This is a genomic window from Massilia sp. CCM 8734 (assembly GCF_011682155.1).
Lineage (GTDB): Bacteria > Pseudomonadota > Gammaproteobacteria > Burkholderiales > Burkholderiaceae_D > Telluria_A > Telluria_A rubra.
In genome coordinates this window covers 1-43,183 of record NZ_WHJI01000052.1, presented here as the reverse complement: position 1 = coordinate 43,183, position 43,183 = coordinate 1, and the positions used below count along the sequence as shown (strand labels likewise).

Below are 43,183 nucleotides of genomic sequence, written 5' to 3'. Positions count from 1 at the left end.
GCAGTTTGGTCGCTACGAAGTAAAGGGGTAACACAGCCATGCATGCACCGTTTTTGGGATTGAAAGTTAACACCATCCTAATTCGTTTACAAGCAAAATTTGAGGGGAAGGGTCAGGGTCAGACCCCGGTTGGGTGTTGCTGGCCGCTATGGCAAGTGCAAAGCCGCGCACGACTGGCGTAAAGTGCTTTGAAGAAAACGCCTGCTCGGCTACCATCGTTCCCAGAGCGGTGCGTGGCGCCGCGTTTGATGCGACGAAAGGTTCGGCAGTGTCGTTTTCATCGCGTTCCACCCTCCCCTCGATCCGCTCGAAGACCGCCACCCTGGTCCTCGCCTGCGCCGTGCCGACCCTGGTCGGCTTTGCCGCCCTGTCCTACGATTCCTTCCGGCGCGAACGGGCCGACCTGCTGGGCGATGCCGAACGGCTGGCGCAAAACGTGCTCATGGCCGTCGAACGCGATCTCGATGCCGGCGAAACCGCCGCCCGCGCGCTGGCCAGTTCGCCCAGCCTGACCCGCGCCGACCTGGCCGAGTTCCACCACCAGGCGCGCTCAATCCTCGGCCCCGAGTTCCCCGGCGACGCCTTCGTGCTGAGCGACCTCGATGGCAAGCCCCTGCTCAACACCCGCGTCGCGCACGGCCTGCCCCTGCCCCCCAACGGCAACGCCGAAACCATCCGCCAGGTGGCCCGCAGCGGCCAGGCCGCCACCTCGGACCTGTACCGCGCCAGCCCCAGCGCCCCCTACACCGTCTCGGTCGAGGTGCCGGTGCGGCGCCAGGGCGAGGTGGTGTACGTGCTGTCGGCCCAGCTGCGCCCCGAGCGCTTTAACCAGTTGCTGGCCGAGCAGCGCCTGCCGCTGCGCTGGAACGCGCAGGTGTTCGACCGGCGCGACATCTTCGTCGCGCGCAGCATCGCCCCCGACAAATTCATCGGCGCGCTGGCCCGTCCCGAGATGGCCGCGCTGGCGCGACGCGCCAACGCCGGCACGCTCGAACTGACCGCGCGCGAGGGCCGCCGCGTCATCTCCAGCCTGCAGCGCTCTCCCAAGCGCGGCTGGTACGCCACCGTGGCCCTGCCGCGCGACGCCGCCTACGAGGCCATGCGCGAGGCGCTGGCCAGCATGTTCCTCAGCGTGGCCGCGCTGCTGGTGGTCGGTTTCGCCGCCGCCTGGACCATCGGCGGCGTGATCGGGCGCTCGGTGCGCTCGCTGTGCGCGCCGGCGGCGGCGCTCGGGCGCGGCGAGCCGATGGTGCTGCCGCCGATGCAGATCCGCGAAGTGGCCGAGGTGGCCGGCGCCCTCAAGCACATGGACGGCGAGCTGCAACGCTACCGCAACAACCTCGAAACCCTGGTCGCCGAGCGTACCGGCGAACTGCAACGCGCCAACGCCCTGCTCGAAACGGTCTACGCGACCGCGCCGGTGGGCCTGGCCCTGCTCGATACCGACCTGCGCGTGGTCATGGTCAACGACTACCTGGCCGCCATCAATGCGATCCCGGTGGCCGATCACCTTGGGCACACCCTGCCCGAGTTGCTCGGCCCCCTAGGCGAGGAGTACGAGCAGGCCTACCGCCAGGTGCGCGATACCGGCCTGCCGATCCAGTCGGTGCACGAATCGCGCTCGGTGCCCGGCTCGCCCGATGTGGAGAGCCACTGGGTGGTCAGCTACCATCCGGTGTTCGGGGCCGACCACGCGCTGGTCGGCATCAGCGCCGTGGTGCTCGATGTCAGCGAACGCAAGCTGCTGTCGGAGCGCCTGCGCGACGTCAACGAGCAGTTCCGCGCGCTGTACGAAATGTCGGGCGACGCCCATATGCTGATCGCCCAGGGCGCCGGTTTCATCGGCGGCAACCAGGCCGCCGTGCGCATCTTCGGCTGCACCGGCATCGAGCAATTCCTGACCCTGTCGCTGGCCACCACCTCGCCCGAATTCCAGCCCGACGGACGGCGCTCGGCCGACAAGGCCGAACAGTTCATCCGCTACGCGATCGAGACCGGCAGCCATCACTTCGAGTGGCTGCACATGCGCCGCGACGGCGCCCTGTTCAACGCCGATGTGCTGCTCACCAGCGTCAACATCGGCGGCAAGGGCATCTTGCAGTCGACCGTGCGCGATATCAGCGAGCGCGTGGCCGCCGAAAAAGCGCTGCGCGCCACCAGCGAACGCCTGGAGCAGAGCGAGCGCTTCATCCGCACCGTCACCGACAACGTGCCCGGCATGGTGGCCTACTGGGATGCGGAGCTGCGCTGCCAGTTCGCCAACCGCCTGTACCTGGAGCTGTGCGGGCGCAGCGCCTTTGAGATGACTGGCGCCAGCATGGACGATGTGCTCGGGCCCGACACCATGGCCGACATCGCGCCCCACCTGCGCGAGGTCCTGGCCGGCAAGGCCACCCACTTCGCGCGCGAGATCACTTCGGCCTCCGGCGAGCTGCGCCACACCTGGGCCAACTATATCCCCGACTTCGATGAGGATGGCGCGGTGCGCGGCTTTTATGTACTGATCTCCGACGTGTCGGAACTGAAACGCACCGAGTTGCGCCTGCAGTCGCTCAACGAGCAGTTGATCGGCGCGCTGGAACGGGCCGAATCGGCCAGCAGCGCGAAAAGCGAGTTCCTGGCCAATATGAGCCACGAAATCCGCACGCCGATGAACGCCATCATGGGCCTGGCGCGCCTGCTCGAAGAAAGTTCGCTGGAACGGCGCGAGCGCAGTTATGTCGCCAAGATCAAGATGTCGACCCGTTCGCTGATGGGCATCCTCTCCGACGTGCTCGATTTTTCCAAGATCGAGGCGGGCCAGCTGGCGCTGGAAGCGGCGCCTTTCAGGCTGTGCCAGGTCCTCGACAGCATGTCGGTGCTGTTGTCGGCCAACGCCTGGGGCAAGGGCGTGGAGCTGGTGTACGCGGTGGCGCCCGATGTGCCGCTCTGGGTGGTGGGCGACGCGCTGCGGCTCGAGCAGGTGCTGCTGAACCTGATCGGCAATGCGATCAAGTTCACCGAACAGGGCGAAGTGGTGTTGTCGATTACCCGCCGCAGCGAGGACGCCGGCGTGCTGGTGCTCGACTTTTCGGTGCGCGACAGCGGCATCGGCATCGCACACGAGCAGCAGGAGCACATGTTCGACGCCTTCTCGCAGGGCGACAGCTCGACCAGCCGCAAATACGGCGGAACCGGCCTGGGACTGGCGATCTGCCGCCGCCTGGTCGGCCTGATGGGCGGCGCCCTGGGCGTGCGCAGCGAACTTGGCGCCGGGGCCGAGCTGTATTTCGATGCGGCCTTCGGCGTGGCCGCCCCCGACGACGCGGCCGTGCCGCCCGAGCTTCCCGACTTGCCCGGCGGCGCCGTCCTGTCGGTGCTGGTGGTGGACGACAACCACAGCGCGCGCGCCGCCATTGCGCAGATGTGCGCCGGTGTCGGCTGGCGCGTCGAGACCGCCGCCAGCGGCGCCGAGGCGCTCGAACGCTTGCGCGTGTCGAGCCGCGCCGGCGCGCCCTACGACCTGATGTTCCTCGATACGGCGATGGCGGAACTGGACGGCATCGCCGTGTTGACCTACGCGCGCACCGATCCGGCCATCGCCATGCCGCGCTGCGCGCTGATGGTGGCCGAGAGCGCGCGCGAGCAGCTGGTCGGCCTGCAGGATGACCTCAAGCTCGACGCCATCCTCAGTAAACCGGTGACGCGGCTGGCGCTGATGGCGGCGGCGCTCGAACTGCACACCGGGAAGGCTGCTCCCGACGCCAGCTCCGGGACGCCGCTGGCCGGGCGCCTGAAGGGGATGTACGTACTGCTGGTCGAGGACAACCCGATCAACCAGGAGGTGGCCAAGTACATCCTGCTGCACGCCGGCGCCGCGGTCGATATCGCGGCCAACGGGCGCATCGCGGTGAGCATGCTGGCCGACGCCCCGAGCCGCTACGATGCGGTGCTGATGGATATCCAGATGCCGGTGATGAACGGTTACGAGGCGGCCGAAGCGATCCGGCGCATGGGCATCGCGGCGCTGCCGATCATCGCGATGACCGCCAACGCGATGGAGGAAGACCGCCGCCACGCAGTCGCGGCCGGCATGAACGCCCATGTGGCCAAGCCGATCGATGTGGACGACATGGTCGATACCCTGATCCGGGTCTGCGCGCGCGGCGAGTTGCGCGATGCCGGCCACGATGCGGGCAACCCCGCAGCGGCGCCCGGCGGCGGCCACGCGGGCCGCGCCACGCCGCCCGACAGCGCGCCGCGCATCGACATCCCCGGCATCGACCTGGCATCGACCTTGCCGCGTTTCGGTGGTCATCTCGACAATTTTGTCGCTTTGTTCAAGCGTTTCGAGAGTTCGCAGGGGCAGACCCTGGACGAGGTGCGCGCCCTGCTGCGCGGCGAGCAGCGCCAGGAGGCGATCCAGCTGGTGCACCGCTTGCGCGGGGTGGCGGCCAACCTGGGGGCGAGCGAGCTGGCGGCGCTGGCGTTCGACTTTGAACAAGCCTTGCGCAGCGCCGGCAGCGCCGAGCTGACGGTGCGCCTGGGCGCCCTCGACAAGGCGTTGCAGGCGGTGTTCGAAACGGCGCGCGCCCTGCCCGCGCCGCCCGCCCTCGGCGTGCGGCCGGGGACACAAGACCCCGCACAACTCGACGCGGCGCTGGCGGAACTGCTTGGTTTGCTTCAGAATAACAACCTGAAGGCGATGTCGGCTTTCGATGCCCTGCGTCCGGTCCTGGACGCGACCCTGGCCCCGGCCGTGGTGGGCGCGCTGGGTGACGCTGTCGCCACGCTCGGTTTTGCCAACGCCGCGCTGCAGGTGCAGGAGATTTTGAAACGAAGGGACCATGCATGAGTTGGACCGATATGGCAAGGAATGGACGGATCCTGATCGTCGACGACGCGATGGAAAACATCCAGATCCTGCACCAGGCCTTGCAGGACGAGCACGAGGTGGTGTTTGCGATGAACGGCGCCAAGGCGCTGCATATCGCCCAGACCCAGCGTCCCGACCTGATCCTGCTCGACGCGATGATGCCCGACATGGACGGCTACGCGGTGTGCCGGGCCTTGCGCGAGTCGGGCGCGACACGCGACATCCCGATCATTTTTGTCACCGCCCTCAAGACGCCCGAGGATGAAACGCGCGCCCTGGAAGCCGGCGCGGCCGACTTCATCACCAAGCCAGTCAACGCGGCGGTGGTGCGGGCGCGGGTGCGCACGCAGCTGACCGTCAAGCGCCAGAGCGACGCGCTGCGCGAGCTGACCCTGACCGACGGCCTGACCGGGGTCGCCAACCGGCGCGGCTTCGACGAGGCGATGGATACCGAATGGCGGCGCTGCGCGCGCGCCAAGGCGCCGCTGGCGCTGATCATCGCCGACATCGATCATTTCAAGGCGTACAACGACGCCTACGGACACCAGGCCGGCGACGACAGCCTGGTGCGGGTGGGCGCGGCGATGCGGCGCGCGGCGGCGCGGCCGCAGGATCTGGTGGCGCGTTATGGCGGCGAGGAGTTCGTCATTTTGCTGCCGCAGGAAGACAAGCGCGGCGCCGAGGTGGTGGCCAGGAAGCTGCTCGACGAAATGGCCCAACTGGCCATTCCGCACGAAAAATCGGGCGCGTCGCCCTGGCTGACCCTGAGCATGGGCGTGGCCAGCCTGATGCCGGCCGACGGATTGACCGCCGGCGGCCTGATAAAGACAGCCGATGCGCTGCTGTACCAGGCCAAGGCGGGTGGGCGCAACCGGTATTGTTTGCAGGCCGATCAGGCGCCCACCCCGCTACCGTAGCGCTACCTCAGGCCCAGGCCAGGCGTTCCTGCGGCGCCCTCCCCTCGGCCTCGGCCCTGGCCGTCGCCGGCGCCGGCCCACGCCCGCCGTTCACCACGCGCGCCGGCAGCTTGAAGACGCCGACCACATCGGCCAGCGCCCCCGCCTGATCCTGCAAGGCCCCCGCCGCCGCCGCGGCTTGCTCCACCAGCGCCGCGTTCTGCTGCGTCACCTCGTCCATCTGCGCGATGGCCTGGTTGATCTGCTCGATCCCGGCCGTCTGCTCCCCACTGGCCGCCGTGATCTCGCCCATCATGCCGGTCACGCTGTCAATACTCGTTACAATGGCCTTCATCGTGGTTCCGGCCCGGTCCACCAGTTCGGCGCCCTGCGCGACCTTCTCCACCGAGTCGCCGATCAGCATCTTGATTTCCTTGGCCGCCGCCGCCGAGCGCTGCGCCAGGTTGCGCACCTCGCTGGCGACGACCGCAAAGCCACGTCCCTGCTCGCCGGCGCGCGCCGCTTCCACCGCCGCATTCAAGGCCAGGATATTGGTCTGGAACGCGATCGCTTCGATCACGCCGATGATATCGACAATCTTGCGCGACGATTGGTTGATCGATCCCATGGTCTCGACCACCTGCGCCACCACGGCCCCGCCCTGCTGCGCCACCTGCGACGCGCTCAATGCCAGCTGGTTGGCCTGGCGCGCATTGTCGGCATTCTGCTTGACGGTCGATGTCAGTTCTTCCATCGACGATGCGGTCTGCTCCAGCGAACTGGCCTGGTGCTCGGTGCGCGCCGATAAATCCATATTGCCGCCGGCGATCTGGCCGGATGCCGTCGCAATGGCGTCGGTGCCGCTGCGCACCTGGCCGACGATATTTTGCAGGCTGCCGTTCATGTCCCGCAGCGCCTGCATCAATTGCCCCGTTTCGTCACCCGAGACCACAGCGATGTCGCTGGTCAGGTCGCCCGCAGCGACCGTCTTCGCAAGCTGCACCGCCCGGCCGATCGGCGCGGTGATGGAACGCGTGATCCACCAGCCGGACAAGGCGCCGATCACCAGCGCGGCCAGGCCCAGCACCAGCATGGCCTGGCGCGCCAGGACCACGCTCGCTTCGATGCGCCGGCCGGACTCGCCCACCAGCGTCTTTTGCAGGCCGGCCAGCCGCGTCACCGAGCCTTGCAGGGTGTCGAGCGCGGGCAGGGTCTGGCCCAGCATGGTGGCGACGGCCGCATCGCGTTCCTGCGCGGCGAGGCGCTTGCCGACGGTGCCGAACGAGGCGACATAGGCCGCACGCTGCACCTTGATTTGCGCCAGCAGGGCGCGCCCTTCGGCGCTGCTGGCCAGTTGGTCGAGTACCGCGATGGCGCCGGTAATGTCCTTCTTGTTCGCCTCGATCTTTTCGCGCACCCTGGCGCTGTAGGCGGCGTCGGGCGCGATGAACAATTCGAGCGTGGCGCGCGCGTTGGCGCGGGTGGTGACGTTGATGACGTTGGCCGCATCGGCCTGCACCATGTCGCGCTCCATCATGGTGGTGCTATCGGCGCTGATGTTGGCCAGCAGTGTGAGCGCGCTGGCGATCAGCGCCGCCATGATCAGCAGGATGACGCCGAACGCGCCGCCGAGGCGCGCCCCAATTCGTAAGTTTGCAATGTTCATGCTGTTACCCAGGGTGAGGCGGGCGCGCCGGCGCTGGCCGGACGCCGCGCAATGAATGGAAGTGACGCGTGTGCGAAGCCGCCCGCAGGGATTGGGCGGACGGGGATTGGAGATGCATCGCCAACGCCGTGCGCACGGCAGTCATGGAACGCACCTGATGTTTCTATATGGAAATAGTATGCCGCTTGAGCGCCCCGCGTCAACCAACGCAGATCAAGGAAATCGATCTTCGCGGCCAGGAAGCTGTTTCAGAACTCTTCCCAGTCGTCCGGACCGGCGGCGGCCACTTCACGCGTGCGTCCGACGGCCGGCGCGACCGCTCGCGTGGCGCTTTCCCCGGGCACGCGCGGAGACAGCGCGCGCGGCGCGGGCCGGGCGCCGGTTTGCTCCGCGCCGGCCGGCAGCTTGAACACGCTGACCACGCCCGCCAGCGTTCCGGCCTGGTCCTGCAGCGCACCGGCGGCGGCGGCGGCTTGCTCGACCAGCGCGGCGTTTTGCTGCGTCACCTCGTCCATCTGCGTGATGGCCTGGTTAATCTGCTCGATGCCGGCCGTCTGCTCCACGCTGGCCGCCGTGATCTCGCCCATCATGTCGGCCACGCTCTTGATGCTCGTGACAATCGCCTGCATCGTCGTTCCGGCCCGGTCGACCAGCTCACTGCCCTGGGCCACCTTCTCCACCGAATCGTCGATCAGCATCTTGATTTCCTTGGCCGCCGCCGCCGAGCGCTGCGCCAGGTTGCGCACTTCGCTGGCGACGACCGCAAAGCCGCGCCCCTGCTCGCCGGCGCGCGCCGCCTCCACGGCGGCATTGAGCGCGAGGATATTGGTCTGGAACGCGATCGATTCGATCACGCTGATGATCTCGACGATCTTGTGCGACGATTCATTGATCGACCCCATGGTGTCGACCACCTGCGCCACCACCGAACCTCCCTGCACCGCCACGTGCGAGGCCGAAATGGCCAGCTGGTTGGCTTGGCGCGCATTGTCGGCATTCTGCTTGACGGTCGATGTGAGTTCTTCCATCGACGACGCGGTCTCCTCCAGCGAGCTCGCTTGCTGCTCGGTGCGCGCCGACAGATCCATGTTCCCGCTGGCGATCTGGCTCGACGCGGTGGCAATCGCATCGGTCCCGTTGCGCACCTGGTTGACGATATTGCGCAGGCCCGCGTTCATCTCGCCCAGGGCCTCGAGCAGTTGCCCGGTCTCGCTGGACGAACCGGGCGCGATGCGGGCGCTCAGGTCGCCCGCCGCCACCGTCCTGGCCACCCGCACCGCGTCGTTGATCGGCAGCGTGATCGAGCGCGTGATCCACCAACCGGCCAGCACTCCAATCACCAGCGCCGCCGCGCCCTGCCACAGCATCAGGGTGCGCGCGCTGGCGATGCTGCGGCCTACGTCGGCGCTGGCCTCTTCGACCAGCCGCTTCTGCAAGGCGCCCAGGGCGGTGATCGAGGCTTGCAGGGTATCTAGCGCGGGCAGGGCTTCGGCGCGCATCAGGGCCGCCGCGTCATCGCGATTGCCTTCGGCCATCAGCTTGTCGACGCGCGAATACGCGGCCACATAGACGGCCCGCTCGCGCGTGACCCGCTCCAGCAGATCGCGCCCTTCGCGCGACTCGATCAGTTTGTCGAGCGTCGCCAGCGCGGCGACAATCGACTTTTTGTTCACTTCGATGCGGGCGCGGATATTGGCCAGTTGCGCAGGATCGGTGACGATGAACAGTTCGAGCGTGCGGCGCGCATTGGCGCGCGTGCCGACATTGATCCCGTTGGCGGCCTCGGCCTTGACCCATTCGTGGTCGACCATGCGCCTGGTGCTGGCGCCGGCGCTGTTGAACAGGGTGATGCCGGTGGCGATCAGGGCCGCCATCAACAGCAAAACGAGGCCGAAACCGGCCCCCAGACGAACGCCGATTTTCAAGTTCGCAATTTTCATCCGTGCTCCTGGCTGATGACCGTACGACGACAAGCTACCCGTCAGTTCATACTAGTCTCATCGGGCGCGCCATGCGGCCAGGATTGCCCCATGATTCCTGCTAGGTGCGATGGCAAGGGCGGTGGTGTAGGCGGGGCCGGGCGGCCCCGCCGGGTGCGGCATCAGTAGCGCCGGACCAGCAGTTCGGCCACGCAGACCGGCTTGGCGCCGCCCTCGCGCTCGACGATGACGCTCCATTCGAGCTGGGCGCCGCCGTCGATCGGCTCGACCCGCTGCAGCGTCAGGCGCGCGCGCACGCGGCTGCCGACCGGCACCGGCGCCGGAAAGCGCACCTTGTTCAGGCCATAATTGACCACCATCTTTGCGTCGACCATGCGCAGCGCCCGCTCGAACAGGCCGGAAATGAGCGACAGGGTCAGGAAGCCATGCGCGACCGGGCCGCCGAAAGGCGACTCGCGCGCGCAGCGTTCCAGGTCGACGTGGATCCACTGGTGGTCGTCGGTGGCGTCGGCGAACTGGTTCACGCGTTGCTGGGTGATCTCGACCCAGTCCGACACCGCCAGTTCCTGCCCCACCAGCGCCTGCATCTCGGCCAGGCTGGAAAATTCACGCATTGCCGTCCTCCTGCGGGCGGCGCCTGAACATGCCCATGCCTTCGATGGTGCATACCACTTCGCCGTGCTGGTTGACGGCCTGCCACGTCGACCAGACCACGCCACGATCGGGACGCGAGAGCGATGGCTTGAGCTGCGTCGTGATGTAGCTGACCGTCAGCGTGTCGCCGGCGCGCACCGGTTGCAGCCAGCGCACCTTGTCCAGGCCCGGTGAACCCATGCTCGACGAAGCGCCCAGCACACTGTCGACCACCATGCGCATCATCATGCTGCAGGTGTGCCAACCGCTGGCGATCACGCTGCCGAAGATGGACCCCGCGGCCGCGTCATGGTCGACGTGGAAGGGCTGCGGGTCGAACTGGGTAGCGAAGGCGATGATTTCTTCCTCGCTCACGGTGCGGCTGCCCACGGCAATCTCCTGGCCGACGTAAAAGTCCTCGAAATACCATGTGCTCTTCTTCATGCCATGGCGCCCGTCGCGAAACCCGGCTGCGCGATGAAACGCTGCAGGTGATGGTCGGAGTCGCCCAGCGACAGCTCGATCATGGTCAGGCGCTTGAAGTGGTGCGCGGCCGGCAGTTCGTCGGTCACGCCCATGCCGCCGTGCAGCTGGACCGCCTGCTGGCCGACGAACCTGAGCGCCTGGCCGACGCGGAACTTGGCCGCCGAGACGGTGCGACGGCGTTCTTCCACATCGGACGAGGCCAGGCGCACCGCGGCCAGCAGCGCCATCGAGCGCGCCTGCTCCAGGTGGATGTACATGTCGGCCATGCGGTGCTGCAGCGCCTGGAATTTGCCGATCGGCGCGCCGAACTGGGTGCGCGTCTTGAGGTAGTCGAGCGTGGCGGCGAAGATCGCTTCCATCGCCCCCAGCGCTTCGGCGCACAGCAAGCCCGCGCCGTAATCGGCGCCGGCGTCGAGCAGGTCCCAGCCCTGGCCCTCGACGCCGATCAGGCTCCCAGGCGGCACCTGGACGTTGGCGAAAGTGACGTCGGCGGCGCGCTGGCCGTCGAGGGTGCGATAGTCGCGCACGGCCACACCAAGCGCGTTGGCCGGCACCAAGAACAGCGACACCCCGTCCGCGCCGCGTTGTTCACCGCCGCTGCGCGCCGAGACAATCAGGCTGCCGGCCTGGCCGCCGTGCACCACCACGCTCTTGTGGCCATTGAGGACGTAGCCGCCGGCGTTGGCGACGGCGGTGGTGGCGATGTCCGACAGGTCATGACGCGCCTGTTTTTCGGCCAGCGCGCAGGCCAGTTTGAGTTCGCCGCCGGCCACTTGCGCCAGCAGCCCGGGATGCTGCCCGCCCAGCGCCAGGAAATGCGCACCGAGCACGGTGGCGAAATACGGTTCGACCACCAGGCCGCGCCCGAGCTCCCGCATGACGACGAACATGTCGACCGCCGTGCCGTTGAAGCCGCCCTGCTCTTCCGGCACCGGCAGCGCCAGCATGCCCAGTTCGGCCAGCGCGGCCCACGCGGCGGCGGAGGTGCCCTCGCCTGAATGAACGATTTTCCTGCGCGTCTCGAAGCTGTAGTCCTTGGTCACCCAGCGCTTGAGGGCATCGGCAAAGGCCAGCTGTTCTTCCTTGAAGTTGAAATCCATGTTCAGTCCCTCACAGGCCCAGGATCATCTGGGTGATGATATTGCGTTGAATCTCGTTCGAGCCGCCATAGATGGAGGTCTTGCGGAGATTGAAGTAGTGCGCGGCCAGCGGCGCGGCGTCGTCATCGTCAAACACGCTGTGCGGCGTTGCCGATTCGAGGTAGGCGGCATCGAACGGCAGCGCCATCGGGCCGACCGCTTCGACCATCAGTTCCGTGAGCGTCTGCTGGATTTCGGTGCCGCGCACCTTGAGCACCGACGCTTCCGGTCCGGGCGCCTTGTGCTCCTGCGCCAGCACGCGCATGACGGTCATCTCCAGCGCCATCAGTTCGATCTCGAGCGTGGCGACCTTGGCGGCGAACAGCGGGTCCGCGATCAGCGGCTTGCCGTTCTTGTTGCGCGTGGCGGACAAGCGCTTGAGCGAGGCCAGTTCGCGCTTCGAGCGGCCGACGGCGGCAATCCCGGTGCGTTCGTGGCCGAGCAGGTATTTGGCGTAGGTCCAGCCCTTGTTCTCCTTGCCGACCAGGTTCTGCACCGGCACGCGCACGTTGTCGAAGAAGACTTCGTTCACTTCGTGGTCTTCGTCGAGCATGATGATCGGACGGACCGTCACGCCGGGGCTGTGCATGTCGATCAGCAGAAAAGAAATGCCTTCCTGTTTGCGCACGCCGCTGTCGGTGCGCACCAGGCAGAAGATCATGTCGGCATGCTGGGCCAGGGTGGTCCAGGTTTTCTGGCCGTTGACGACATAAAAGTCGCCATCGCGTTCGGCGCTGGTCTTGAGCGATGCCAGGTCGGAGCCGGCGCCCGGTTCCGAGTAGCCCTGGCACCACCAGTCTTCGCATGAGAGGATGCGCGGCAGGAAGTGGGCTTTTTGTTCGTCGCTGCCGAAGGCCATGATGACCGGGGCGACCATGTTCACGCCGAACGGCAGGATCGGCGGGGTGCCGGCGCGCGCGCATTCGTCATCCCAGATGTGGCGCTGCACGGCGCTCCAGCCAGGGCCGCCGAATTCGGCCGGCCAGCCCGGCGCCACCCAGCCTTGTGCGGCCAGGATGCGGTGCCAGCGCACGTAATCGTCCTTCGCCAGGCGCAGGTGCTTGCGCACCTTTTGCTGCAGATCGGCCGGCAGATTGGCGTCGAGGAAGGCGCGCGCCTGGTCGCGGAACGCCAGGTCCTCGCTCGTATAGTTCAGGTCCATACAGTCTCCTTTGTTATTATCGTCCAAAAATAGCACGACCGTTCACAATGATTGTACCTGAAAAAAATGCCCTGGGAAGATGGCTTTTTCGGGGGTAAATTTTGGGCGCACGGGCAGTGTCGGGAGGCGGTAAACTATGGGTCCGGATACCCTTTTATCGCCCCATTCAATGAGAACAGACAGCCGCCTTTCCCGCGTGCTCCACGTGCTGCTGCACATGGCCAGGCATGACGGTCCCTTGACGTCGGAACACATCGCCAGGATGCTCGATACCAATCCGGTGGTGGTGCGGCGCACCATGGCCGGCTTGCGCGAGGCCGGGTATGTGACGTCCGGCGCGGGCAAGCACGGCGGCTGGTCGATGGCCTGCGACTTGCGCGCGGTGACCCTGCTTGACATCCACCGCGCGGTGGGCGGGCCGCATTTGTTCGCCATTGGGGTCGATAAGGCGCATCCCGACTGCGCTGTTGAAAAGGTGGTCAACCAGGCGCTGGGCGATGCGCTGCAACGGGCCGAAGCGATCCTGATCGAGAGCCTGGGCACTGTGGTGCTGGCCGACCTGGCGCGGCAGTTCGATCAGTTGTGCGTGGCCGGTGGGTGGGAGAAGGCGGCGCGGACAGGGAGCGCTGATGGCGGCAAATAGACCAACCAGAAAAGCATCGCAACTTGCTGGCGAACTGGGCCGCTTCGTGCAGCAGTATGCGCGGAAGGCGCCTAAAGGGAAGGAAGCAAACGACCGGCGTTATGATAGGAAGCTTGAAGAGAAGGTGAAACGCCTTTCGCCTCTGGACCTTTCCGAACTTCTCTCGGGAGAGGAATGAGGCCCGGTCGATCCCTATCGAAACAGACAATGGAAGATGACACTCCAGGATAGGTAAAGACCGGCGGGGGTCATCGCCCTGGCGGGAAAAACTGCGTGCCGGACGTCTCCCACACCGCACCGGCCAATATCGCCGGCAAAGGGATGCGCAATCGCCTCGCCGTTCAGTCGCATGATTTTGCAAATGAAATACAGACCCCGCATATCCGGCCCCACGCCAGCGCGTTAAACCGTTATGATCGACGAACTTTTTCAGGGCACAGGCGGGGGCCGACGTTCATCGGATGGTCGCTTCTGTTGGTCTGCTATAAAGTACCATCAACATTCAGCCCGACAACATGCGCAGGGCATAAAGGAGATAAAGTATGTTCAATCACATCATGGTAGGTTCCAACGACATCGAGCGCTCCAAGCGCTTCTACGACGCGCTGCTCGGCGTGCTCGGCGCGGGCGAACCGCTGCGCAACGTGGCCCCGTCCGGCCACACCCGGCTGTTCTATCGCCACGATGGAAATGCCTTTTGCGTCAGCGAGCCGATTAACGGCGAATCGGCGACCTGCGCCAACGGCGCCACCATCGGTTTCAAATGCAGCTCGCCGGAACAAGTCCATCAGTTTCACGATGTCGCGGTGGCGAACGGCGGCGTGTCGTGCGAAGAACCGCCAGGCCTGCGCGAAGGCAGCCTGGGCGCCCTGTATTTGTCGTATGTGCGCGACCCTGACGGCAACAAGCTCTGCGCGCTCTACCGCCAGAAGTAAGCCTTCCCCGGATGCGCCGCCTCAATCGCCGCGCGTCCGGATGCCGGACACCCGCCAGCGAAGGCAACGATGCCATTCACCTTATGCCACCCCGCCATCGTGATTCCCTTGCATCGCCACGCGCGGGGGTTCACCTCCCTGTCCGCGTTGGCGATCGGCAGCATGATGCCGGATTTTGTCTGTTTTTTCTCCTTCGGCGTCAGCGCGGAATTGAGCCATAGCGGATCCGGCATACTGCTGTATTGCGTGCCGGTCGGCGCGCTGGTCTGGATCGTCCATCAAACGCTGTTGCGGCCGGCATTGCTGGCATGGCTGCCGCGCGTCGTGAGCACGCGCATGATGTGGCCGCCTGCCCCGTCTGTGCGCAACCCGCGGGCAGTCGGGACGATCCTTTTGTCGCTGGCCATTGGCGCCGCGCCACGCATATTGCCTGGGACGCGTTCGCGCATCCCGATACCATTCCCGTGAATTACTTCGCAGCGCTGCGCGAGCGGGTGTCACTCGGCGGCGACGAGCTGCCAGTGTTTAAAGTTCTCCAGCACGGCAGCAGTCTGCTCGGAGTGATCGTGATGGCGACCTGCACGTTTGCCTGACTTGCTCGTACGGAACCTCGCGCGCCGGCTGGCCCTCGCGGCGGTGCTGGCGGCCCTTGGCGGCGCATGCGCCTACCTGAGCGCTGACCCGGCCCATCCCCAGCGCCTGCCGTTTGCCGTCATCACGACCGGCATGGCGGCGGGGGGCCACCGCTGTCGTGCTGTTGTGTAGCGGATGGATGTCATTTGCCGGCAAAGCGGCCGGCAAGGGCTGACGGCCGCACCCGCCCTTGCCTGCCACCGCTCCTGGCGGGCCGTACGACGACCCTTGCTATCCGCTGTCCCGCATTGAGCGAAGTCAGCAGCACGCGAAGATCGCAATGTTAGCTTGAAAGCTCGGTTCAGCTACCTGCGAGATTCCCATGAGACTCTATTTCACATCCACCGCGCGTGCCTTGTTGGCGGCCGGGCTTGCTTCGATGGCGCTGCAGGCACCGGCGCGCGCCGCCACCGTGTCGATCAATTTCGACTCGGGGATTGCCCTGGGCGCCGAAGCGACCAACCAGTATGTGGCGCAGGGAGTGCGCTTTCCCTCGCGTCCCGTCATTTCCGCCTTCTTCGGCAACCAGGTCCTGCAACAAGGCGACGAGCGGGCATGCGGGCCTTTGATCATCGACCTGAGCGCGGCAATGGGCGTGCGCGAAGTACGCATGCGCGTCCTTAACCGCCACCTGCGCTCGTACGCCGTCGCCGCTTACGCCGGCGCGGTGCAAGTTGACCGGAGCGAATTCCTCGCACGGGTGGGCGCTTCGATCGTCCCCTTGCCGCCGATGTCGCGCGATATCGTGCTGCGAGCGACCGGCGATGAAGGCGACATCACGCAAATCGTCGCCAACCCGCCGGGCGACTGCTTCGACCTGATGGTCATTGACGACCTGGTGCTGACCACCGCCCGCGATGTTGTTCCGATCGATCCGGTGCCGCCGCCGGTCCGGCCCAACGTCATCTCCGTGCTGGCCTATGAACTGAGCCAGGGCGTGATGTCACGCCTGACGCGCCCCGGCGCCTCGTTCGCCTCGACGCCGGACACGCGGCTGCAGGGCCTGCCGGCCAAGCGCCTGAGCTTGGTCGCGGGCCGCAACCTGGCGGTGCGCTTTTTCCTTGGGGCCAGCGAGCACGCGGTACCGGACTTCAATCCCGAACTACAGATCGTGGTCACCAGCCGCGACGGCACGGTGCGCACCAGGACGATCACGGAAAACACCATTGGCGGACGCAGCGTGCCGCGCACCAGCGCCACGACGCCACTGGCTCAGCGGCGCGAACTGGTGCTGCGCCGCGCACGGGTCGATTCCTCGCTCGACTATGTGATTCCAGGCACGTTCCTGGCCAATGCCGGCAGCATGCGGCTGAGCCTGCGCGGCCTCGCATCATCGATTACCCTGCACCAGGTCAACGTCGCTTTCAAAGGCCCCTACAGGATGGGACTGAACCTGTTTCGCGTGCGCGATCCCGCCTCCGGGCCGACCCCGACCATGTTCACGGCGGAGCGCATGGTGCGCTACCTGGAGGATCTTTATCCGGTCTCCGGCAATATCAGCGTGCGCAATGGCGGAACACTGGCGTTCGACAGCACGGCCGTGACCGATTGCAGCAGCATGCTCGGCAACCTTCACGCGACAACGGCGGGCACGACGGTAGGCACGGCCATCGCGCGTGTCAACTACTGGTCGAATCTGTTCATCGCGCGCAACCCGCCGGGCTGCGACGGCTACGGCTGGTATAACACCCCGGGATCGTTATCGAATCGATCGCCCTCCACGGCAGGGCAGGAAGTTGGCCACAACATCGGCATGAATCATGTAAGCAACCTGCACGGTGAAAGTGCCGGCGGCACCCTTGGAGACTGGGAGGCATGGCCCTACTTTCACGGCTCGATCGGCGTGGTCGACGAAGCAAGCGGATGGAACGACGGCGTGTTCGGCCTGGTCATGCGGCGCAGCGGTCCGCCTGCGGGCGCGGCCGATGATGTCGGCACATGGACCTTGAGTCCGATTGCACCGTGCCAGGCGAGCGCGGCCAGCTCGCTGTTTCCACGCTGCGCGGAGGGCGACGACAGCATTGTGCATGATGTGATGTCCTACGGCCCCGCCCCGACCCTGCCGGTGTGGGGCAATGAGCGCTGGATCTCGGATATCAATTTCTACCGTCTCCAGCAATGGTTCGAACGTTGCATCGCGCTCGACCCGCCGCACCGTTTCTTTACCGGATCGACCGGCAGCTTCGCCGACCCAGTCGATGTGTGCACGGTCGCCGGTATTCGCGTGATCCCGCCCGCAGCCGCGGCGGCGGCGGCGGCCAATTCCCGGGAAGTTCTGCTTGTCTCCGGAAATATTCGTCCAGATGGCACGCTCGGCGCCTTGCAATTCGTGCGCAAGCTCACGACCGCCCAGTTGCCGCTGACGCCGCGCGGACCGCACGCGCTGGTCTTGCGCAGTGCCGATGGGCAGCAAGTGCGGATTCCTTTTGCCGAGCTGCGCGGCTCAGGTCATGTGCCCGATGTCCGCCAGTTTGCCGTGATCGCGCCCTTCGATCCGGCGCTGCGCCAGGCGGTGATCGAGCTCAACGGGAAGCCGGTGCGCACGCTCGATCGCAGCGGGCCGCCGCCGGCCATCGCCGTGCTGGCGCCGCAGGCTGGCGCGTTGTGGCGATCGCCTGTCGCACGCATCAGCTGGTCGCTCAAGGGCCTTGCCGGCCAGGCCGCCGTGTACGTACAGTACAGCCCGGACAACGGTGCCAGCTGGATACCGCTGGGCCTGGTCCCGCCGGGGCGCACGTATCTGGACCTTGACACGGATGACTTGCAGCCGTCGAAACAGGCGCTGATTTATGTGTCTGTCTCGGACGGTCTGCGCAGCGCTACCGCGCTCAGCAAGCCGTTCGTGATCGGCATCGCGCCCCGCGAGCCATCGGCCGGCACGAACGCGTCCGAACGCTGATCCCGGTTCGGCAAACGCCATCAGCAAGGCGCAGACTGCCCGCCCGGTAAACGACGACGGGGCCATCAAGGCCCCGTCGCTGCAACTTACCGCATCCCTGCTCAGTTACCGGCTTTGACCGCCGGCAGATAAGGCATCAGACGCGCCGCCATGCGCGTATCGCCCTTGAGCATCTCGATCTCGTCCGAGAGAATATGCGCCGCCTCCTGCAACATCACGTCCTTGGCGTCCTTGGCCGCTTTTTCGGCGGCCAGTTCGGATGCCAGGTTGCGCTCGTCGGCCTGCAAGCCATCATCCTGGCGGTTCGGCTTGGTGGCGACGGCTTTGGTGGTCCTGGCCGGCGGCGCCAGCTTGCTGCGCGCATCCTTGGCGTCGGTCACGTCGGCCGGTTCGTCGGTGACGGCGGCGCGCAGGGCCACCTGGCGCGCTTCGCGCTGCTTCGCCTTCGCTTCCAGCGCATCGCGTTCCTTGCGCCGCACCGCTTCGTTGAGCGAAATCACGTTGTCCTTGCGCAGCTTACGCAGCTCGGTCATATCTTCCTGCAAGTACTGGAAGTCCTTGTCCTTGGCGATGCGCGTTTCGTGACGTTTTTGCAGCGGGGCAATCAGTTGCTTCAAATTGCCCGACGGCGTGAACGCGACCGGCTTGATCGCCACCCATGGCAAGGCGTTGTCGTAGCTCGATTCGCCGAAGCCTTCCGGGTCGGAAGTGACCGGCATCTTGATGTCGGGCGTGACGCCACGCAACTGCGTGGTGCCGCCGTTGATGCGGAAGAATTGCGCGATCGTCATCTTGAGCTCGCCGTAGCGGGCTTTTTCGCCGGGGTTGCCACGGTCGAGGTTGACCAGGGTCTGGACCGTGCCCTTGCCGAAGCTCGGTTCGCCCAGCACCAGGCCACGGCCGTAATCCTGGATTGCGGCGGCAAAGATTTCGGACGCCGAGGCCGAGCCACGGTTGATCAGCACGCCCATCGGGCCATCCCAAGCCAGGCCGGCCTGGGTGTCGCTCTCGACCGCCACGCCGCCGTCGGCGCTGCGCTGCATCACGACCGGGCCCTTGTCGATGAACAGACCGGTCAGCTCGACCGCTTCGCCCAGGGCGCCGCCGCCATTGTTGCGCAGGTCGATCAGCACATTGTCGACTTTATCTTTCTTGAGCTCGCCGAGGATGCGGGCCACGTCGCGCGTGGCGCTCTTGTAGTCCTTGTCGCCGCGGCGGCGCGCTTCGAAGTCAAGGTAGAAGGTCGGCAAGGAAATCACGCCAACCCGGCGCTTGACGCCGCCATCCTTGACTTCGATGATGGTTTTCTTGGCGGCCTGCTCTTCCATATTGATTTTCTTGCGCACCAGCGCCACCGTGACGGTCTTGCCGTCGGTGCCGGCGTCGACCGGCAGCACGTTCAGGCGCACCACCGATTCCTTGGGACCACGGATCAGCTGGACCACGTCGTCGATGCGCCAGCCGAGCACGTCGGTGAAGCCCGGCGAATCGGCCTGGGCCACGCCGACGATGCGGTCGCCCACTTTCAGCTTGCCGGACATGCCAGCCGGGCTGCCGACCACGATTTCGCGGATGACGGTGTAGTCTTCGCGCTGCTGCAGCACGGCGCCGATGCCGTCGAGCGAGAGGCGCATGGCGATGGCAAAATTGTCGGCCGAGCGCGGGCCGAGGTAGTTGGTGTGCGGCTCGATCGAGGTGGCGTAGGCGTTCATGAAGGTCATGAACACATCTTCGCTGTCGACCTTGCCCATGCGGCCGACGTAGTTTTCGTAGCGCTTGTCGAGCGTTTCGCGGATCGACTTGTCGTCTTTACCGGCCAGCTTCAGGCGCAGCCAGTCGTTCTTGACGCGCTTGCGCCACAGGTCGCGCGCTTCCTCGATATTCTTCGGCCAGGCCGCTTTTTCGCGGTCGATCTGGAAGGTTTCATCGGTGGTGAAGTCGAACTTGCCTTTGAGCAGCTCACGCGAATACGCGAAACGCTCGTTGAAGCGCTGCTGGTACAGGCTGTACATGGAAAACGGCGTGGCCAGGTTTTCAGCCTTGATCGCATCGTCGAGCCTGGTGCGGATCGGCTCGAAGCCGTCGATATCGCTCTGCAGAAAATGCAGGCGGTCGCTGTCGAGCGACTTGAGGTAGCGGTCGAAAATCTTGTCCGACATCGCATCGTCGAGCGGGGTGACCTTGTAATGGTGGCGTCCGAAGACCGTGGCGGCCCAGGCGGCGGCCTGGGTTTGCGTGGCAACCGGCTTGAGCGGCGTGGTGCCGGCTTTGGCAGGCTGGGCAACCGCCTTGACGGGCTGCGGGACTGCCGCTTGTGTCGTCGCGGCAAATGCCAGTGCGACCATCAACATGTGCTTCTTCATTCGTTGTCTCTCCGAGCGGGAACTGGTGTTATCTGCGGGCGAAACCGTGCAGTGCAAGGGCGCCCAGCCGCTAAATCGGCTACTGCTTCCGATTCTAACAGGATAGTGGCATAACACAGGGCGAGCCACGCAGCGGCGCGAAACCGAGCTTACGGGCTGACGGCGCTACAGCTTCATGGATTTACAAATTGAAACAGGTGCGGCCGGAAGTGGAACACCGTCCAGGCCGCACCGCCGATGATGAACAGATAAGGCCAGGACCGCAGCGCGATGCGCCAGTCGACCATCGACGGCCAGAACGAGAGGAACTGGGGCGCCAGCGCCAGCGCGATGAGCAGGTCGCGCGGGTCGAACTGCCAGGCCTGGCGCGTGCGCCACCAGGCCACGCAGAACGGCAGCAGCACAATCACCAGCGGCGCCAGGGCGGCCGGGGCGGCGTTGTACCAGCGCACCCGGGTCAGGGTGACCGAGCCGAGCTCCCAGTGGCGCCCGACCCGGCGCGGGATCACGGTAAACGAGGCGGGCCGTGCGCCGGTCAGCAGGCCGGCCACGAAATGGGCCAGTTCGTGGCAGAGGGTGCCGGCCACGGTGAACAGGAAAAAGAAGGGATGGGCCCCGGCCAGCACCCGGATCACCAGCGCCAGCGCGACCGAGGGCGCGAGGTAGAGGAGAATGTCTTTCATGATGCGGGAAATTGTCCGGCGTTCATCGCCAAACTTATACCATAGACCAGCCCGGCAAGACGCAGGCATGGTATCGTGCGTCCCCTTACGCCGCACTGCGCCATGCCGATGTTTACCACTATCCGCCCTACCACCCCCAATTCGCCGGCGCTGAATGCGCAACTGGCCGACCTGGCGCATGCTCACAGCGAGCTGATGGCCGCCGTGCTCGGCGCAGTCCAGCCGGGCATGGCCACCGCCGACCTGGCCGCCATGGCCCGCGAACAAGCGAAGACACGGGGAATTGGCCTGACGATGCGCACCAAGATGGGCTTTCCCGACGATATATCGGTGTGCCTCAATACGCAGGCGCGCAACCGAACCTGCCGCCGATGATCGTGAAGCCGAAACGCTGGTTCGGCACCGACCATGTACTGACCGAAGGCACGGTGCTGTCGCTGTTCGTGCTGGCCCATGAGGGCAAGCCGACGCTGAGGGAGCGAGGCGATGGCTGGACCATGCTCGACCGCCAGGGTGGCCTGTCGGCGGCCTTCAGCCACATGGTGCGGGTGGCGAGTGCGCCGCAGGTGCTGACCGGGTCGTATCCCCTGCACGCCCGAAGCCTAGCAGCCTGTCGGACTTGGGGAGTCGAAGCGAAAAAATAGCTGGGCGAGGCCAGATTTTGACGATTTCGCAGCGCCAATAGCGAGTTATTGGCCGAGAAAGCGGCGAAATATGGACCGTCCCAGGTATTTTTGCAGCCGACGATCCCAAGTCCGACAGGCTGCTAGTAAAACTGGCAATCCCAGCGCCACTGGCCATCCGGCGCGCGGAAGAAGTAGCCGACGCCATTGTCGCCCCACATCCAGCCGACCTTCTCTTCCGAGCCGACCTGGAACACAAAGTCGTGAAGGCCGACGCCGTGCTGGATTTCGTACGGATAACCGCCCACTTTGGTGCCGGTATAGCGCGTAAAACCGTCGAAAAACGCGTCGGTCGCGGCCTCGTCGTCATTGACCGCAGCCAGGTCGACGATTTCCCAGCCCCCCTCCCAGCCGGGCGCGTCGTCGTCCACCCTGGCCCAGCGGATGGGAAACGGTTTGACGGGTTTCGTTAGCTCCGGCAAAGGAACCAGGCCGTCGAGGCGCGCGTACTCCCGGATCAGCCATCCTTCGCCGTGCGGCAAATCGAAGGGATGGCGCGATTGGTTGTGGAACAGCACCAGCAAGGCGACGTCGCGCAACTGCTCGGGGACGTACGGCAGCTCGGCCACGCGGATTTGTAGCAGCGGGAACATCGGCTTGCCTTCAAACTCGGGCAAGGTTTCATGCGGCAAGCCGACGCCGCGCCCGAACCAGGACGTCAGCGGGTCCTGCGGCGGACGAAAACCGCCAGCCGTGGCCAGCGCGGCACTGCGCAGGTGCTGGCGCAGCTCGTCCAGTTGCGCGCGGGCGGCGGGATTCATGCTGCGCCGTAGCGCTGTTCCAGCGCTGACACAGCGCGTGCGCCGTTCTCGGACAAAAAACCGCCTTTCGGTATCCAGACCACGTCATCCCCTTTGCACAAATGAATATCCCCGGTGACACAACCGCGATGTAAAAACAGCGCGGCGGCATCAGCGGGGACAAAATTGGATCACGGGTTCGCCAGCCCGGCCCGATAAGGGCCGGACGGCATCAAATCGTTCTATTTATAGAACGCTTCGACCGTGCCTTTGAGTTTGATCAGCATCGGATGGCCCTTGCGGTCCAGTGCTTTGCCGGATGGAATCTTGATCCAGCCTTCGCTGATGCAATATTCCTCGACATTCAGGTGCTCTTTACCGTTGAGCTTGATGGCGACGTCGCGTTCGAACGCCGCTTCATTGTGAAAAGGGCTGCGCGGGTCGATCGACAGGCGGTCGGGCAATGGGGGGAGTGTAGTGGTATCGTTCATGGACGAATTATCCCCCAGATCGGCGGCGAGTACAACGCTCTTCGGTGGCGCCTTTTGCGCCAATGGCAAGTATGGCATCATGCGCCTTTCGGGCGAACTGCCCAACTTAAAAGGAAATCATGACAGCACTGACACGTTTCAGCGATGCGGAAGACGCCCTGCACGAGGGTCGCCACGACGAGGCGCTGCAAGGCTTTGTCTGGTTCTACCAGCACGCCCTGGATGAAGATCCGGCGCTGGAAGAAATGCGCTACTACCTGGTCGGCATGTGGGCCGAACTGGGCCGGGCCTACCCCAAGGCGCTCGACGCGCTGCGCACCATCCGCGCCGACAAGGCCGCGGCCCTGCTGGCCGGCGCCAACGACCGGGAAGCGTTCTGGGATATCGTCATCATCGATTCGGAACTCGGCGATACGGCGGCGACCTATCAGTTCTACAAGGCGCTGGCCGCAGCCTCGCCGGTATTTGCCGCCGACTGCGCGCTCATTGCCATGCCGGCCATTGTGGAGGCGCGCGACTACGCCCTGGCGGCAAAACTGATGCCGCCGGCCGAGCCGTTCGTGCGCGAGATGGCGCGCGTGCTCGAACAAGACATCGCGGCAATCAAACAGCGCCCGTTCTCGCACTTACCCGAGCGGCGCGCCGAAATCACGACCTACGTCAGCGAAGTCCAGCGGGTACTCACCGTTTTGGCCGGCAATGGCGAGCTTGAGGACGCGGCCCGTATCAAGGTGCTGGCGGTGGGCCTGATCAAAAGCCCGTCCGTACGCAGGGATGTCGCGGCCGGATTGAACAAGCGTTCCAGGGCGCGGGTTTCCTGACAGCGCCAGCGGCGACCCGGGCGCTTCACACTGCCGCGTAAGCGTGCAGCAGCGCGTCCTGGTTCGCCGCTTCCGCAATATGCAGCAACACCGTTTGCTTGAGTGCCACCACCGGATGCGCCGCGTCGTACTTGCAAAAGCCGAACACCTCCTCGATCGGATCGTCCGCATGCCATGAAGTGGGAATGAAATGCTGGTCGGGGATATCGCCGAAGTCGAACGCTTCGATATTGGCCATATCGACCGCGTCGTCCCAGGAACTGCAATCGACGCCCCAGGCGATCATGTAGCGGCAACCGGACTTGACGATCCAGTCGCTCACCTGCGATTGCCATTCGGGCGCGACAGCCGCGTCGGCGATGACCACCATTTTGTACGGCGCCGGCTGCACCCGCCCTGTGGGCAGGCTGCCGGGCGCCAGATGAATATAGGTGACAGGATGGGACATGCAAACACCTCCTTACCCTCGGGCCGTGTCAGCCCGCGTAAAAACACCGGCCGCAGGCCTGGCGGTATTGCTCGTTGCCGCCAATGGACACTTGCTCGCCTTCCCTGATCCGCTTGCCCTGCTCGTCCACGCGAATGTTCATCGTGGCTTTTTTGCCGCAGGTGCAGATATTCTTCAATTCCTCGATGTCGTCGGCCAGCGCCAGCAAATAGGCCGAACCGGGAAACGGCTCGCCCCGGAAATCGCTGCGCAAACCATAGCAGATGACCGGCACGCCGCGCACCTGCGCCAGCTGGTGCAATTGCTGCACCTGCGCAGTCGACAAAAACTGCGCCTCGTCGACCAGCACGCAGGCTACTTGCGGCACCTCCGTCAGGAAATCGGTTGCGCCATCGAAGATATCGACCTCGCGCTGCGGTCCCAGGCGCGATGTGACCTGCCCCACGCCGTAGCGGCTGTCGATCGCGGCCGTGTACAACTTGACCTGCTGGCCCTGCTCTTCATAGTTATGCGCAACTTGCAGCAGCGCTGTCGACTTGCCGGCGTTCATCGCCGAATACCTAAAATAAAGTTTTGCCACTGCGTGTTCCCACCGATTGAAGCGCGTCATTATAGCAAGCGCGGCGGACGCGCCTGTTGCATCTTAGAGCCTATCTCAGTAGATCGGGGGAAGCTGATGGCGACATGCGCGTAGGCGACATGCGCGTAGGCAATGCATGGCAAGGGAGGGCAAGGCGCGAGGAGGCCGCATGGCTAGCCATGCAACGACGAGGGTATTCCGAAGGAATACCGAGGCCGCACTCGCTTGCCAGGCGTGCCAGCAGCGACTCCGATCTACTGAGATAGGCTCTTAGTATCAGCGGGTGAAATCGACGACCACTTCTACGCGGTCCGCGCCCAGCGCCAGCACATGGCCGCGACTGGCCGCCGACGCCGTCGCCAGCACCACCGCGCCCGCCGCCTTGGCAAACTGCACCGCAAAGCCCCCTACCCCGCCGGCCGCGCCGTGGATCAGCACCTGCCGGCCGGACAGCAGCGGGCCGGCGGCGCGCAATGCCTGCCACGCGGTCAGGCCGGCCACCGGCAGCGCCGCGGCCTACACGTAATCCATCGCCTGCGGCACCAGCGCCAGCCTGTGCGCCGCCACCGCCACCATGTCGGCGTAGGCGCCCAGTGCGCCGAACGGCCCCATGACCCGGTCGCCCGGCGCAAAGTCGGTCACGCCATCGCCGAGCGCCATCACCTCCCCGGCCAGCTCGATGCCGAGGGTGGCCGGCAGCGCAAGGGGGAACACCGCCTGCAGATACCCCTGGCGGATCTTCCAGTCCAGCGCATTGACGCCGGCGGCGCGCACCCGCACCAGCACCTCGCCGGCGCCTGGCGCGGGCACGTCAACCTGGTCGACCCGCACCACATCGGCGCCGCCGTAAGCGTGAATGCGAACGGCGCGCTTCATGCCGCTTCTCCCAGCGCCGGGTAATCGGTGTAGCCGGCCGTGCCGGGCGAATAGAAGGTTGCCGAATCGGGCGCATTGAGCGGCGCGTCCAGGCGCAAGCGCCGCACCAGGTCGGGGTTGGCCAGGTACAGGCCACCGAACACCGCGGCGTCGGCCCGCTGCGCACCGATGGCCGCGTCGGCGCTCTCTTTTACCAGCCCGCCGCCGTGCAGATAAGCGCCGGCGAACAGCGGGCGCAGGGCCGCGTGGTAGTCGAATGAGGTCTTGAACTGGGCCACGTGCAGGTAGGCCAGCTTGAGCGGGGCCAGTTGCCGCACCAGGTAACTGTAGGTCTCCTGCGGCGTGGCGTCGCTGATGTCGTTAAAACCCATCTCCGGCGCGATCTTGATGCCGACCCGCGCGCCGCCCGCCTCGCCGGCCATCGCGGCCAGCACGTCGAGGATGAAACGCGCGCGGTTTTCCAGCGAGCCGCCATATTGGTCGGTGCGCTCGTTGGTGGACGAGGACAGGAACTGCTCCGGCAAATAACCCGACGCCGCATGCAGCTCGACCCCGTCGAAGCCGGCGGCGAGCGCGTTGCGGGTGGCAATACGGTACTCCTCGATCACGCCTTGCACCTCGCTGGTCGACAGTGCGCGCGGCTGCGTCAGTTCGAGCGGGCCGGCGGCGGTATAGACCGTGCCGGCCGGCTTGATCGCCGATGGCGCAAGCGGCGCCGCGCCGCCAGGCAGCATGCTCGGATGCGACATGCGCCCGCAGTGCATCAACTGCATGAAGATCCGTCCGCCCTTGCGGTGCACGGCGTCGGTGACATCCTTCCAGACGGCGATCTGCGCATCGGTATGAATGCCGGGGGTACGCACATAGCCCTTGCCCATCGGGCCGGGAAAGGTGCCTTCGGTGATCAAGAGGCCGGCGTCGGCGCGCTGTTCGTAATACGTGGCGACGGCGGCGGACGGCACGCCGCTGGCGTCGTCGGAGCGCGAGCGCGTCATGGGCGCCATCACGATGCGGTTGGGCAGTGTCAGGTGGCCGAGTTCGAGCGGAGTGAATAAGGTGTTCATCTGTTTCCCTTCTGGCTGAGTGAGAACCCATGGTACATTGCTGCATCAATGAGATAAACAGACAAAATCAGGATATTCTGCTGCATAAATGGAGCAATTGGCATGCAATTACTGAACTACATGCAGCTGTACGTGGAAGTGGCGAAGACCAAAAACTTCCGCAAGGCGGCCGCCACGCTCGGCATGTCCAGTTCCACGCTGTCGCGCAATATCGCCGCGCTGGAAAAGGAAATCGGCGTGCGCTTGCTGCACCGCTCCACGCGCCGGGTCGAGCTGACCGACGCCGGGCAGGCGTACTTCAACCGCTGCCAGGGCATCGTCGAAGAAGCCAACGTGGCGCACGAAGCGCTGCGCGGCGATGTGGCTCGTCCGAGCGGCACCTTGCGCGTCTCGATGCCGGTGGACCTGGCGATCAACTACCTGGCGCCGCTGCTGGCCGAATTCGCCGTCGCCTATCCGCTGATCGACTTCGAACTCGACGCGGCCTCGCGCCGGGTCGACCTGCTGGCCGAGCCATTCGACCTGGCGATTCGCATGGGGCCTGCGCCGACCGCGCCATCGACGCTGGTCGCACGCCAGATCGCGCTGCTCGAGCGCCAGCTATATGCGGCGCCGGCCTACCTCGACCGGGCGCCGCCGCTCGATCATCCGGACGACCTGATACGGCACGCCTTGTGCGCCGCTCCGGGCATCCGGCAGGATGGATGGACCTTGTTTAAGGGCGCGGCCAGCGTCACGGTGCCGGTCAGGGCGCGCTTCCTGATGAACAACGTGGGGTTGAGCCGTGCGCTGGCGGCCGAAGGCGCCGGCATTGCGATCCTCGACGACGTGATCGCGCGCGAAGAACTGGCCTCGGGACGGCTGCTGCGGGTGCTGCCGGAATGGATCCTGGCGCCGATCCCGGTGCATGCGATTACCGATACGCGCCTGCTGTCGGCGCGCACGCGGCTGTTCGTCGACTTTTTGAAGGCGCGCCTGCTAGCGGCTTAGGACGCGCGCAGGGTTGCCGACAGCGGTGGCGCCGGCCGGCACGTCGCGCGTGACCACGCTGCCGGCGCCGATGACGGCGTCGTCACCGATGCTCACACCGGGCAGGATGATGGCGCCGCCGCCGATCCAGACATTGCGCCCGATGCACACCGGGCGGCCCCACTCCAGTCCCGCTTTACGCTGCGCCGGGTCGCGCGGGTGGTCGGCCGTGTAAATCTGCACGGCCGGGCCGATCTGCGTGCCCTCGCCGATGGACACGCTCACCACGTCGAGAATGACGCAGTTAAAGTTCAGGAACACGTCTTTGCCGAGGTGGATGTTGTAGCCGTAGTCGCAGTGGAACGGCGGGCGGATCACCGCGCCCTCGCCCACCGCGCCGAACTGCGCGGCCAGCAAAACGCGGCGCGCCGACGCCGACTCGCCCAAGGCGGCGTTGTAGCGCACCATCCACGCCTTGGCCGCCGACTGGTCGGCCTGGATTTCCGCGTCGCCGGGGCGATACGCTTGGCCGGCCAGCATTTTCTGTTTTTCGCTCAAAATCACGTTGCGCTCCTATTGGCCGGGATGGTATTTGCGTTCGAGGTGCTTCTCGATATCGGCTTTGTAAAACAGGACATCCTTGAACTGCCCCTTGCTGTACATCTCGGCCTGGTCGCTGAAATGCGGCGAAGCCGGGTTGCCGCTGTTGCCGCCGGCCAGAATGCTTTTGGCGCGCACGCGCGGCCCGAACTCCACGACCGCCACGAAACTGGTGCCACGGTCGCCGTAAATGCGCTTCGTCGTTTGCGGCGCCACCATGCCGAAGGCGGCCAGCGAACCCCAGTTGGCCGACGCGAACGCCACCGGATAACTCGGCTTGGCGTCATCGTACTGCTGCCGTACGTCGCCGCTGATGCGCTGGAAGCGGTTGATCTCGCCCCATGGCGTTTGCCAGGCGCCAAAGTCCGTCTCCAGCCTGGCCGTGGCGCGCACCAGCGCTTGAAGGCGCTCGGCCGGCGCCAGGGTGTCGCGGATGTAGTCGAGCGTCGGCACGCCCTTCGCCTTGGCGGCGGCGGACGCATGCGCGACCATCTCCTGGCCCCAGTAGACGGCCAGCGAGGTCGGGACCGAGTCGACGCCGTAGCGGCGGTCCCACGCGCGCAAGGCGGCCATTTGCGGCGCCAGCTGCGCCTTGAGCGCGTCGCCTGCGGGCAGCTCGTCGTAGGCAGCGGCAAGGGATGCGATCAGCGGGTCGAAGGCGGTCAGGTGGCTGTCGTACGCGGCGGCGATCAGGCTGTCGAGCGTGAAATCCTTGCGGTTTTCCAGCACGGCCACGGCATGCAGGCCGCGCGCGTTTTCCGGCAAAGACCACATATATGCAGGATAGTCCTGCTGGCGCGGACTGTTCGCACCCGCCGCCGCGAACGGCCAGTTGTTGGTGTTCTGGATCCAGCCGCTGGCCGGGTTGAGCAGCGTAATGGTTTCGTCGATGGCGTGCAAGCCTTGCCATTCGGTGGCCGGATTGCTGCCGTCGACGGGCTTGTTCCAGTCGAAGGCGGTGTCGCGCTTCGGCACAAAATTGCCGTGGAAGTAGGCGATGGCGCCGTCGGCATCCGCATACACGGTATTGTTCGACGAGTTGGTGCGCAGCTCCATCGTCTTGCGGAACGCCTTGTAATTGCGGGCCTTGGTGCGCATGTACGACTGCGTGAGGGCCTTGAGCGGCTCGTCCATCAGCTTGACCGCAACCCACTTGCCGCCCTGCGCGCGCACCACCGGCCCGTGGTGGCTGAAGTAGGCGGTGACGCTCTTGCTGGCCATGCCGCCGGCGCTCTTGTAGGGCAATGTGATCTTGACTTCGCGCAGGGAGCGCTCGCCGCCGCCGTACTGGTAGACGTACCTGCCATCTTTTTCGGTCACCGTTTCGAGGTACTCGTCGATCACGTCGCCGCCGCCCGAGGTATGCATCCAGCCGGCTTTGTCGTTGAATCCCTGGTAGACGAAGAACTGGCCCCAGGTCACGGCGCCGTAGGCGTTCAGGCCCTGGTCGCTGACGACATGGACTTCGGGCCGGAAGTAGAACGAGGTGTGCGGGTTGATCAGCAGGAGCGCGCGCCCGGATGCGCTCAGTTTGGGGGCGATGGCAAAGCCGTTCGAGCCGCGCGGTTCGCGGTCGAGGGCATTCGGGGCCTCGGCCAGCGCCAGCGCGCTCTTCTTGCCGTAAAACTGCTCCAGCTCCTTGAGATTGATCGACTCGATATCGCCGCCGATGCTGCCTTCGCTGAACGCGAGCGCCATCCACGGCTCGAAATGCGTGATCAGCCTGGGCTTGACCTCGGGATGAGTGTGCAGGTAAAAGTTCAGGCCATCGGCAAAGGCGACCATCAATTTTTTAAGCCACGCCGGGCTGGCCGCGTATCTGGCCCGCATGTCGCCCGGCGTGATGAACATCTTCATGCGCAGGTCGCGCCAGATTTCCGCCTCGCCTTCGACTTCGGCCAGGCGCCCGAGCGCGTTGATGTAATTGAGTTCGACCCGGTTGAAATCGTCCTCCGCCTGCGCGTACAGCAGGCCGAAGACGGCGTCGGCGTCGCTCCGGCCGAAGACGTGGGGAATGCCCCACTTGTCGCGCATGATGGTCACGCGCTGCGCTGTCTTGTGCCAGCGCGCCTGTTCGGGCGTCACAGCTGATGGCACGCCGGCGCGCTTGGCCGGTGCGGCGCCGGCGGGCAGCGCGCTGGCGATGGTGGCGCAGCCAAGCAGTGTCGAAACGAGAAAGGGTCGAAACATCGATGCATCTCCTGACGATTTTCAATAGCGGGTTGCGCCCCCGCGCGGCTACGCGGCGCTCTCGCCCAGGGCCGCGAGGCGCTCCCTGAGGGCCTGGTTCTCGGCGCCCAGGGCATCGACCTTCTCGCGCAGGGTTGCCACCTGGGCGCGCAAGTCGGCTTCGGCGTCGGCCGGCGGCTCCTTGGGCGGACGGCTTGACGCCTTCTGTTCGCGCACCTGGCGCGCCGCCTGTTGCAATTCCTTGCGCCCGCCGGCCACCGCCGCGATCTGCACCGATTCCGGCAGCGACGCCACGTTGGCGGCGGCGTTGATCGAGATCGTCCCCGAGCGCACCGCTTCAACCAGCTGCGGCGTGGCCGCCTTCTGGATGCGTTCAATCTGGCTGATGGTATTGCTCGACACGCGCGCGGCCTTGGCCACGTCTTCGCGCGTGTTCCAGGGCGGCGACTCGGGCGCCTTGGCCGCGTCGGGCGCGGCCTGCGCAGCTTCCGGTTCGGCGGCGCGCTGGGCCACGCGAGCGGCGACGATATCTTTTTTGCGCAGCGCCAGCACGCCGCGCTGGTAGTCCGACACGCTGCGGCGCGCCAGGTGGTTATCGATCATCCACAGCATGACGTCGTCGAGCGAGGCGAAGGTCGCGTTCTGCACGGTCTTGAATGCGATGTGGTGCTTCTGGCAGATTTCGTAGCGATTGTGGCCGTCGATCAGCACATCGTTCCACAGCACCAGGGCGTCGCGGCAGCCCTCGGCCAGCAGGCTGCGTTCGAGCGCGGCGTATTCGTTGGCGGTGAGCGGGTCGATGAAGGAACGCAGTTCCTCGTTGATAGTGATGTTCAATTCGTGTCCTTGTAAGTACTGCGGCGGGCCGGACTGCGGCGCGCCGCCACGAATGCTACACCATACCGCTGGCGAGGGGAATGGAACGGGCGCGCAGTTGCGAATGGCCCGTTTCAACGATAGCTTGCTTGAAACTGGCGATGACGCCGGATATCGCTTCGTCACGTACGCAAGGAGCGTACAAAGCGGGAAATTGATCAAGTCCACAAAGTCGTTTTGCGGAAAAGGAGGCGGAGCTTTGATCTAAGCAAAACCCCGCCATTGCTGGTGCCCGGAGCCGGAATCGAACCGGCACGCCCTTACGAGCACGAGATTTTAAGTCTCGGGTGTCTACCAGTTTCACCATCCGGGCAGCGGGCGAGATTCTAGCACAGGAAATGGTCGATACGGCCACTTTTCCCGCGATCACCACGCCTGCGCGCCTGCGCATGGCGAACAGGAATGCGTGTCCGTTATGGAACCGACAGGCGTTTTACTGGTCTGACAAATGACAACTGGCCACCCCGGCCGGCGCAAACGCGATGCGAGAACACGATGATGGATAACCCTTATGCCCCGCCCCAGGCGACCGATGGCACCACTACCGGCGACACCAGGCTGAGCCCGCCGCTCTGGAATCCAAGCGCGGCCGTTGCGTGGTGCCTGCTGTTCGGTATCATGTTCGGTTCCTGGATTCACATGAAAAACTGGCAAATGCTGGGCCAGCCCGCCAAGGCGGCGGCGTCGAAACGCTGGCTGATCGGAAGCGCGTTGCTGTTCCTCGTGTCGTTCACGCTGGCGTTCGCCATGCCGGAGTCAGGTCCGGTTGGCACGTTTAACTTCTTCTTCGGCTTTGCGGTCATCATCGCCTGGTACTTCATCAGCGCGCGCGACCAGATCCGCTTCGTCGCCACGACGTACGGCAAGAACTACCAGCACCGGAGCTGGGGCACGCCATTGCTGTATGGCTTGCTGGTCATTATCGGCGTTGGCGTCGTCGGGGCCATCGCAGGGATCGTCGCGGCGGTTGCGAACCGGGCGGCGTGACCGTTCTCCCGACCGCTCCGGCTTCCTGCGCCGGTGCTGGCGCGAAAGAACATGATCACTGCGAACGAATAAAGTTAAATTTTGCACAAGTCATCTGATAACATACCATTTCTCGTTGTACAACATTAGAGGGATGGACATGGATCAGCTTATTCGCAAGACATTGATTGCCAGCGCCAGCGCGCTGCTGGCCTGCAGCGCCGCGACACCGGCTTTCGCCGCTGATTGGCCGAGCGGGTATACCAAGTGCGCCGCCGAGAGAGAGACCTGTGTGGTCGGCGCCGCCAAGCGCTCGGTGTCTTACGGCGCAAGCAACAAGTGGGTCACGAAAAGCCTCTCCGGCAATGTGGCGTGCAATAACGCCACGTTTGGCGACCCCATTGCGGGCAAGAAGAAATATTGTGCGATCGGTCCGGTGACGCCGACGCCTACCCCGACTCCTACCCCGACTCCTACCCCGACGCCGACGCCAACGCCGACTCCTACTCCTACCCCGACGCCGACTCCCACGCCAACGCCGACCCCGGTGGTCGACAATGGCACCACGACCACCGTCTGGGCCACTGGCTGCGACAGCAACAAGCCCGCCACCACGCCGGGCACCTGGACCGCAGGCGGCCCCTCCCCCGACCGCCCGAACTACAAACTGGTCAAGGAATCGGCGCACTTTGCCTTCTATTCCGACGAAAAAGTTTCCGACACCGACCTCAACCTGGCGGTCACCACGCTCGAAAACACGGTGTGGCAGAACCTGTTCAACAGTAATCTGTTCATGCCCGAGCCGTTCTACAACACGGCCACCAAGATCAAGCCCTCGATCCACATCCACTCCACCGACGGCCTGACTGCCGGCGGCTGGGCGCGCGACCGGGTCGGCATGTGGATCGGGCCTGGCGCCCTGAAAGACCACTGGGGCCTGACCCACGAATTCACCCACGCCTGGCAATATTGGATGGCGTACAACGGCGGCCTTGGCTGTCCCGACTCGAACACCTGCGGCTGGATCGCCGAGAGCCACGCCAACTACACGCCGCACCAGCTTCCCGAGTACAAGAACGAAGCTCACTGCTCCGAGATGCTGTCGAACGCGCCGCACCTGTACCTTGGTTCAACGCGCGACCGCTACTGCAACTGGCAGTTCATGGAGTACCTCAAGGACAAGCAGTGCCCGGTCGCGACCAACCAGATCTGGACCACCCCCGGTCCGGACCCGTTCACCAACATCCAGAAGTCACGCGGATGGAGCATATCCCAGCTCAACGACTTTTTCGGCGATTGGGCCATGCACAACGTGACGTGGGACTACAAGGCCACGCCCGACGCCTTCCGCAACGCTTACGGCAACATCACCCAGACCGACAAGTCCGAGCGCATGCACCGCCTGATGCCGCTCGAGGCGCTCGACCCCAACTGGACCGGCAACCGCCGCTTCGTCTCGCCCCACTACGGCGCACCGCAGCGCTTCGGCTATAACGTGGTGCGCCTGTATCCGGCCAGCGGCGCCAGCACCATCACCGTCAAGTTCCGGGGCGTGAACCAGCCCGGCTCCGACGCCGACTTCCGCTGGGGCCTGGTGGCCACCAACGCGCAGTTCACCGCGCCGCGCTACAGCGCCTTGCAAAAAGGCCTGGACGGCAACCTGACCTACAAGGTCAATCCCGGCGAACCGCTGTTCCTGGTAGTGACGGCCACGCCGTCGTTGTTCAAGACCATCGTTGCCGAACAGGAGTACGGCACCATCTGGCGCTATCCGTACATGATCGAACTGGCGAACGCGTGGCCGCAGGGTTTCCAGAACGGCCAGCGCGATCCGTGCCCGGCCGGCACGGCGCGTCACGCCAACGGCGGCGGCTGCGCACCATCGACGACGCCGGCCAGCGTGTTCGTCGGCCCTTACGCGACGGTCCTGGCGGGCAATTCGGTCACCGGCAATGCGCGCATCGAAGACCAGGCCATCGTCGCCAACGGCACGGTATCGGGCGGCACGGTGGGCGCTTTGAGCATCATCGGGGAACGCGGCAACAACGGCGACAATGCCTTCATTGTCGGCGGCTCGGCCCAGGTGCGCACCACCTTCTACCCATTGGGATTCTTCGAACGATCCCAGGTCGCATCGGGCAGCCTGAACCTGTATGGCGATGTGGAATACCGCGGCGAAGGCCTGAATCTGAGTTCGGGCAATCGCTCGGGCTTCGTCGATGCCGAGTCGCGCGTGGGACAGGCGACCGACATCAACACCAAGGTGCGTCCGGTGTGGCGGCCTTGACCGGCCCAGTGTAAGAGCGATGTACCTTGCCCGGTCGCGCTGGCGCGACCGGGCGTGCCGTCGCTTGATTACATCTCGGCGCTGAAAATGACGAGCAGGCCTTCATCCAGCGCATTTTCCACCACCTTGAGCACGCTGCGCAGGTAGGTGAACAGGTAGTCGGCCGTGTCGCCCTCGTCGCCCCACACATTGGTGTCGGCATACGGGCTGGCGCTGACGTAATCGCGCGCCAGCGCCTTTTCGATATCGTCCTCGGACAGGTGGCCGAAGTCTTCCGCCTCGTAGGCGATCATGGGATTGGCCTTGAGGGCGTCGAACAAGGCATTCATCTGGGTAATGACGGCGCGCTGCTTGTCGGCGTCGAGCACCTCGACCAGCGTGGTGCCGTACTCGCCTTCGAAGGCGTACTGCTGGCCGCTGTCGGTCAGGAAGGACAATGCCGGAAAATCGAAGGCGGCCAGGATGTTCCCGAAATAGTAGATCGCGTAACCGCTGCGCGTGCTGCCGAAGACGTGATGCAGCTTGTCGGTGCGGGCGCAGGCAAGCGCGCCTGGACCGCGCGCCAGGGCCTCATAATCGTCGGCGCTGGACAATACTGGCGGAACGCTCGCGGCAGGCGCCGAAAAGATGCGGGTTTCGGAGGTATGGGACATGGCGGGGTCTCGGAAGGACAGTAAACGGCGTAGCCGGCGACAACGCCAACTATACCGCAGCAAGCGTGCCGGTGAACAGCGCCCTTCGCCCAGCCGCGTGCTGGATTGTCATCCCAACATAGTTGTTGAACTTACTCAATTGTTGAGCTAGCATTGGCTCGCGGCACTCATGAAATTTTACTACATGATTTCGCCACCGCGCCCATGCAGCCCGAGGACCACACTCGCGCGCACCATATGACAAGAACGAGACAGCCCCATGCACACAGCCATGAACACGACGGAGATCTTCCTCCTCGCGATGCTCCTGATCTTCTCCATTCCCTACCTGATCTGGCGCGTTTTCAAGACCGATTACTACGCCCCGCTGGTGGTGGTGCAGATCATCACCGGCGTCTTGCTGGGACCGGGCGTGATGGGTGCGGCGTATCCGGATTACTACAAATTCATCTTCAACCCCTCCGTCATGCTGGCCATGAACGGGATCGCCTGGTGGGCGGTGATGATCTTCGTGATGATTGCCGGCATCGAGCTCGACCTCAAACAAGCCTGGGCGCACCGGCGCGAAACCACCATCACATCCAGCCTGGCGCTGAGCGTGCCGCTCGTCTTCGGCGCCGTGGTGGCGGCCGGCATGCTCGGCTACGCCGGCTGGATCGGACCGAAAGCGATGACCTGGCAATTCGTGGTCGGGGTCGGCATGGCCTGCGCGGTGACGGCGCTGCCGATACTGATCCTGCTGATGGAAAAGCTCGATATCCTGCGCCAGCCGATCGGCCAGCGCATCCTGCGCTACGCCAGCCTGGACGACATCGCCATCTGGGGCGTGCTGGCCCTGATCCTGCTCGACTGGAACCGGGTCGGACGCCAGCTCGGCTTCCTGCTTGCCTTCGGCATCGCCACGGTCCTTTACCGCCGCCTGATGGTCTGGTTGCCGGAGCGCGACCGCTGGTATGTGGGCCTGATCTGGCTGGCGCTGTGCGGTTTCGGCGCCGACTGGGCCGGGCTGCACTTCATGGTCGGCGCGTTCCTGGCCGGCGCGGTCATGGACGCGCACTGGTTCGACCAGGCCAAGATGGACCTGATGCGCCCCCACGTACTGCTGGCGATCATGCCGGTGTACTTCCTCAGCACGGGGCTGCGCACCAACTGGGACATGGGCAGCGCCGCCGTGTTCATTGCGGCTGGCGTGCTGCTGGTGGCCTCGGTCGGCGGCAAGCTGATCGGCGCGCACATCGCGGGCCGCATCCTCAAATGGAAAAAGGGCGAAGCGGGCATTATTGGCTGGCTGCTGCAGACCAAGGCGCTGATCATGATCATCTTCGTCAACATCCTGCTCGACAAGCAGATCATCACCAGCGAGACCTTCACCGCCCTGCTGCTGATGGCCATAGCCAGCACGATGCTGACGGTGCCGGTGGTGTATCCGAGGCTGCAACGGATGAAAGAACTCATTTTCCGCAACACCTGACGGCCAAAACGCCTACAACCGGGGTCAGAGCTTTAATGAGAAACATTTAACATTCGATGCAGGCCGCTGCCGATGTTGGCGCTGGTGAACTGGCCTGTGTATCGCTGCGTGCGTCCTTAAGAACGCCATTGCTGGCGTTTCGTCGCCGCCGATTTAACAATGTTGCTAGTTAAAGCTCTGACCCCGGTGTGAAAGCTCGATGTGAGAGGGTTCGAGGCGGGGGGAGGCTGTGCCCGGTCAGGAAACGTTGGATGATGGAAAGGCCGGCGCGGGCAATTTGCATTAAGATGCTGCCATTCCGTCTACCGGCTTCGTCGGGCCGTTGCTGCATCATGAAACTTTACGAGGCGCTTGCGCGCGATATTTCCGAGTCGATCCTGAGCGGCGCGCTGCAGCCCGGCGACCGCCTGCCGTCCGTGCGCAAAACCAGCGCCAGCCGCGGCGTCAGCCCGGCCACCGTGTTCGAGGCCTATTACACTCTCGAAGCCCAGGGACTGGTGCAGGCGCGCGAGCGCTCCGGCTATTTTGTCAGCGTCAGCGCCGGGCGCCTGCCGCCCGAGCCCGATACCGCCTCGCGCCCCGCCGAAGACGCGCTGCCACTGGCCATGAGCGAGCGCGTGTTCGACCTGCTCGAAACCACCATGCGGCGCGATGTGGTGCCGTTCGGCTCGGCCTTTCCGAGCCCGCTGCTGTTCCCGCTGGCGCGCCTGGCACGCTTGATGAGCACCAGCGTGCAGCAGCTCGATCCCTGGGCCAGCGTTGACGATCTCACCCCCGGCAACGCGCGCTTGCGGCGCCAGCTGTCGCTACGCTACCTGATCGATGGCATGACGGTGCACGCCGACGAGATCGTCGTCACCAACGGCGCGCTCGAAGCGCTCAACCTGTGCCTGATGGCGGTGGCGCGCCCCGGCGACGCGGTGCTGATCGAGTCGCCCGCGTTCTACGGTTCGCTGCAGGCGATCGAGCGCCAGGGCCTGGAGGCGATCGCGGTGCCAACCCACCCGCGCGACGGCATGGACCTGGCCGCAGCCGAACGCGCGCTCGAACGGCATCGCCCCAAAGCCTGCTGGCTGATGACGAACTTCCAGAATCCCCTGGGCAGCCTGATGCCCGACGAGAAAAAACGCGACCTGGTGCGCCTGCTGGCGCGCTACCAGGTGCCGCTGATCGAGGACGATGTCTTCGGCGAGCTGTATTTCGGCGCCAAGCGCCCGCTGCCGGCCAAGGCCTTCGATAGCGAGGGCCTGGTGATGCACTGTTCGTCGTTTTCGAAATGCCTGGCGCCCGGTTACCGGGTCGGCTGGGTGGCGGCCGGCCGCTTTACGCGCCAGGTGGCGCGCCAGAAGCTGGCCAGCACCCTGACCACCTGCGCGCCGGCCCAGGGCGCGCTGGCGCTGTACCTGGAAAAAGGCGGCTACGACCGCCATCTGCGCCTTTTGCGCCACACCCTGGCGGCGCAGCAGGCGCAGTTCATGGACGCCGTGCGGCGCCACTTCCCCGACGGCACGCGCGTCACGCGCCCCAAGGGCGGCTATCTGTTATGGCTGGAGTTGCCCGGCGCGGCCGATGCGCTGGCGGTGCACGCCGCCGCGCTGGCCGAGGGCATCAGCGTGGCGCCGGGACCGATCTTTTCGCCCCAGCCGGGGTTCGAGAACTGCCTGCGCCTGAACTACGGCCACTTGTGGGACGCGCGCGCCGAGGCGGCGCTGGCCACGCTCGGGCGCATCGTCCACGCACACGTCACGACTTAATCGCGGCCGTCCTTGGTCTGCTGCAGGGTAAAGCCGATCAGGCGCGACACCACCGCCGCCAGGTACATCAGGCCGACGAACATTTCGACGCTGGCCAGCGCGCGCGCGTGCGCCGTGAGCGGAATCACGTCGCCGATGCCGGTGCTCGAGAGCAGCGCGAAGCTGAGGTAGTTGAGTTCGGTCCAGGTGCGCGCGTCGGCGGCGTTGACGGCCGCCGCGTAGGTCCCCGGGTGCAGGGCCTGCAGCAGCACGAACAGGTGCGTGAAGCCCCAGGCGATCAGGGTGAAGGTGGCGCCGGCGGCGAACAGTTCGTCGGTGGTGGCGCGGTGGTCTTCCATCATGTAGGCGATCAGGCTGGCCGCCGCGTAAAAGTAGAACAGCGCTTCGAGCGCGGACGACCAAGGCAGCAGCGTCTCGCGACCGAAGATCATTTGCAGCACCAGCAGCACGATGACCGGCAGGGCGATGCCGGCGCTGACCCACTCGTGCCCGGGCGTGCGCCGCACCATGCGGGTGGTAAATCCGAGCACGATGATGCCGAAGGCATTGAATACCACCAGCCCGCTCGGGGTCGATTCGATGAAGGGATACAGCAGCATTCCGAGCAGCTGTACCAGCAGCAGGATGGCGGACGGGTGGCGGTGGGTGCTGCGCATCAGGTTAAAAGCGTTCATGGTCGACCAGGTTCATACGGACAAGCTACGCATTGTAGACCAGTCAATACGGGCGCTGGCGGGCCTGGGCCAGAAAAAACCGCGCCGCGCCAGGCGCAGCGGGCCAAGGTCAGGAGGCCAGCGCCATGTCTTCCCGATCGGCCTGCGCCATATCGGGTGCCGGTTTGAGCAGCAGCAACTGCCCTTCCAGCACGCGAAACACCAACGGTGCATCGAGCTGGGTCACCTCGCCGTCGATCGCGACCTTCATGCGGCGCCGCCCCACCAGGCCGCGCTGCTTGACGGTCATGCGGGTCAGGCCGAAGGCGTGCAGGTTGGGGGCCTCGCTCAAGCGCCCGAGCGCGCCGCGCGCCAGCAAGGCCAGCATGCCGAACTTGCCCACCGGTTGGGGCGCCAGCGCGGCCAGCTTGCCATCGTCGATGCGCTCGGCCAGCGGGGCGAAGCCGACTTGTTCCATCTGCAAACGGTTGTTGCCGACGAACAGGGTGGGCGTGCGCAGGGTGCGCGTCTTGCCATCGAGTTCGACGTGGATGTGCAGGTGCCGGTACGATCCGAGCACCGTTTTCAGGGCCGACAGCATCGCTACCAGCCGGCTGCGTCCGTATTGCTTCTTGTCGATCTCGCGTTCTTCGAGCAAGGTGGGGTACAGGCCGATGCTGGCGTTGACCAGGAATACGCGCTCGTTGACCAGCCCCACCTGCACCGGCTCCACCCGCGCCGTCAGCAGCGCCCGCACGGCCTCGCCCAGGTCTTCCGGAATGCTGTGGGTGCGGCCGAAATAGTTGAAAGTGCCTTGCGGCAGCACGCCGAACTGGCAGCCGCTCTCGACCGCCTGGCGCGCCACGGTGTTGATGGTGCCGTCGCCGCCGGCGGCAACCAGCACGCCCCCGCTCTGGCACGCGCGCGCAGCCATGTGCCGCGCAATGTCGCCCAGCTCGGCCGCCTGGTCCACCACGGCCAGTTCGAATTCGCGCCCGGCAGCGGTGAGCAGGTCTTCGATGGTGGTGCGCTGGAGTTCGGTTTCGGCGTGGCCGGAACCGGCGTTGAGAATAATATATAGCGGCGCGGGCATGGGGGCTGACGTGGAGTTCAATGATGCCAAACTTTATCACCAGCGTGGAAAATTGCGTTTTCAATACGATAGCGCGGGTGTCCCGAGGGAGATCGTCGCGCGGCATCGGACCACAGCCCCGGCGCGCGCCGCCAGCAAGGCTGACGCTGCCGCCCTTGCGTTCATCCCGATCCGCACGGCGGGGCGCGCGCCGGTTCGTCATCGGCGCAAGCAGCCCGCCGATGCGCCCGGCAGGCCGGTCCTGTATCGTCAAGCCCGCGCCAGGCCGGCGTCAGCCCTCGATCCGCTCCGCAACGGGCGCACCCTGCGTTGCGCGCGGCACCGGCTTGATGCGGGCCAGCACGCCGATCAGCTCGGCGGTGTTGGCCGGCTTGACGAAATAATGGTCGAAGCCGGCCTGCACCGCGCTGGCCTTGTCGTACTTGTTGCCGTAGCCGGTTACCGCGATCAAGGTGGCCGCGCGCGCGTGTGCGGTGGCCCTGAGCCGGCGCGCCAGTTCGTTGCCATCCATGCCGGGCAGGCCGATATCGAGCAGGCAGGCGTCCGGCGCAAAGTTGCCCACGCTTTCCAGCGCGCGCAGCGGATCGTGCTCGACCATGACCACGTGGCCGGCCGATTCCAGCACCATGGCCATGGCGTTGGCGGCGTCTTTGTTGTCGTCGACCAGCATCAGGCGCAAGCCCTCGCCCGCATGGCTGCCGGGTCCGCGACAGGCCGCGCCGGCGCTGCCGGCCAGCGCGTGCTTTTGCAGGTACACCGAAAAGGTCGCCCCGTCCCCCGGCCCCGGACTGGCCGCCGTCACATGCCCGCCATGCAGCAGCACCAGGCTGCGCACCAGCGCCAGCCCCAGGCCGAGCCCGCCCTGCGAGCGGTCGGACGAGCGCTTTTCTTGCGTGAACAACTCAAAAATATGCGGCATCAGCAGCGCCTCGACACCGATGCCGTTGTCACGCACGTGCAACTCGACCGTGTCGCCATGATGGCTGACCTCGAGCGCGATGCGCCCGCCGGCCGGCGTGTACTTGGCCGCGTTGTGCAGCAGGTTGGTCAGCACCTGTACCAGCCGCTTGCGGTCGCCCATCACCGCCACCACCCCCTCGGGCGGCATGTCCAGGCGCAACTCATGGCCGCGCTCGCTGATGAGCGGCTGGGTCTGCTCTACCGATTCCTGCACCACCTGGTGCAGGTCGATCACCTCCTTGTCGAGCACCACCAGCCCGGTGTTGACCCGCGACACATCAAGCAGGTCGTTGATCAGGCTGGTCATATGATTGACCTGGCGTTCGATGATGACACTCGACATCTTCACCCGAGAAATATTGTCCGGCGCCATGCCCAGCAAATGCGCTGCGGAACGAATCGGCGCCAGCGGATTGCGCAGTTCGTGCGACAGCATCGCTAAAAATTCATCTTTGTGGCGCCCCGCCTCGCGCAAGGATTCCTCCGCACGCTTGCGGGCACTGACATCGATCGATACGCCGCGTATGCACCTGGCATTGCCGGCCTCGTCCCCAACCACCGTGCCGTACACCTGCAACCAGACAAGCTGGTCATTGTCCGGCCGGCGCAGGCGCACCACGTCGCCATAGCTTCCATGACATTGGAGTGCCTCGCTGCGCGCAAGTTCCATCCGTTTCAGGTCGTCGGGGTCGAAACAGTGCCATACCTGGCGCATATTGGTCCAGTTGGCGCCGAACAGTTCGGGTGCGTTGTCCGAGAACACCACATCGTTGCTGTCCAGGTCCCAGTCCCACACCACCATGCGCGCCACTGTCAGCCCTTCCTTCAGGCGCAGCTCGCTGTGCTGCAAGGCCTGGCGCGCCATGGAGCGGTCGGTCACGTCGAAACCCTGCACGAAAATGCCGCTGACAGCGCCGTTTTCCAGGATCGGCTGGTACACGAAGTCGATGTAGGCATGGGTCGGCGCGCTCTCGGGCGCCTGGCGCAGTTCGATGCGCAGGTCGCCCGCCTTGTACGGCATGCCGCTGGCATACACGCCATCGAGCAGCTCGACAAATCCCTGCCCCACCATCTCCGGCAGCGCTTCGCGCACGCTCTTGCCGATCAGCGCACGCTGGCCCACCAGGCGCAGGTAGGCCGAATTGACGAATTCAAACACATGCTCGGGTCCGCGCAGGATGCAGATGAAGCCGTGGGCCTGCTCGAACAGCAGGCGCAGGCGCATGGATTCGGCTTCGCGCTGTTCGCGCAGGGCTTGTTCGGCGCGCAGGCGCTGCGAAGTCTGGATCGCTTCATGCCGCTGCGCGTGCTCGCGCTGCGCGATCTGTTCGGTCAGGGCCAGGTTCATGCGCTCGAGCGCGGCTTTGGCCTTGTGCTGGGCGGTTACATCGTTGCACACCACCAACACGCCGTGCACGCCGTCATGGTCCTCGATCGGGCTGTAGCCGTAGGTCCACCAGACATCTTCGCGCCTGCCGTGGCGCGTGACCGGCACCAGCTGGTCTTCGTTCCAGGTGCTGCCGCCGCCGTTCATGACCAGTTCGATCTGGGGGCCGATGATGGGCCAGATTTCTTCCCAGCACTCCCGCCCGCAGCCGCCCAAGGCGCTCGGATGACGTTCCGGCCCCATGGTCTGGCGGTAGGCATCGTTGTAGAACTGCACCAGGTCCTTGCCCCACCACAGGAACATCGGATGCCTGGAGGTAAGGATCAGCCGGATCGTGCTCTTGAGCAACGTGGGCCATTGTTCGGGTGGACCGAGCGGCGTCGCGCTCCAGTCCTTGGCGCGCATCAGGGCGCCGAGTTCTCCGCCGTTGGAGAGGAAGTCAAATGTCAAACGCATCCAGTGCCCGGTAATGGTCGCCGATAATGAGAAGTGGTATGCGCACCGCTGGGGCGCATGCCAGATCGTATCATTATTGTGAAAGCATGCGCCGTCCGTTTTGTCCAATCAAGCAGCCTGTCGGACTTGGGGAGTCGAAGCGAAAAAAATAGCTGGGCGAGGCCAGATTTTGACGATTTCGCAGTGCCAATAGCGAGCTATTGGCCGAGAAAGCGGCGAAATAGGGACCGTC

At 65.3% G+C, this 43,183-nt stretch carries 38 protein-coding genes and 1 tRNA gene; 16 read left to right on the top strand and 23 right to left on the bottom strand.

Translation table 11 applies throughout. The features are described from left to right. The first annotated feature begins 268 nt into the window (after positions 1-268). On the top strand, positions 269-4,834 hold the full coding sequence (locus F2P46_RS31490; protein WP_166897909.1) for a PAS domain-containing protein: 4,566 nt from the start codon (positions 269-271) through the stop codon (positions 4,832-4,834). Further along, positions 4,831-5,772, top strand: a complete 942-nt coding sequence (locus F2P46_RS31485; RefSeq protein WP_166897907.1) for a diguanylate cyclase — start codon at positions 4,831-4,833, stop codon at positions 5,770-5,772. Before F2P46_RS31490 ends, F2P46_RS31485 begins: the two co-directional genes overlap by 4 nt. 7 nt (positions 5,773-5,779) lie before the next feature. Here F2P46_RS31485 and F2P46_RS31480 read toward each other — a convergent pair whose 3' ends face one another. From F2P46_RS31480 to F2P46_RS31455, 6 genes are all read right to left on the bottom strand, one after another. After that, a complete protein-coding gene (locus F2P46_RS31480) occupies positions 5,780-7,417 on the bottom strand; it encodes a methyl-accepting chemotaxis protein (RefSeq protein WP_166897905.1) in 1,638 nt (545 codons plus the stop codon). Between the two features lie 248 nt (positions 7,418-7,665). Beyond that, positions 7,666-9,357: a methyl-accepting chemotaxis protein gene (locus F2P46_RS31475; RefSeq protein WP_166897903.1), complete on the bottom strand. Its 1,692-nt coding sequence runs from the start codon at positions 9,355-9,357 to the stop codon at positions 7,666-7,668. Between the two features lie 161 nt (positions 9,358-9,518). Further along, positions 9,519-9,971, bottom strand: coding sequence for a MaoC family dehydratase (locus F2P46_RS31470; RefSeq protein ID WP_166897901.1), 453 nt, complete (start codon positions 9,969-9,971; stop codon positions 9,519-9,521). Continuing rightward, positions 9,964-10,434 (bottom strand): MaoC family dehydratase, encoded by a 471-nt coding sequence (locus tag F2P46_RS31465; RefSeq protein WP_166897899.1) that lies wholly within the window; start codon positions 10,432-10,434, stop codon positions 9,964-9,966. The genes F2P46_RS31470 and F2P46_RS31465 overlap by 8 nt, the downstream gene beginning before the upstream one ends. After that, positions 10,431-11,576 carry an acyl-CoA dehydrogenase family protein gene (locus F2P46_RS31460; RefSeq protein WP_166897897.1) on the bottom strand — a complete coding sequence of 382 codons (1,146 nt, stop codon included), beginning with the start codon at positions 11,574-11,576 and terminating at the stop codon, positions 10,431-10,433. The genes F2P46_RS31465 and F2P46_RS31460 overlap by 4 nt, the downstream gene beginning before the upstream one ends. A 10-nt stretch (positions 11,577-11,586) precedes the next feature. Next, positions 11,587-12,777, bottom strand: a complete 1,191-nt coding sequence (locus tag F2P46_RS31455) for an acyl-CoA dehydrogenase family protein (protein WP_166897896.1) — start codon at positions 12,775-12,777, stop codon at positions 11,587-11,589. Positions 12,778-12,946: 169 nt separating this feature from the next. Between F2P46_RS31455 and F2P46_RS31450 the strand changes: the two genes are divergently transcribed. The 6 genes from F2P46_RS31450 (at position 12,947) to F2P46_RS31425 (ending at position 17,887) form a co-directional block, all read left to right on the top strand. Next, entirely contained in the window at positions 12,947-13,420 is a 474-nt protein-coding gene (locus F2P46_RS31450; RefSeq protein WP_166897894.1) for an Rrf2 family transcriptional regulator, read from the top strand. A gap of 542 nt (positions 13,421-13,962) precedes the next feature. Beyond that, positions 13,963-14,355: a VOC family protein gene (locus tag F2P46_RS31445; RefSeq protein WP_166897892.1), complete on the top strand. Its 393-nt coding sequence runs from the start codon at positions 13,963-13,965 to the stop codon at positions 14,353-14,355. Between the two features lie 69 nt (positions 14,356-14,424). Beyond that, positions 14,425-14,823, top strand: coding sequence for a DUF4184 family protein (locus tag F2P46_RS31440; protein WP_166897890.1), 399 nt, complete (start codon positions 14,425-14,427; stop codon positions 14,821-14,823). Beyond that, on the top strand, positions 14,820-14,948 hold the full coding sequence (locus tag F2P46_RS31435) for a DUF4184 family protein (RefSeq protein ID WP_166897839.1): 129 nt from the start codon (positions 14,820-14,822) through the stop codon (positions 14,946-14,948). The genes F2P46_RS31440 and F2P46_RS31435 overlap by 4 nt, the downstream gene beginning before the upstream one ends. Position 14,949: 1 nt before the next feature. Next, the gene (locus F2P46_RS31430; protein WP_166897888.1) at positions 14,950-15,120 is read left to right on the top strand and encodes a hypothetical protein; all 171 of its coding nucleotides are present in this window, start codon (positions 14,950-14,952) and stop codon (positions 15,118-15,120) included. A 190-nt stretch (positions 15,121-15,310) separates the two neighbouring features. Continuing rightward, a complete protein-coding gene (locus tag F2P46_RS31425; protein ID WP_166897887.1) occupies positions 15,311-17,887 on the top strand; it encodes a hypothetical protein in 2,577 nt (858 codons plus the stop codon). Between the two features lie 101 nt (positions 17,888-17,988). Here the strand turns inward: F2P46_RS31425 and F2P46_RS31420 are convergent, their stop codons facing one another. Both F2P46_RS31420 and F2P46_RS31415 read right to left on the bottom strand, forming a co-directional pair. Then, positions 17,989-20,250 (bottom strand): carboxy terminal-processing peptidase, encoded by a 2,262-nt coding sequence (locus F2P46_RS31420; protein ID WP_166897885.1) that lies wholly within the window; start codon positions 20,248-20,250, stop codon positions 17,989-17,991. Between the two features lie 173 nt (positions 20,251-20,423). Then, positions 20,424-20,933, bottom strand: a complete 510-nt coding sequence (locus F2P46_RS31415) for a hypothetical protein (protein WP_166897882.1) — start codon at positions 20,931-20,933, stop codon at positions 20,424-20,426. 75 nt (positions 20,934-21,008) lie between these two features. Here F2P46_RS31415 and F2P46_RS31410 point away from each other — a divergent pair, with 75 nt between their 5' ends. Then, positions 21,009-21,308, top strand: coding sequence for a hypothetical protein (locus tag F2P46_RS31410; RefSeq protein ID WP_166897879.1), 300 nt, complete (start codon positions 21,009-21,011; stop codon positions 21,306-21,308). After that, a complete protein-coding gene (locus F2P46_RS31405; protein WP_166897877.1) occupies positions 21,266-21,577 on the top strand; it encodes a hypothetical protein in 312 nt (103 codons plus the stop codon). The genes F2P46_RS31410 and F2P46_RS31405 overlap by 43 nt, the downstream gene beginning before the upstream one ends. 122 nt (positions 21,578-21,699) lie before the next feature. On the opposite strand, the gene F2P46_RS31400 is transcribed toward F2P46_RS31405, so the two are convergent. Both F2P46_RS31400 and F2P46_RS31395 read right to left on the bottom strand, forming a co-directional pair. Then, entirely contained in the window at positions 21,700-22,377 is a 678-nt protein-coding gene (locus tag F2P46_RS31400; protein WP_166897874.1) for a DUF1963 domain-containing protein, read from the bottom strand. 221 nt (positions 22,378-22,598) lie between these two features. Next, positions 22,599-22,847 (bottom strand): DUF3297 family protein, encoded by a 249-nt coding sequence (locus tag F2P46_RS31395; protein ID WP_166897872.1) that lies wholly within the window; start codon positions 22,845-22,847, stop codon positions 22,599-22,601. A 119-nt stretch (positions 22,848-22,966) separates the two neighbouring features. On the opposite strand from F2P46_RS31395, the gene F2P46_RS31390 reads away from it, so the two are divergent. Then, positions 22,967-23,668: a hypothetical protein gene (locus F2P46_RS31390; RefSeq protein ID WP_166897869.1), complete on the top strand. Its 702-nt coding sequence runs from the start codon at positions 22,967-22,969 to the stop codon at positions 23,666-23,668. Positions 23,669-23,693: 25 nt separating this feature from the next. On the opposite strand, the gene F2P46_RS31385 is transcribed toward F2P46_RS31390, so the two are convergent. The 5 genes from F2P46_RS31385 to F2P46_RS31370 all read right to left on the bottom strand — a co-directional run bounded on the left by F2P46_RS31385 (position 23,694) and on the right by F2P46_RS31370 (position 26,636). Continuing rightward, the gene (locus tag F2P46_RS31385) at positions 23,694-24,116 is read right to left on the bottom strand and encodes a hypothetical protein (protein WP_208296849.1); all 423 of its coding nucleotides are present in this window, start codon (positions 24,114-24,116) and stop codon (positions 23,694-23,696) included. A gap of 28 nt (positions 24,117-24,144) precedes the next feature. After that, positions 24,145-24,696, bottom strand: coding sequence for a thymidine kinase (locus tag F2P46_RS31380; protein ID WP_166897867.1), 552 nt, complete (start codon positions 24,694-24,696; stop codon positions 24,145-24,147). A 276-nt stretch (positions 24,697-24,972) separates the two neighbouring features. Then, positions 24,973-25,197, bottom strand: coding sequence for a hypothetical protein (locus F2P46_RS38010; RefSeq protein WP_229509532.1), 225 nt, complete (start codon positions 25,195-25,197; stop codon positions 24,973-24,975). Between the two features lie 15 nt (positions 25,198-25,212). Next, on the bottom strand, positions 25,213-25,572 hold the full coding sequence (locus tag F2P46_RS38005; protein WP_229509531.1) for an alcohol dehydrogenase catalytic domain-containing protein: 360 nt from the start codon (positions 25,570-25,572) through the stop codon (positions 25,213-25,215). Further along, on the bottom strand, positions 25,569-26,636 hold the full coding sequence (locus tag F2P46_RS31370; RefSeq protein WP_166897864.1) for an alkene reductase: 1,068 nt from the start codon (positions 26,634-26,636) through the stop codon (positions 25,569-25,571). The genes F2P46_RS38005 and F2P46_RS31370 overlap by 4 nt, the downstream gene beginning before the upstream one ends. A 102-nt stretch (positions 26,637-26,738) precedes the next feature. On the opposite strand from F2P46_RS31370, the gene F2P46_RS31365 reads away from it, so the two are divergent. Beyond that, positions 26,739-27,626, top strand: a complete 888-nt coding sequence (locus tag F2P46_RS31365; protein ID WP_166897861.1) for a LysR family transcriptional regulator — start codon at positions 26,739-26,741, stop codon at positions 27,624-27,626. Here F2P46_RS31365 and F2P46_RS31360 read toward each other — a convergent pair. From F2P46_RS31360 to F2P46_RS31345, 4 genes are all read right to left on the bottom strand, one after another. Continuing rightward, entirely contained in the window at positions 27,615-28,166 is a 552-nt protein-coding gene (locus F2P46_RS31360; RefSeq protein ID WP_368737978.1) for a sugar O-acetyltransferase, read from the bottom strand. The genes F2P46_RS31365 and F2P46_RS31360 overlap by 12 nt on opposite strands. Positions 28,167-28,178: 12 nt before the next feature. Continuing rightward, entirely contained in the window at positions 28,179-30,395 is a 2,217-nt protein-coding gene (locus F2P46_RS31355; protein WP_166897856.1) for a penicillin acylase family protein, read from the bottom strand. Positions 30,396-30,443: 48 nt separating this feature from the next. Beyond that, the gene (locus F2P46_RS31350) at positions 30,444-31,232 is read right to left on the bottom strand and encodes a hypothetical protein (RefSeq protein ID WP_166897854.1); all 789 of its coding nucleotides are present in this window, start codon (positions 31,230-31,232) and stop codon (positions 30,444-30,446) included. A gap of 265 nt (positions 31,233-31,497) precedes the next feature. After that, a tRNA-Leu gene (locus F2P46_RS31345) sits at positions 31,498-31,584 on the bottom strand. 185 nt (positions 31,585-31,769) lie between these two features. Here F2P46_RS31345 and F2P46_RS31340 point away from each other — a divergent pair. Together F2P46_RS31340 and F2P46_RS31330 are read left to right on the top strand one after the other, a co-directional pair. Then, a complete protein-coding gene (locus F2P46_RS31340) occupies positions 31,770-32,258 on the top strand; it encodes a hypothetical protein (RefSeq protein ID WP_166897851.1) in 489 nt (162 codons plus the stop codon). Between the two features lie 139 nt (positions 32,259-32,397). Beyond that, positions 32,398-34,524, top strand: a complete 2,127-nt coding sequence (locus F2P46_RS31330; protein WP_208296847.1) for a DUF6055 domain-containing protein — start codon at positions 32,398-32,400, stop codon at positions 34,522-34,524. Positions 34,525-34,592: 68 nt separating this feature from the next. Here the strand turns inward: F2P46_RS31330 and F2P46_RS31325 are convergent, their stop codons facing one another. Beyond that, entirely contained in the window at positions 34,593-35,177 is a 585-nt protein-coding gene (locus tag F2P46_RS31325; RefSeq protein WP_166897849.1) for a hypothetical protein, read from the bottom strand. 259 nt (positions 35,178-35,436) lie between these two features. Between F2P46_RS31325 and F2P46_RS31320 the strand changes: the two genes are divergently transcribed. Both F2P46_RS31320 and F2P46_RS31315 read left to right on the top strand, forming a co-directional pair. Continuing rightward, positions 35,437-36,648 (top strand): cation:proton antiporter, encoded by a 1,212-nt coding sequence (locus F2P46_RS31320; protein WP_166897847.1) that lies wholly within the window; start codon positions 35,437-35,439, stop codon positions 36,646-36,648. Between the two features lie 332 nt (positions 36,649-36,980). Next, positions 36,981-38,402: a PLP-dependent aminotransferase family protein gene (locus tag F2P46_RS31315; RefSeq protein WP_166897845.1), complete on the top strand. Its 1,422-nt coding sequence runs from the start codon at positions 36,981-36,983 to the stop codon at positions 38,400-38,402. Here the strand turns inward: F2P46_RS31315 and F2P46_RS31310 are convergent. From F2P46_RS31310 to F2P46_RS31300, 3 genes are all read right to left on the bottom strand, one after another. Next, positions 38,399-39,076, bottom strand: a complete 678-nt coding sequence (locus F2P46_RS31310) for a two pore domain potassium channel family protein (protein ID WP_208296846.1) — start codon at positions 39,074-39,076, stop codon at positions 38,399-38,401. The two genes, F2P46_RS31315 and F2P46_RS31310, sit on opposite strands and share 4 nt — an antisense overlap. Positions 39,077-39,185: 109 nt before the next feature. Beyond that, entirely contained in the window at positions 39,186-40,148 is a 963-nt protein-coding gene (locus F2P46_RS31305) for a diacylglycerol kinase family protein (protein WP_166897843.1), read from the bottom strand. A 271-nt stretch (positions 40,149-40,419) separates the two neighbouring features. Beyond that, positions 40,420-42,951 (bottom strand): ATP-binding protein, encoded by a 2,532-nt coding sequence (locus F2P46_RS31300; protein WP_208296845.1) that lies wholly within the window; start codon positions 42,949-42,951, stop codon positions 40,420-40,422. Between the last annotated feature and the right edge of the window lie 232 nt (positions 42,952-43,183).

What these genes read in the sequence shown, in the direction of transcription:
- F2P46_RS31485 (WP_166897907.1), top strand. Translation starts at nt 4,831, where the DNA reads ATGAGTTGGACCGATATGGCAAGGAATGGACGGATCCTGATCGTCGAC.
- F2P46_RS31480 (WP_166897905.1), bottom strand. Translation starts at nt 7,417, where the DNA reads ATGAACATTGCAAACTTACGAATTGGGGCGCGCCTCGGCGGCGCGTTC.
- F2P46_RS31475 (WP_166897903.1), bottom strand. Translation starts at nt 9,357, where the DNA reads ATGAAAATTGCGAACTTGAAAATCGGCGTTCGTCTGGGGGCCGGTTTC.
- F2P46_RS31470 (WP_166897901.1), bottom strand. Translation starts at nt 9,971, where the DNA reads ATGCGTGAATTTTCCAGCCTGGCCGAGATGCAGGCGCTGGTGGGGCAG.
- F2P46_RS31465 (WP_166897899.1), bottom strand. Translation starts at nt 10,434, where the DNA reads ATGAAGAAGAGCACATGGTATTTCGAGGACTTTTACGTCGGCCAGGAG.
- F2P46_RS31460 (WP_166897897.1), bottom strand. Translation starts at nt 11,576, where the DNA reads ATGGATTTCAACTTCAAGGAAGAACAGCTGGCCTTTGCCGATGCCCTC.
- F2P46_RS31455 (WP_166897896.1), bottom strand. Translation starts at nt 12,777, where the DNA reads ATGGACCTGAACTATACGAGCGAGGACCTGGCGTTCCGCGACCAGGCG.
- F2P46_RS31450 (WP_166897894.1), top strand. Translation starts at nt 12,947, where the DNA reads ATGAGAACAGACAGCCGCCTTTCCCGCGTGCTCCACGTGCTGCTGCAC.
- F2P46_RS31445 (WP_166897892.1), top strand. Translation starts at nt 13,963, where the DNA reads ATGTTCAATCACATCATGGTAGGTTCCAACGACATCGAGCGCTCCAAG.
- F2P46_RS31440 (WP_166897890.1), top strand. Translation starts at nt 14,425, where the DNA reads ATGCCATTCACCTTATGCCACCCCGCCATCGTGATTCCCTTGCATCGC.
- F2P46_RS31425 (WP_166897887.1), top strand. Translation starts at nt 15,311, where the DNA reads ATGAGACTCTATTTCACATCCACCGCGCGTGCCTTGTTGGCGGCCGGG.
- F2P46_RS31420 (WP_166897885.1), bottom strand. Translation starts at nt 20,250, where the DNA reads ATGAAGAAGCACATGTTGATGGTCGCACTGGCATTTGCCGCGACGACA.
- F2P46_RS31415 (WP_166897882.1), bottom strand. Translation starts at nt 20,933, where the DNA reads ATGAAAGACATTCTCCTCTACCTCGCGCCCTCGGTCGCGCTGGCGCTG.
- F2P46_RS31400 (WP_166897874.1), bottom strand. Translation starts at nt 22,377, where the DNA reads ATGAATCCCGCCGCCCGCGCGCAACTGGACGAGCTGCGCCAGCACCTG.
- F2P46_RS31395 (WP_166897872.1), bottom strand. Translation starts at nt 22,847, where the DNA reads ATGAACGATACCACTACACTCCCCCCATTGCCCGACCGCCTGTCGATC.
- F2P46_RS31390 (WP_166897869.1), top strand. Translation starts at nt 22,967, where the DNA reads ATGACAGCACTGACACGTTTCAGCGATGCGGAAGACGCCCTGCACGAG.
- F2P46_RS31385 (WP_208296849.1), bottom strand. Translation starts at nt 24,116, where the DNA reads ATGTCCCATCCTGTCACCTATATTCATCTGGCGCCCGGCAGCCTGCCC.
- F2P46_RS38005 (WP_229509531.1), bottom strand. Translation starts at nt 25,572, where the DNA reads ATGAAGCGCGCCGTTCGCATTCACGCTTACGGCGGCGCCGATGTGGTG.
- F2P46_RS31370 (WP_166897864.1), bottom strand. Translation starts at nt 26,636, where the DNA reads ATGAACACCTTATTCACTCCGCTCGAACTCGGCCACCTGACACTGCCC.
- F2P46_RS31365 (WP_166897861.1), top strand. Translation starts at nt 26,739, where the DNA reads ATGCAATTACTGAACTACATGCAGCTGTACGTGGAAGTGGCGAAGACC.
- F2P46_RS31355 (WP_166897856.1), bottom strand. Translation starts at nt 30,395, where the DNA reads ATGTTTCGACCCTTTCTCGTTTCGACACTGCTTGGCTGCGCCACCATC.
- F2P46_RS31340 (WP_166897851.1), top strand. Translation starts at nt 31,770, where the DNA reads ATGGATAACCCTTATGCCCCGCCCCAGGCGACCGATGGCACCACTACC.
- F2P46_RS31330 (WP_208296847.1), top strand. Translation starts at nt 32,398, where the DNA reads ATGGATCAGCTTATTCGCAAGACATTGATTGCCAGCGCCAGCGCGCTG.
- F2P46_RS31325 (WP_166897849.1), bottom strand. Translation starts at nt 35,177, where the DNA reads ATGTCCCATACCTCCGAAACCCGCATCTTTTCGGCGCCTGCCGCGAGC.
- F2P46_RS31320 (WP_166897847.1), top strand. Translation starts at nt 35,437, where the DNA reads ATGCACACAGCCATGAACACGACGGAGATCTTCCTCCTCGCGATGCTC.
- F2P46_RS31315 (WP_166897845.1), top strand. Translation starts at nt 36,981, where the DNA reads ATGAAACTTTACGAGGCGCTTGCGCGCGATATTTCCGAGTCGATCCTG.
- F2P46_RS31310 (WP_208296846.1), bottom strand. Translation starts at nt 39,076, where the DNA reads ATGAACGCTTTTAACCTGATGCGCAGCACCCACCGCCACCCGTCCGCC.
- F2P46_RS31305 (WP_166897843.1), bottom strand. Translation starts at nt 40,148, where the DNA reads ATGCCCGCGCCGCTATATATTATTCTCAACGCCGGTTCCGGCCACGCC.
- F2P46_RS31300 (WP_208296845.1), bottom strand. Translation starts at nt 42,951, where the DNA reads ATGCGTTTGACATTTGACTTCCTCTCCAACGGCGGAGAACTCGGCGCC.